The sequence below is a fragment of the Methanohalophilus levihalophilus genome (assembly GCF_017874375.1).
In the GTDB taxonomy this organism is placed as follows: Archaea; Halobacteriota; Methanosarcinia; order Methanosarcinales; family Methanosarcinaceae; genus Methanohalophilus; species Methanohalophilus levihalophilus.
In genome coordinates this window covers 519044-576714 of record NZ_JAGGLK010000003.1, presented here as the reverse complement: position 1 = coordinate 576714, position 57671 = coordinate 519044, and the positions used below count along the sequence as shown (strand labels likewise).

General features: G+C 42.3%; 64 protein-coding genes and 3 tRNA genes (1 of these 67 cut by a window edge). 18 read left to right on the top strand and 49 right to left on the bottom strand.

The window, feature by feature from the left end; all coding sequences use genetic code 11:
• Nucleotides 1–36 precede the first annotated feature (36 nt).
• Both alaXM and J2755_RS10385 read left to right on the top strand, forming a co-directional pair.
• On the top strand, nucleotides 37–744 hold the full coding sequence (alaXM, locus tag J2755_RS10390) for an alanyl-tRNA editing protein AlaXM (protein ID WP_209683144.1): 708 nt from the start codon (nucleotides 37–39) through the stop codon (nucleotides 742–744).
• 30 nt (nucleotides 745–774) lie between these two features.
• Complete coding sequence (locus tag J2755_RS10385; RefSeq protein WP_209683141.1) at nucleotides 775–1788, top strand: AI-2E family transporter; 1014 nt, start codon at nucleotides 775–777, stop codon at nucleotides 1786–1788.
• 3 nt (nucleotides 1789–1791) lie between these two features.
• Here the strand turns inward: J2755_RS10385 and J2755_RS10380 are convergent, their stop codons facing one another.
• The 34 genes from J2755_RS10380 to J2755_RS10215 form a co-directional block, all read right to left on the bottom strand.
• Entirely contained in the window at nucleotides 1792–2448 is a 657-nt protein-coding gene (locus J2755_RS10380) for a PHP domain-containing protein (RefSeq protein ID WP_209683137.1), read from the bottom strand.
• 69 nt (nucleotides 2449–2517) lie between these two features.
• A complete protein-coding gene (hflX, locus tag J2755_RS10375; protein ID WP_245312902.1) occupies nucleotides 2518–3816 on the bottom strand; it encodes a GTPase HflX in 1299 nt (432 codons plus the stop codon).
• Complete coding sequence (locus J2755_RS10370) at nucleotides 3806–4204, bottom strand: DUF2209 domain-containing protein (protein WP_209683135.1); 399 nt, start codon at nucleotides 4202–4204, stop codon at nucleotides 3806–3808. The genes hflX and J2755_RS10370 overlap by 11 nt, the downstream gene beginning before the upstream one ends.
• A 102-nt stretch (nucleotides 4205–4306) precedes the next feature.
• Nucleotides 4307–4927: an SRPBCC domain-containing protein gene (locus J2755_RS10365; protein WP_209683132.1), complete on the bottom strand. Its 621-nt coding sequence runs from the start codon at nucleotides 4925–4927 to the stop codon at nucleotides 4307–4309.
• Nucleotides 4928–4989: 62 nt separating this feature from the next.
• Nucleotides 4990–5496, bottom strand: coding sequence for a thioredoxin family protein (locus J2755_RS10360; RefSeq protein WP_209683129.1), 507 nt, complete (start codon nucleotides 5494–5496; stop codon nucleotides 4990–4992).
• 224 nt (nucleotides 5497–5720) lie between these two features.
• Nucleotides 5721–7013, bottom strand: a complete 1293-nt coding sequence (locus J2755_RS10355; protein WP_209683125.1) for an APC family permease — start codon at nucleotides 7011–7013, stop codon at nucleotides 5721–5723.
• A gap of 27 nt (nucleotides 7014–7040) precedes the next feature.
• Complete coding sequence (locus tag J2755_RS10350) at nucleotides 7041–7961, bottom strand: right-handed parallel beta-helix repeat-containing protein (RefSeq protein WP_209683122.1); 921 nt, start codon at nucleotides 7959–7961, stop codon at nucleotides 7041–7043.
• 249 nt (nucleotides 7962–8210) lie between these two features.
• Nucleotides 8211–8507, bottom strand: a complete 297-nt coding sequence (locus J2755_RS10345; protein ID WP_209683118.1) for a hypothetical protein — start codon at nucleotides 8505–8507, stop codon at nucleotides 8211–8213.
• Between the two features lie 415 nt (nucleotides 8508–8922).
• Nucleotides 8923–8997: transfer RNA gene (locus tag J2755_RS10340), tRNA-Ile, on the bottom strand.
• Nucleotides 8998–9018: 21 nt separating this feature from the next.
• A tRNA-Asn gene (locus J2755_RS10335) sits at nucleotides 9019–9091 on the bottom strand.
• 122 nt (nucleotides 9092–9213) lie between these two features.
• The gene (gene amrS, locus J2755_RS10330; RefSeq protein WP_209683115.1) at nucleotides 9214–10224 is read right to left on the bottom strand and encodes an AmmeMemoRadiSam system radical SAM enzyme; all 1011 of its coding nucleotides are present in this window, start codon (nucleotides 10222–10224) and stop codon (nucleotides 9214–9216) included.
• A gap of 67 nt (nucleotides 10225–10291) precedes the next feature.
• Nucleotides 10292–11188, bottom strand: a complete 897-nt coding sequence (locus J2755_RS10325; RefSeq protein WP_209683111.1) for a DUF7289 family protein — start codon at nucleotides 11186–11188, stop codon at nucleotides 10292–10294.
• Between the two features lie 64 nt (nucleotides 11189–11252).
• Nucleotides 11253–13178: a type II secretion system F family protein gene (locus J2755_RS10320; protein ID WP_209683108.1), complete on the bottom strand. Its 1926-nt coding sequence runs from the start codon at nucleotides 13176–13178 to the stop codon at nucleotides 11253–11255.
• An 11-nt stretch (nucleotides 13179–13189) separates the two neighbouring features.
• Complete coding sequence (locus tag J2755_RS10315) at nucleotides 13190–14833, bottom strand: type II/IV secretion system ATPase subunit (protein WP_209683105.1); 1644 nt, start codon at nucleotides 14831–14833, stop codon at nucleotides 13190–13192.
• Between the two features lie 100 nt (nucleotides 14834–14933).
• Nucleotides 14934–15899 (bottom strand): polyprenyl synthetase family protein, encoded by a 966-nt coding sequence (locus J2755_RS10310; RefSeq protein WP_209683101.1) that lies wholly within the window; start codon nucleotides 15897–15899, stop codon nucleotides 14934–14936.
• Nucleotides 15900–15920: 21 nt separating this feature from the next.
• Nucleotides 15921–17264, bottom strand: a complete 1344-nt coding sequence (locus J2755_RS10305) for an RNase J family beta-CASP ribonuclease (RefSeq protein ID WP_209683096.1) — start codon at nucleotides 17262–17264, stop codon at nucleotides 15921–15923.
• Nucleotides 17265–17359: 95 nt separating this feature from the next.
• Entirely contained in the window at nucleotides 17360–18421 is a 1062-nt protein-coding gene (gene fni, locus J2755_RS10300) for a type 2 isopentenyl-diphosphate Delta-isomerase (RefSeq protein ID WP_209683093.1), read from the bottom strand.
• Between the two features lie 18 nt (nucleotides 18422–18439).
• The gene (locus J2755_RS10295; RefSeq protein WP_209683090.1) at nucleotides 18440–19219 is read right to left on the bottom strand and encodes an isopentenyl phosphate kinase; all 780 of its coding nucleotides are present in this window, start codon (nucleotides 19217–19219) and stop codon (nucleotides 18440–18442) included.
• Between the two features lies 1 nt (nucleotide 19220).
• Nucleotides 19221–20126: a mevalonate kinase gene (locus tag J2755_RS10290; RefSeq protein ID WP_209683088.1), complete on the bottom strand. Its 906-nt coding sequence runs from the start codon at nucleotides 20124–20126 to the stop codon at nucleotides 19221–19223.
• A gap of 31 nt (nucleotides 20127–20157) precedes the next feature.
• Nucleotides 20158–20955 (bottom strand): MEMO1 family protein, encoded by a 798-nt coding sequence (locus J2755_RS10285; RefSeq protein ID WP_209683086.1) that lies wholly within the window; start codon nucleotides 20953–20955, stop codon nucleotides 20158–20160.
• Nucleotides 20956–21036: 81 nt separating this feature from the next.
• Nucleotides 21037–21726 carry a 30S ribosomal protein S2 gene (rpsB, locus tag J2755_RS10280; protein WP_209683084.1) on the bottom strand — a complete coding sequence of 230 codons (690 nt, stop codon included), beginning with the start codon at nucleotides 21724–21726 and terminating at the stop codon, nucleotides 21037–21039.
• Between the two features lie 13 nt (nucleotides 21727–21739).
• A complete protein-coding gene (locus tag J2755_RS10275; RefSeq protein WP_209683082.1) occupies nucleotides 21740–21922 on the bottom strand; it encodes a DNA-directed RNA polymerase subunit K in 183 nt (60 codons plus the stop codon).
• A gap of 176 nt (nucleotides 21923–22098) precedes the next feature.
• Nucleotides 22099–22173, bottom strand: a tRNA-Pro gene (locus tag J2755_RS10270).
• Between the two features lie 2 nt (nucleotides 22174–22175).
• Nucleotides 22176–22364 (bottom strand): DNA-directed RNA polymerase subunit N, encoded by a 189-nt coding sequence (locus tag J2755_RS10265; RefSeq protein WP_209683080.1) that lies wholly within the window; start codon nucleotides 22362–22364, stop codon nucleotides 22176–22178.
• A gap of 9 nt (nucleotides 22365–22373) precedes the next feature.
• Entirely contained in the window at nucleotides 22374–22778 is a 405-nt protein-coding gene (locus J2755_RS10260) for a 30S ribosomal protein S9 (protein WP_209683078.1), read from the bottom strand.
• A 13-nt stretch (nucleotides 22779–22791) separates the two neighbouring features.
• Complete coding sequence (gene rplM, locus J2755_RS10255; protein WP_209683074.1) at nucleotides 22792–23211, bottom strand: 50S ribosomal protein L13; 420 nt, start codon at nucleotides 23209–23211, stop codon at nucleotides 22792–22794.
• 13 nt (nucleotides 23212–23224) lie between these two features.
• Nucleotides 23225–23605 carry a 50S ribosomal protein L18e gene (locus tag J2755_RS10250; RefSeq protein WP_209683070.1) on the bottom strand — a complete coding sequence of 127 codons (381 nt, stop codon included), beginning with the start codon at nucleotides 23603–23605 and terminating at the stop codon, nucleotides 23225–23227.
• 118 nt (nucleotides 23606–23723) lie between these two features.
• On the bottom strand, nucleotides 23724–24185 hold the full coding sequence (locus J2755_RS10245) for a DUF2240 family protein (RefSeq protein WP_209683067.1): 462 nt from the start codon (nucleotides 24183–24185) through the stop codon (nucleotides 23724–23726).
• Entirely contained in the window at nucleotides 24185–24625 is a 441-nt protein-coding gene (locus J2755_RS10240) for a hypothetical protein (RefSeq protein ID WP_342591079.1), read from the bottom strand. Before J2755_RS10240 ends, J2755_RS10245 begins: the two co-directional genes overlap by 1 nt.
• A gap of 67 nt (nucleotides 24626–24692) precedes the next feature.
• A complete protein-coding gene (gene serA / locus J2755_RS10235; RefSeq protein ID WP_209683061.1) occupies nucleotides 24693–26264 on the bottom strand; it encodes a phosphoglycerate dehydrogenase in 1572 nt (523 codons plus the stop codon).
• Between the two features lie 175 nt (nucleotides 26265–26439).
• Entirely contained in the window at nucleotides 26440–26715 is a 276-nt protein-coding gene (locus tag J2755_RS10230; RefSeq protein WP_209683058.1) for a ferredoxin-thioredoxin reductase catalytic domain-containing protein, read from the bottom strand.
• 33 nt (nucleotides 26716–26748) lie between these two features.
• Nucleotides 26749–27975: an FprA family A-type flavoprotein gene (locus J2755_RS10225; protein ID WP_209683056.1), complete on the bottom strand. Its 1227-nt coding sequence runs from the start codon at nucleotides 27973–27975 to the stop codon at nucleotides 26749–26751.
• Between the two features lie 18 nt (nucleotides 27976–27993).
• Nucleotides 27994–28479 carry a ferritin family protein gene (locus J2755_RS10220; RefSeq protein WP_209683053.1) on the bottom strand — a complete coding sequence of 162 codons (486 nt, stop codon included), beginning with the start codon at nucleotides 28477–28479 and terminating at the stop codon, nucleotides 27994–27996.
• 45 nt (nucleotides 28480–28524) lie between these two features.
• Nucleotides 28525–29025, bottom strand: a complete 501-nt coding sequence (locus J2755_RS10215) for a nitroreductase family protein (protein WP_209683051.1) — start codon at nucleotides 29023–29025, stop codon at nucleotides 28525–28527.
• A 684-nt stretch (nucleotides 29026–29709) separates the two neighbouring features.
• Between J2755_RS10215 and J2755_RS10210 the strand changes: the two genes are divergently transcribed.
• From J2755_RS10210 to J2755_RS10155, 12 genes are all read left to right on the top strand, one after another.
• On the top strand, nucleotides 29710–31881 hold the full coding sequence (locus tag J2755_RS10210; protein ID WP_209683049.1) for a hypothetical protein: 2172 nt from the start codon (nucleotides 29710–29712) through the stop codon (nucleotides 31879–31881).
• Nucleotides 31882–31942: 61 nt separating this feature from the next.
• A complete protein-coding gene (locus J2755_RS10205; RefSeq protein WP_209683047.1) occupies nucleotides 31943–34024 on the top strand; it encodes a hypothetical protein in 2082 nt (693 codons plus the stop codon).
• Between the two features lie 81 nt (nucleotides 34025–34105).
• Nucleotides 34106–34792, top strand: coding sequence for a hypothetical protein (locus J2755_RS10200; RefSeq protein WP_209683044.1), 687 nt, complete (start codon nucleotides 34106–34108; stop codon nucleotides 34790–34792).
• Nucleotides 34793–34882: 90 nt separating this feature from the next.
• The gene (locus J2755_RS10195) at nucleotides 34883–35377 is read left to right on the top strand and encodes a hypothetical protein (protein WP_209683040.1); all 495 of its coding nucleotides are present in this window, start codon (nucleotides 34883–34885) and stop codon (nucleotides 35375–35377) included.
• A gap of 156 nt (nucleotides 35378–35533) precedes the next feature.
• Nucleotides 35534–35767: a winged helix-turn-helix domain-containing protein gene (locus tag J2755_RS10190; RefSeq protein ID WP_342591078.1), complete on the top strand. Its 234-nt coding sequence runs from the start codon at nucleotides 35534–35536 to the stop codon at nucleotides 35765–35767.
• Nucleotides 35768–36069: 302 nt separating this feature from the next.
• Complete coding sequence (locus J2755_RS10185) at nucleotides 36070–36864, top strand: hypothetical protein (RefSeq protein WP_209683033.1); 795 nt, start codon at nucleotides 36070–36072, stop codon at nucleotides 36862–36864.
• 183 nt (nucleotides 36865–37047) lie between these two features.
• Nucleotides 37048–37908 (top strand): PEF-CTERM sorting domain-containing protein, encoded by an 861-nt coding sequence (locus J2755_RS11390; protein ID WP_245312899.1) that lies wholly within the window; start codon nucleotides 37048–37050, stop codon nucleotides 37906–37908.
• Nucleotides 37909–38306: 398 nt separating this feature from the next.
• A complete protein-coding gene (locus J2755_RS10175; protein ID WP_209683029.1) occupies nucleotides 38307–39518 on the top strand; it encodes a VPXXXP-CTERM sorting domain-containing protein in 1212 nt (403 codons plus the stop codon).
• A gap of 74 nt (nucleotides 39519–39592) precedes the next feature.
• On the top strand, nucleotides 39593–40141 hold the full coding sequence (gene artB / locus J2755_RS10170; RefSeq protein ID WP_209683025.1) for an archaeosortase B: 549 nt from the start codon (nucleotides 39593–39595) through the stop codon (nucleotides 40139–40141).
• Nucleotides 40114–40524 carry a hypothetical protein gene (locus J2755_RS10165; protein WP_209683021.1) on the top strand — a complete coding sequence of 137 codons (411 nt, stop codon included), beginning with the start codon at nucleotides 40114–40116 and terminating at the stop codon, nucleotides 40522–40524. Before artB ends, J2755_RS10165 begins: the two co-directional genes overlap by 28 nt.
• 163 nt (nucleotides 40525–40687) lie before the next feature.
• The gene (locus J2755_RS10160) at nucleotides 40688–41791 is read left to right on the top strand and encodes an inositol-3-phosphate synthase (protein ID WP_209683018.1); all 1104 of its coding nucleotides are present in this window, start codon (nucleotides 40688–40690) and stop codon (nucleotides 41789–41791) included.
• Nucleotides 41769–42605, top strand: coding sequence for a DUF429 domain-containing protein (locus J2755_RS10155; RefSeq protein WP_209683015.1), 837 nt, complete (start codon nucleotides 41769–41771; stop codon nucleotides 42603–42605). Before J2755_RS10160 ends, J2755_RS10155 begins: the two co-directional genes overlap by 23 nt.
• A gap of 33 nt (nucleotides 42606–42638) precedes the next feature.
• Here the strand turns inward: J2755_RS10155 and afpA are convergent, their stop codons facing one another.
• The 8 genes from afpA to J2755_RS10115 all read right to left on the bottom strand — a co-directional run bounded on the left by afpA (nucleotide 42639) and on the right by J2755_RS10115 (nucleotide 47037).
• On the bottom strand, nucleotides 42639–43178 hold the full coding sequence (gene afpA / locus J2755_RS10150) for an archaeoflavoprotein AfpA (RefSeq protein ID WP_209683012.1): 540 nt from the start codon (nucleotides 43176–43178) through the stop codon (nucleotides 42639–42641).
• A 23-nt stretch (nucleotides 43179–43201) separates the two neighbouring features.
• Nucleotides 43202–43897 carry a ferredoxin--NADP reductase gene (locus tag J2755_RS10145; RefSeq protein ID WP_209683007.1) on the bottom strand — a complete coding sequence of 232 codons (696 nt, stop codon included), beginning with the start codon at nucleotides 43895–43897 and terminating at the stop codon, nucleotides 43202–43204.
• Nucleotides 43898–43917: 20 nt separating this feature from the next.
• Nucleotides 43918–44529 carry a flavodoxin family protein gene (locus tag J2755_RS10140; protein ID WP_209683005.1) on the bottom strand — a complete coding sequence of 204 codons (612 nt, stop codon included), beginning with the start codon at nucleotides 44527–44529 and terminating at the stop codon, nucleotides 43918–43920.
• A 13-nt stretch (nucleotides 44530–44542) separates the two neighbouring features.
• Nucleotides 44543–44734 carry a 4Fe-4S dicluster domain-containing protein gene (locus J2755_RS10135; RefSeq protein ID WP_209683003.1) on the bottom strand — a complete coding sequence of 64 codons (192 nt, stop codon included), beginning with the start codon at nucleotides 44732–44734 and terminating at the stop codon, nucleotides 44543–44545.
• Between the two features lies 1 nt (nucleotide 44735).
• Nucleotides 44736–46127: a multiheme c-type cytochrome gene (locus J2755_RS10130; RefSeq protein ID WP_209683001.1), complete on the bottom strand. Its 1392-nt coding sequence runs from the start codon at nucleotides 46125–46127 to the stop codon at nucleotides 44736–44738.
• A 68-nt stretch (nucleotides 46128–46195) separates the two neighbouring features.
• Nucleotides 46196–46546 carry a carboxymuconolactone decarboxylase family protein gene (locus J2755_RS10125; protein WP_209682999.1) on the bottom strand — a complete coding sequence of 117 codons (351 nt, stop codon included), beginning with the start codon at nucleotides 46544–46546 and terminating at the stop codon, nucleotides 46196–46198.
• A 24-nt stretch (nucleotides 46547–46570) separates the two neighbouring features.
• A complete protein-coding gene (locus tag J2755_RS10120; RefSeq protein WP_209682996.1) occupies nucleotides 46571–46789 on the bottom strand; it encodes a DUF2180 family protein in 219 nt (72 codons plus the stop codon).
• Nucleotides 46790–46800: 11 nt separating this feature from the next.
• Complete coding sequence (locus J2755_RS10115; protein WP_209682993.1) at nucleotides 46801–47037, bottom strand: DUF2180 family protein; 237 nt, start codon at nucleotides 47035–47037, stop codon at nucleotides 46801–46803.
• Nucleotides 47038–47426: 389 nt separating this feature from the next.
• Between J2755_RS10115 and mer the strand changes: the two genes are divergently transcribed.
• Genes mer through J2755_RS10100 form a run of 3 tightly spaced genes read left to right on the top strand, consistent with a single transcriptional unit; the run spans nucleotide 47427 to nucleotide 49961 of the window.
• Nucleotides 47427–48413, top strand: coding sequence for a 5,10-methylenetetrahydromethanopterin reductase (mer, locus tag J2755_RS10110; protein WP_209682989.1), 987 nt, complete (start codon nucleotides 47427–47429; stop codon nucleotides 48411–48413).
• Nucleotides 48413–49441 (top strand): F420H2 dehydrogenase subunit FpoF, encoded by a 1029-nt coding sequence (gene fpoF / locus J2755_RS10105; protein ID WP_209682985.1) that lies wholly within the window; start codon nucleotides 48413–48415, stop codon nucleotides 49439–49441. Before mer ends, fpoF begins: the two co-directional genes overlap by 1 nt.
• Nucleotides 49442–49445: 4 nt before the next feature.
• Nucleotides 49446–49961, top strand: coding sequence for a nicotinamide-nucleotide adenylyltransferase (locus tag J2755_RS10100; RefSeq protein WP_209682982.1), 516 nt, complete (start codon nucleotides 49446–49448; stop codon nucleotides 49959–49961).
• Nucleotides 49962–50143: 182 nt separating this feature from the next.
• On the opposite strand, the gene J2755_RS10095 is transcribed toward J2755_RS10100, so the two are convergent.
• The 6 genes from J2755_RS10095 to trpD are packed head-to-tail and all read right to left on the bottom strand — an operon-like array spanning nucleotide 50144 to nucleotide 54560.
• The gene (locus J2755_RS10095) at nucleotides 50144–50683 is read right to left on the bottom strand and encodes an adenylate kinase family protein (RefSeq protein WP_209682979.1); all 540 of its coding nucleotides are present in this window, start codon (nucleotides 50681–50683) and stop codon (nucleotides 50144–50146) included.
• A gap of 26 nt (nucleotides 50684–50709) precedes the next feature.
• Nucleotides 50710–51306, bottom strand: a complete 597-nt coding sequence (locus tag J2755_RS10090) for an anthranilate synthase component II (RefSeq protein ID WP_245312897.1) — start codon at nucleotides 51304–51306, stop codon at nucleotides 50710–50712.
• Nucleotides 51296–52873 carry an anthranilate synthase component I gene (gene trpE / locus J2755_RS10085; protein WP_209682976.1) on the bottom strand — a complete coding sequence of 526 codons (1578 nt, stop codon included), beginning with the start codon at nucleotides 52871–52873 and terminating at the stop codon, nucleotides 51296–51298. Before trpE ends, J2755_RS10090 begins: the two co-directional genes overlap by 11 nt.
• The gene (locus tag J2755_RS10080; RefSeq protein ID WP_209682972.1) at nucleotides 52867–53352 is read right to left on the bottom strand and encodes a phosphoribosylanthranilate isomerase; all 486 of its coding nucleotides are present in this window, start codon (nucleotides 53350–53352) and stop codon (nucleotides 52867–52869) included. The genes trpE and J2755_RS10080 overlap by 7 nt, the downstream gene beginning before the upstream one ends.
• Nucleotides 53353–53364: 12 nt before the next feature.
• Nucleotides 53365–53544 carry a hypothetical protein gene (locus J2755_RS10075; RefSeq protein ID WP_209682969.1) on the bottom strand — a complete coding sequence of 60 codons (180 nt, stop codon included), beginning with the start codon at nucleotides 53542–53544 and terminating at the stop codon, nucleotides 53365–53367.
• A 5-nt stretch (nucleotides 53545–53549) separates the two neighbouring features.
• Nucleotides 53550–54560, bottom strand: a complete 1011-nt coding sequence (gene trpD, locus J2755_RS10070; RefSeq protein ID WP_209682966.1) for an anthranilate phosphoribosyltransferase — start codon at nucleotides 54558–54560, stop codon at nucleotides 53550–53552.
• A 311-nt stretch (nucleotides 54561–54871) separates the two neighbouring features.
• Here trpD and J2755_RS10065 point away from each other — a divergent pair, with 311 nt between their 5' ends.
• Nucleotides 54872–57127 carry an ATP-binding protein gene (locus tag J2755_RS10065; protein WP_209682963.1) on the top strand — a complete coding sequence of 752 codons (2256 nt, stop codon included), beginning with the start codon at nucleotides 54872–54874 and terminating at the stop codon, nucleotides 57125–57127.
• On the opposite strand, the gene J2755_RS10060 is transcribed toward J2755_RS10065, so the two are convergent.
• Nucleotides 57128–57671, bottom strand: the 3' portion of a protein-coding gene (locus tag J2755_RS10060) for a UbiA family prenyltransferase (RefSeq protein ID WP_209682959.1). The gene runs 254 nt beyond the window's last position; the window shows 544 of its 798 coding nt (coding positions 255–798); the start codon falls outside the window, past its right edge — the gene reads right to left on this strand; it ends in the stop codon at nucleotides 57128–57130.

Below are 57671 nucleotides of genomic sequence, written 5' to 3'. Positions count from 1 at the left end.
AACATTTTATGTATTAAAGAGTTTAAAACCCACCTAATGGATGCTATTTATCTCGAAGACTGCTACCTGAAAGAGTTTGAAGCCACTGTAGAAAGTGTCACAGATGGCAAGTTTGTAGTTCTTGACAAGACTGCATTTTACCCGCAGTCCGGTGGCCAGCCTCATGACACCGGAAAACTGATCCACGACGGGAAAGAGTGCAAAGTGGTCTTTACAGGTAAATTTGGTGGGAAAATCAGTCATGAATTGGAAGACTGTGACCTGAAAGCAGGTGACACTGTGAAAGGAATCGTTGACTGGGACAGGCGATACCTATTCATGAAATACCATACTGCATGCCATATTCTCAGTGCCATCATTCATAGTGAGACCGGCGCAAAGATTTCAGGAAACCAGCTCGGAGAAGAAAAAACGAGAGTTGATTTCAACCTTGAGAACTTTGACAGGGAACTAATCGGTTCCTATCAGGAAAAAGTCAATGAGGTTATTGACAGGAAAATCGATGTGAATATCGATATACTTCCCAGGGAAGAAGCCTTTGAGATACCTTCTGTGGTAAAACTGAAAGACGCATTTCCCCCTGACATTCAGGAAATCAGGGTCATAAATGTAGGAGATGTTGACAATCAGGCATGTGGCGGAACACACGTCAAAAATACCGGAGAAATCCCCCACATAGAAATCTTCAAGGCTGAAAACAAAGGTAAGAATAACAGAAGAATTTATTTCAGGTTTGTCGAATAATTAGACTAACAGGAACAAGAACTGATTTCCATGGATAACAAAATAGCAGCCAAAATTGCGATTGCATTGCTTTTTACAGGCATACTTGCCTACGCAATTACTTCTGCACTCTATCCTTTTATAGAATTTTTCCTGGCAGCTATCATCCTCTACACAATTATAGATCCTGTTTACAAAGCAATCCTGAAAAGAACCCGGCTCAATTCCGGCATTGTGGCTATTGGTGTGATAGCACTGGTTATACTACTGATGATAATTCCTATCTACTACCTCTTTGTGCTTATCGCCGCACAGATCAGCCAGGTACTGGCAAATGTGATATCACAAATAGATTTAATGGATGTGGATTATGAGCAAATAAACGAACTCGTTGCAATGCTCAACCTCGAAGAAAAAGCTGCGGACATAATATCAGCTGCAGGCACCTTTTTGAGTGGACTCATTATTGATGCAGTCCAGAATATAGGAACCGAAATAATAGGGCTTACGATTCTTGTATTTCTTTTGTATTACCTTTTGACCACCGATGACACAAAACTCAGAAAAATCGTATTTGACGTCACACCTTTTAGCGGCAGGAACACATATGTCCTGCTAGACGAGATGAAAAACATAATCCATTCAACGGTTATCGCAACCCTCATGATCGCAGCCATACAGGGCACTCTTCTTGCAATTACTTTTTATCTGGTCGGGATACAGGGAGCACTTCTCTGGGGTTTCATCACAGCCATCCTGTCAATAATTCCAGTAATCGGAGCACCCATAATATGGATCCCGGCAATTATTTTCAAGATTATCCAGGCAGACTACTATGCTGCTGTGGCAATTCTGATAGCTGGAATTATAATCAGTAATGTTGACAATTTCCTGCGACCGTTCATCCAGAAAAAGGTCGGGGCAATCCATCCATTTGTATCCCTGTTGGGAATATTTATCGGGATTTTCCTGTTCGGTCTTGTAGGAATTGTTGTAGGTCCAATGCTACTGGCATCATTCATATTGATGCTTAAAATGTTTAATGAGGAGTTTTTGCAGAATTAATTTTTATGCCTGTACTTTCTTTTTCAGGCCCTTGAACATTTGTTTAACAACAAATTGAGGAGGAGTGCGCCCACCGCCTGCTTTCACATTTCCGTTTTTGATTGCCGAAAGCACTGCTTCAACGGTTTTCTCAGGAGCATCAATTTCAGTGTAGGAGCGTCCTATCATACGTGGCTCGTGGGCATCACTTCCACCCACATGCGGGATACCTAACCTGTCGGCAATCATTTTTGCCCGACGGTTGGCATACGATGTGAGACAGCGTGAATTGTAAACTTCGACTGCATCAATATCCAGGCCTTCCACATAGCCGATACCATGAGAAGTCCGCTTAAACGGATGTGGGATTATTACAGTTCCCCCCAATTCGCGGGCACGTTTTATTGTCTCAGGTACACTCATCCCCGGAGGAATCGCTTTATCCACTCCAAGAACGAGAACATGGCCTTCAGCAGAGCTGACTTCAATCCCCGGAATTACAAGAATATCACAATCAAGTTCCCTGGCACGTTTGGCACAGGCCTGCCCCCCCTCCACCGAATCATGATCACAGACAGCAAACCCATCAAGTCCGTTAATCTTCGCCCATTGTAACAGAGAATCCGGATCCGAATCACTGTCTTTTGAAAAACAGGAATGAACATGCAAATCGAATAGCATCAGAAAGAGATTCAGTTTTTGTAGGTAATAAGTTTTTGTGCAAAAAAGGAAAACTTCGAAGTGGTTGGATTAAGCTGCTGAAATGTTCCGGGCAAGAGCTTTTGCTCTATTCATAACCGAATCCCTTGCTTCTGCATCAACCACAATTGCTTCCCCGTATTCAGTGGAATGTACAATCCCCTGCTCCATCAACCATGAAAGAATTGACATTCCCTCGTCTGAATTTGGCAATGAAATAGTGAATCGTTCCCATTTAGGAAGATTTGAATGAATGACTTCTTTGAGTGCATCTAGACCTATGCTTTCTTTTGCAGAAACAATGACTGGATTCGGACTTAAGTATTCAAGTGCCTCGATTTTTGCTTCCAGTTCCCCGGGAAATACAAGATCAGATTTATTGAAAACGGTTATAAGAACTGCATTTTCAAGCTGCTTCCAGAAAATATCATGGGAAACAGCAAGCTTTTTCCTGATAACATCAGCCGGATCACTGGCATCGACAACTAGCAAGATGATATCCGAAAAAAATACATCTTCAAGTGTAGACCGGAAAGCATCCACAAGGAAGTGAGGAAGATCCTCAATAAAACCTACTGTATCGGTAAGCAATGCCCTCCGTCCACTAATGTTAATAGAGCGAGTGGTTGGTGAAAGAGTTGTAAAAAGCATATCCATGCTTTCCACATCCTCGGAAACTAAAGTGTTGAAAAGGGTACTTTTCCCGGCATTGGTATAACCTGCGAGAGATATCAGTGAGAAACCCTGCTCATGTCGGCTCTCCCGGCGTGTAGCACCACTTCGAATAGTAATTTTGAGTTCTTTCCTGATCCTACTGATTCTTTTCTTGAGATCCTGCTCGTAGGAATCCTCATATCCACCCATTCCCATAAAACCGGGACGCTCTTCCTGTTTCAGCAAGGATACAAGTTTACGTGCCCTTGGAAGTTCATATTCAAGTTTTGCAAGTTCAACCTGTAATTTGGATCGACTGGTGGTTGCTCTTGTAGCAAAGATTTCAAGAATTAGCTGGAATTTGTCAATAACCTCGCATTGGCATAGTTCAGACAGGTTGTAAACCTGCGTAATCGTGAGAGGATTCAGGAAAATCATTTTCAATGGATGATATTCAGCCACAAGTGCGGCAAGTTCTTCGGCTTTGCCCTTTCCGATATGAAAACGGCGGTCTGGATGATGCTGCTGGACAAGAGAATCAACAACATTATATCCTGCAGCAAAAGCGAGTTCTTTCAGCTCTGCGAGTTTTCGGATGTTATCCCTTTCCTTACTTCCGGGAATCGTACGCTGAACAAGAATTACATCATTCATGGAAAAACCGCATTTTGCTTTCGAGAGACTGTTATATCTCATGCACTTCCTGCTTTAGCAAGAGATTGCGACTGCTTAATGATACGTGATGTGCAAATTCAATTCCCAGTTTTTCAGCCATGGATTCAGGATATTTGAAATCAACACGGAACATTTGCTTTACCAGATCTTCGGGCTGGTTGAACATATCCCCCCTTTCTGCTACAACAGTCCCATTAATCCCAGTACCTTCTACGGTCTCTTCTACCATATGCACAACATCAGTAACCTCTGGTGGTTTTACACTGGAAAATGGAATTATATGGATGCCTTCTATCCCCCTGATATTCCCTTCTGAATAGGATAATGCCACCGCTGCACTTACCATGAAGTACCTGTTGTCTTCATAGTGACGTCCTGATATATCTACAGCAATAATTGTATCTAGCAAATTGTTATCTCCAAAATCGTATTCGGAATGGTCTGCAAGATTGATAAATTATTTGCCCTCAAATCCACAAAACCAGAAAATCTATCGCCTAAGGCTTTGCAGTCATTGACCTGCAAATTCACTTAGCAATTTGAGTTTTTCCTTCCAGAATTGACGCATTTCTTCCCGCATGCTTTCTTTTTTCAATCCTTCCTGATGGAATGTAATCGCTGTGCTGTTAGCCTTCGGAATTACCCGAAGCTGGAGAGTTGATTCCTTATCCCAATCTGGAAGTTTCCATGTCATTCGAATATGGGAATCTGGTTTGAATATCCGAATCTCACCGGTGATTCCATCTTTTGTCTCATAAACCGCTTTTTCTTCCAATTTGACAGCATCACCAAGCCAGATTTTCATACCTTCAGCGGAAGTTATCAATTCCCATGCGTCTTCAAGAGGAATAGAAAATGATTTCTGGACACCAATCTGGAAGCCAGTTTCCATTTCCCCGGTTTTTCTTCGCCCAATGTACTTTTCATAAGTATTGGTAATCGTTTGTCCCCACCATGCATTTCCTAATCCGCCATCATCCTGAAGCAAAGCCACTATTTCTTTGTGCGGCAAATCAGAAGCATGTGTGCTATCCAAATAGTCCATCCACTTAACCCAATCATGCTCTGTGGCTTTGATGATAGCCTCATTGGAGATTCCTGAAAGCGCTTCAAGATCTGTATTTGTTTTCATGATCAGGGGTTTGGACTATTAATTGAAATTATTTTCAATTCTCAAATATGATGTGTTTTAATTCAGTTCACTCTTGCCACATCATCCAATTGGATAAGGAATTCATCAGCACTAACATAGCCCACTATCCTCATATCTTCAATTTCACTTCCATCCGGACGCAGGAAAATCCCGGTTGGCGTCCCTCGGACATTCAGGCTGCTGGCAACTGACGGATTTCTGGCAGTATTAACAGACAACCGTTCAAAGTTGCTGTTAAGCATTTGAACTACACGCTCGTCATGAAATGCTTCTGCCTCAAACTTCTTGCACCAGCTACAATAGTCAGAATCCACATACACATAAACAGGCTTCCCACTGTTACCGGCTTCAATAAGAGCAGCATCAAGAGATGTATGAAAATCGAGATCCCCGAGTTTTACAGTATCTCCATCTGGCAGATTACCATCATCTGAGGACAGGAGCCCGGCCTGAAGCAATCCTGATGACTGACCTATTAATATCAATAGCAGAATCGCTATCGGAATTCCAAAAATCAGGATAAAAGCACGCTTATTTTGATCATTCATAGTGTAAACCCCACATAAACAATGTATCGACCTTATTTGAGATCTTCATTCTGGATATGCTTACTTTGCATTAGGTGTAAACATACATTTAGTTTGTGGTTAATAAAAACAGTCGTATCAAGATGGCTAATTGCATGTAGTCCATCTAGAAGTAAAAAAAGCATTTGGAAAGGATGATTCCCCTTTATCCATGTTTCTCCACCAAGAGATCTGAAGATAAAAACTTAGTTATGAATCTTCGTTATGCTTCTGCCTGTAACCCTTCTATAAACAAATTCTACACCAAACGCTGAACAAAGCATAAAAGCCAAGATGAAAAGATCTTTAGGTGAATTGTTCACTGTGTACCAGATCAATGCAAAAAGAGCAATGAAGCAAACAATCGTACCTAATATTGATATCCACCTGTGACTTCCAGTTTTCCGATGCAAGCGAGCGTTAGAAGCGTTTACAGCTCCAAAGAGTATTAGAAATCCAGCACTTCCCATTATTGAAATACTGGAAAGATCAAATATATTTGCGACAAGAAGTGTGAAAGCCGAGGTAATCAGCAGACCCTCAATTGGTCGATTCCATATTTTTTCTTCTAATATTTCAGGCAATTCTCCGTCCTTGGCTATTATGTAACTCACCCGTGAAGCACCATATAATGTTGCATTAATTGCTGAAGCTGTTGATAAGAGAGCTGCAACCGCAACGAGATTGAAACCAAAATTTCCTAAAAAAGGTTTTGCAGCTACAGCAAGAGCATAGTCCTTAGACTGTACTATGGTATCTATTGATACATTCCCAACAGTAACAAGAGCAATTAGTACATAAAGTAAAATTACAAAGATGACTGCTGAATAATAAGCTCTTGGAAGTGTTTTTGCCGGATTTTTCACATCATTTGCCGTGTTTGCTATCAGTTCAAACCCCTCATAAGCCAGAAAAATAATCATTCCTGCAGCTATCAATTGCAACGGATTAGAAACAACTGCGGGTTGGAACTGCTGGGTTTTAACGCTCCAGATGCCTACGCCTATGAATGTCAATAAAATAGCAACCTTAAAACCTACAATCCATTCTTCGGATTTACCAACTACATTTGCACCAATGATGTTTACCACAGTTAATAAGACTATAATGATGCTGGTGAATACATGCCTTAAAATTATCTGATAGGGTTCTGGGAAAAACGTGGATCCATAGCTTCCAAAAGCATAAGCATAAAGGGAAAGCATCACAACATAGCTTAACCATAGAAGAACATTGAGTCCTCCTGTAACCAAACCTGAACCAAACGCCTGATTCAGGAATTCGACTGTTCCTCCTTCTGAAGGATAGCGGACAGACAATTTTGCGTAGGAATATGATGTTAGCAATGCGACTACACCGGCAAACATAAACGCTATCGGCGTCTCCCCTTGCCCAAGTTCAACGGCAAGACCAAGAACTGCAAAGATACCCCCGCCAACCATTCCACCAATGCCTATAGAAACTGCTGACCAATACCCTATAGATTTGTTTTTACCCATCAAATAATCCACACAATAAATTTTGCCTCATATTTTTCGTCTGACCCTGAGAAAAACAAATACAATTCCAAGTATTAACAATGTTGATTTTGGATTTATGAACGGCATCCCTTGTGTTTCCTTATCGACAATGTTATTTCCGTAAATGTGATTACCAGCATAGCCTTCTATATTGATTCCTTTGATGTTATCCAATACGGAATTGTCACTTAGGGTATTATTTGAAGACTCTTCCAGTAATAATCCAAACTGGTTGTTTGAATTAATTTTATTATTGCTAATTGTGTTACCATTAGAAGAAATCAGGGAAATACCATTCTGCTTATTCAAATTAATAGTATTATTTTTCAGCAAATTGTTATTTGAAGCTTCAAAGTCTACACCATCCCGTCCATTCAGGACAATGGAATTGTTAGCCAGCAAATTATCATGTGAACGCTCAAGATAAATACCAACCCAATGACTTGAATTAATACTATTGTCAATAAGGATATTTCCCGAGGAAGATAATAGTCCGACACCGTTTTGGTTATCTGATAGAACATTATGGCTAATATTGCAATTTTCAACACTATCAAGATAGATCCCTGTTTTTTCAGGGCCTTTGGAATCCTTTATGATAAATCCACTGATTGTCACTCCGTCTGCTTTTATATGTAAGATATGTTCGTCCATTCTGGCAGCTTGAATGATAACATCTGATGGATAGTCGGAATTTGCTATGATTGTCAGTTCCTTATCGATATAGATATTCTCAACGTAAGTCCCTGGGTACACTAAAAGTGTATCTCCCTTGCTGGCATTGATTACAGCTTCTTGTATTGTTGAGTAAATTTTGTCTCCACTTTCAGCTACTTTGAGCGTGGATGCAAAAACTGTAGAAGTAGTGGCCAATAAGATAAAAAAGAGAACTAAAACACAGATTACTCCCCTTGCTTTAGAACCCACCAACATAACTCCCCCACTTGAAACAAGGACATAGCAAAAACATCTTGTTTGTACTCAATATTGTAATCTACTCGTATTCAATATAGGTTTTACCAATAGACCAAATGAAAGGGAAAAATATTGAATTATGACTGGGGTGCTGGAATTATAAGAAATCAAAATAGTAATAGAAAGGGGTCAGCATTATTGGCTGAACCCTGTTTTTACTCGTACAATACGTTTTTTTGTTCCATTTATTTCATCGTGTCTTTACTGAATACACGATCTGTCTCCTTTTCTGTATTGCTTCTGGAATCCGTTTCCATCCCCATACCCCTTTCCAAGTCTTAGGGAGTTATCATTGACACCATCGCCATCTTCGTCGATGAAGTTGTTATATGAACGGTCACCGTTTGCATCTACAAAATTGTCGCATAGGCCGTCGCCATCTGCGTCTATGAATGAATTCATTGCCCCCCTTTCCTGCCCTGCAGCCATAGCAGAGACTGCCAGAAGACTTACCAACATGAATGCTACAGCAATCAAACTAAATGTTTTTATTTTCATGATTTAACCTCTTTATATTCTTATGATAGGGTCCAAGCATTTTGTTTTTCTGATGGGATACAGCCTGAACCCTCAATTTCCATAATCTTAAGGGGGAATATAAACATACTTTATTTCATGAAGCTTTTTATGTATATTAGCAGAAAAAAGAAATCCTTTAATGCTTTATTTTAATTGAAATTACTTTATTAGCCTTTAAATTGCTTTTTAAAAAGATTAATATAAATATTTTAAAGAATAGAAGGTCTAAATAGCTTAAATTTTGCATTTATACGCATACATTTTAAGAATATTTTTTACTATTTTCTATAATAGTAGCGTTTTTGAGAGGTTACATAACCCCGATGTATGCATGAAGCGTAATTTGAACAAAATACAAAATAATCCAAACCCAAGACTAGAAAAAATTATCTTATGGGCCTAACCGGATTTGAACCGGTGATCGCCCGGTTATGAGCCGGGCGCTCTAACCAGACTAAGCTATAGGCCCACTGGTTATCAAAAGGAAGAACGCCGCCAACAGGGCTCGAACCTGTGACATTCTGGTTAACAGCCAGACACTCTACCAACTGAGTTATGGCGGCATTGGATGCGAATCATGTCGCGGACTTTCTTAATGTACTAATCAAACTTAAACTTTTTGATTGGAAAGCGGTCCCAGACCGCCATTTGGAAGAGTTGAACCCGGAAAAGAAGCGGTCCCGAATCAATCAAATATAGGTATGGATTCCCCGCAGTACTCACACTTATTCTCATGGGTGATATGATTCTCCTCAACGTCAAAACCACCCCTTTTAATGAGCATCTTTCCACATTTTGGGCAGAAGGTATCTTCGTACATATGCCCGAAAACATTGCCTATATACACAAACTTCAATCCCGCATCAGATGCAATTTCATGGGCCATTTCTATCGTCTCCACAGGCGTTGAAGGAAGATCCTGCAACTGGTAATATGGATGAAAACGAGTGAAATGCACAGGGGTATCATCTCCGAGATTTTCATAAATCCATGCACTTACCTCTTCAAGCTCCTTGCGGGAATCGTTAAGCGTTGGGATGACCAGGTAAACCACTTCCACATGCATGCCTAATTCACGTGCCAGCTTTGCCGAGTCAAGAACAGGCTTCAGTTTAGCTCCGGCAATTTTATGGTAAAATTCTTCGGTAAATGCTTTGATATCAACCCTGAAAGCATCAAGATAAGGTGCAATTTGACGAAGTGCTTCGGGAGTTATGTAACCGTTGGTTACATAAACCGTAGCCAACCCGGCTTCTTTTGCAAGTTTGGCAGAGTCGTATGTATACTCATACCAGATTGTAGGCTCATTGTAAGTCCATGCAATACTCCGGCACCCTGTTGCAAGAGCCCTGTCTACTGCCTGTTCAGGAGTAATTTCTACAGACATTGCCTCATCAATGTTTACCTGGGAAATAGTCCAGTTCTGGCAATGTTTGCATCTGAAATTACAGCCAATTGTCCCAAGGGAATAAGCAAGAGTTCCCGGATAAAAATGGAAAAGAGGCTTCTTTTCAATAGGATCTACTGCTTCACTTGAAACGGTGCTGTATATTAGACTGTATAATACACCTTCACGGTTCTGTCGCACTCTGCAAATACCCGTCTTCCCCTCTGCAATCTTACACCTGTGGTTACAAAGATTACATTGGACTTTCAGATCATCAAGTTTCTCGTAAAACATCGCTTCCTTAAGCATTTCCCTAACCCCCATAATAACAAGTCATGGAGACTTAAAAATATACCTGAAATCCGGAAAAATATATTTAGAAAATACCGCTTGACACACCGACTTTGCTTTCCTTAAGATAAAGTTCCAGCGAACCTGATGGGGAAATGGCGATACTGGCAAAGTCAGTGCCTTCAGTAATAGTAAAATCCGTAGAATAAACCAGACCTGCGGAAAGCGCAGAACTGTTGAAATACTCTGCCCATGAAGAAGGGTAACTAGAGTTTATTGAAATCGTCACATTCGTGAGAGGTTCATTGTTGTTGAATTTCCATACGGAACTGCGGGAATCAAACCTCACATCCTGAGTACCACTACTGCTTACCGATCTTGTATCCCCGACAAGACTAATTGAATTCACATTAACACTGTAATCATTCCCGAATACATTGTTTATGTAAACAGGGGGAGACTGTTTCATAATTGATCGGTTTTTCTGGGAAACAATTAATGCACCGTTTTCATAAACCAGAACCTGATCAACGTAGTAGTTATTATTTGAAGTATAGATAACAGAACCCCGATCTGTCAGATTGAAAGTATAAGTGTTGTTAGTAGCCGTATTGCTTGCCACGATTTTCATACTGGTAATATCATCATTAATTGATAGTGAACCGCTGGATTTGCTCGCGCCAACTACAGGAATATACCCACCACCCATGGTTATCGGTACACTGAGAGACACCGTGGAATTTGGATCAATCGATGTGGAAAGAGCAATTAAATCTCCGTTTGTCTTCAAACGGGACATGTCTTCATAAACATCATCCATGTGGGCACGCTCAGCATCCGCTTTCCATTCAGGAACATAACTTACATTAAAAACCGCCAATATGGAGACAAGTAATCCCAACAGCAAGACAGCAGAAAGGACTGTCGAAATACCTGAGTCCGATTTTTGAAAGCGACGCGATTGCATGATACCGATTTCCACTAATATATTCTCCGAAACTTCTTTCACTTCATTTAATCTGATTTTCTTATACGGCTTAGTTTACTTATAAAAACTGGGTGAACACAAAATATGCTGAGAGCACCATGATGACTGAATGCTTAACACCTGCAGAGATGGAACCAGAACCCATTTTTCCTGCAACAAGCCCTGAACAAAAACCCTGGATGAGCGTTGCATGGAAGAAGAGCAACGTGAAAGCATCCATATTAAATCCAAAATTAATAGGCATTCCGGAACCAGCATCCTCTGCACCTGTCGGTAAAGCCGGGAGGAAAAATGCCGCCAGTACATACACGATAAACAGGAAAACGAAAAACGAGATATAAACTATGAAAACATAGACAAGCATCTCGGATGCCCGCTCTTTCTTAAGCTGGTTCTCAAGATCCGCTTCTGAAGACGCAATATTCAGCACACTGATAACATCACTTGTGGATTCACTTGCCTTTATAATGAGAGTAATTATCCTGCTATTAAGATCGGTGCGAATCCTGTACTCAAACTTCCTGAGCACTTCAACGAGATTTGAACCCCAGGAAATGTGCTCAACCATCCTTTTAACTTCGGAATGCAATACCCCGATTTTTGATCTTGATACCAGGGAAATAGCATCTACAAGCAAAATTCCTGCTTCGTTTATGCTGGCCAGACGTTTAAGGAAATCTGGCAATTCATTTTCAACTTTCCGTAACCAGTAAGCATGAGTTTCATAAAAAACTATGAAAGGTGTTGCAATTATCAAAAATGAAAAAATAACGTAATCGTCAATCATTGAAGCAACTTCGATATTAAGGCTCTGCAACTGAAGGGAACTGAAATTCAATTGTAACAGTATATCCCTGAATCCCCATAGTGAATAAAGGAGATAGAGACTTGCAATGGGAACTGTTACATAAAATGAGTAGCGAGGATTATTGCGCAACAAATCAAATGGATTAAGAAGCTTACTTTTAATATTGGAAATGCGATACTGACGGCTTATTTCTTTTAAAATTTCCATATCACTGGCATTTGCAGGAATGACTTTTACATCATCAAACTCATCGAGAACCTCGGATAAAATGTACATTTTCGGGGAAATCAATTCGTCTGAAATAGTGGAGAGAAAAACGACGAACAGAATTGTGCCTATGGGGATCATTACATAGACGAGTGTGTAAAGGACGGATAGGGAATCTGATCCCAGGAACCCCAGGACGACCAGAATTGTCATGAGAAACACAGGACCTACCACAAAAACCGTGATATATATTTCCGCCAGTATTCCCAGGGTTTCCAAAAATGCTTTTTGCTCCCTCGCAGCTATTAGCCTGTATTGCTCGGACTTACTCCTTAAATATGCAGTCAGATCCCCACCACTGGCAACTACTGAAATTAAACCATCAACTAAATTCTTAAATTTTTCAGAAGGAGAAATGATACTCGCATTTTTCAATGCACCTATCAGATCCATGCCAAAATATTCGACGTCACGGATAATGTACCCGAATTCCTCGGCTGAAACCCCGTAAACATGCTGTTGCTTACTCAGAGAACGCATCATCTCCATGAGATTCATACCGCCTCCACGGCTCAGGGCATAAAGATAGGAAACCGAATGATTAAGTGAAATATCCAGATAAGCGGTTCTTGTAGCTGATATAATAGAAGGATACCGCATTATCAGGAAATGAGTGGCTAATATCCCCCCAAAAAGGAAGAATAAGGATATAAGAATCGCAACCCAAAGTTGCAGATTGGCAGGAACATTAGAATTTCCATATAGAATCAATTTTGCAACAGTGGAACTAAAAAGACAGAGAAGTAAACCGATTATAAGTGACATGAAATAAGCCAGAGAAGCATATTGTTCAACAGGAACGGGGATTCTGGCACTCCTTAAGAGAATCTCCAGTGAGTCATAACTATGCCTGTGATCGCGGATATAAGTTCCAAACAATTTATAGGATATATTTGTCAGGAAATCCATCAAAGCACCTTTTACACACTACTTTCAAGGAGTTCTTCAAGTGTTTCGTTTTCAATGGAATCCATTACAATATCAGGAGAGGTTGAATACGTCTTTACAAGAACAGACATCTTTACATAGTCACGAATGTTCTTCTCTATCATGTATTCAAGTATTCTTGAACGTTCCTCAAATTCTTTCTGAAGCCTCTCTTCCGTCCAACCACGTTTTTGTACTATTTTCTTCAATAAATGTGAATGGCCATTCCTATGGAAAACATCATTTGCAGGATCCCACTGGTACAATTCATTTATCTTTAAGTCGCCGGATTTTGGATCTATTCCTGTAAATTCAACAATGGAACTGGCCCGTCTTACTTTTGTCTCTCCCACAAAGGCCTGCTTCTGGATACAGAGAATGTCAAGTGACTGCAGCATTACATGAGGAACATTGATAGGTTCGCTTTCCAGCCTGTTTACAACTGTCTGTACATCTCCTGCATGTATCGTGGAATAGGTCGTGTGTCCCGTGGAAAGCGCCTGGAAAAGGGTTAATGCTTCCTTACCCCTTACCTCACCGACTATAATAGTTTCAGGCCTCTGCCTGAGTGCAGATCTTAAAAGATCATACATTGTGACCTCACCTGCAGTTGTTCTTGCAATTGATGCCCTTGTGACGCCTGCAATCCAGTTGTCATGGTAAAGCATAATTTCCCTTGTGTCCTCAATAGACACTATTTTGGAAAGAGGTGGAATGAAAAGGGAGGTTGCATTGAGTATTGTGGTTTTCCCTGATGCAGTGCCTCCTGCAAATATTGCACTGAAACCATTTTCAATTGCCATCCAGAAATAAACCATCATCTCAAGATTACAGGTTCCAAACTGGATTAGATCTATCGGAGTGATAGGGTCTCCACGGAACTTTCTGATGTTAAAAGAACTTCCACGGGTAGTTATCTCACGCCCCAGTGTTGCCTGAAGCCTGGAACCATCAGGAAGGGTGGCATCAACAAGAGGTTCACTGATCGAAATGTGCTTCCCTGAGCGCTGACAGAGAGTTATGACAAAAGAATTCAGCTTTTCTTCATTGAACGAAATATTGGTCTCGATGTTCAGGTACTTCATATGATACAGGTAAATAGGTATGTCAACCCCGTCACAGGAAATATCCTCAATAAAAGGATCCATCAACAAGGCATTGATTCTTCCGAAACCAAGAAAATTTCGCCTCAGGAAATACAATATTTTGTACTTGGACAGAATATCAAGAGGTATGTGATAGCGCTTGAAAAGGGTAAGTGCCTTTGTTATCAAAATAATTTCACGATCAAAATCAACTTTCATATCGTTTATCGTCAGAACATCTTTGAGATCGTTGTAGGTACGCTCAAGGATTTCCTTTTCATAGGCAGAAAGAACCGGTTCGACTACATGATAATACTTCAAACCGTTTTTTTCTAAAATACTGATATAAACATAGGGTTCATCAACCCAATACCACTCTACCTGAGTAAATCCTTCAGGAACGTCAAACTCAACTAAAGGGCCATCTGCAGCGGGATCATAAACAGGGATAGTTTCAAAAGAATCTTTCCAGAATGCCAGTTTTCCAAAAGTACCGGATTCCTGATAACTTCTCGTATTATATTCGCGGATCTTCGCGTCTAAACCATTCATGAAATTTCCCTTCAACAGCTATTGATTCAATTCTCAATATAAGTGAGAAAGGATACATATAAAAAGGTTTGGAAGTTACTGCGGAAAAAGAGTAAAAGGCTCAGTATTTCCTACTGAGCATGTAATCGGCAATTTCCAGAAGAATCTGCCGGGCTTCAGAATCATCAAGAATGTCAAGTTTAGCTTTACCCTCTTTCAGATAAGACTCCGCCAAATTCCTGGCATAAGGAAGAGAACCGGATTCTTCCAGTATTGAAACGGCGTTCTCGATTTGTTCTTTTGTAGCGCTTCCTTTCCCGAAGACATCGAGTTCTACACCATCATTAAGAGCGTGGATAGCAATCAATGTCTTTTTACCTTCCATCAGATCGCTTCCCCGAACCTTACCAAGGACATCTTCAGGGGTAATCAAATCGAGAACATCGTCATGTATCTGGAAGCTTACACCTGTAAGAATACCAAAATCATAAAATGCATCCGCAACTTCGTCAGAAGCTCCTCCCAGGAGTGCACCCATCTTGGCGGCTGCACCATAGAGCACGGATGTTTTCTTCTTGATCATTTCGAGGTATTCTTCCTCTGTTACATCATCACGATCTTCAAATTCGATGTCAAGCCATTGTCCTTCACAAATTTCAGTACATGTGCGGGATAGCAACTGGACACATTTGATGAGGCTTTCTTTGTCCATGTCCATTTCAGAAAGGATTTCAAAAGCCCTTGAGTAAAGGGTATCACCGGCAAGAATGGCTCCGGCATCGCCCCATTTCACGTGAAGTGCTGGCATTCCCCTGCGAATGTCGTCACTGTCCATGATGTCATCGTGAATGAGTGTGAAATTATGAACAAGTTCTACAGCAACAGCTGCTGGAATAACTGATTCGGAATTTCCACCGACTGCTTCTGCAGCAAACATAAGAACTGCTGGCCTGAGACGCTTGCCTCCTGCATCAGGAAGATAGCGTGTAGCTTTGTAGAGTTCTTCGGGGTGGGTTACGGGAAGATAAGTTTCAATTCCCTTATCCACAAGTTTGCTTCTTTTTTCGATTTGAGCGAATAAATCCATATTGGTCCCAACCATAGTCTATTACTCTTCAATATATAATTCTTCACCATTTCTCAGGAGGTGGGTATTGTGACCGAGTTCATAACCCGCATCTTCAGCCATCTCAAGATAGGCACTGTGCATGGTGAGGGTACCATGAGCAGGAATGACGTGTTCCGGTTTTATCAACCTGAGCAATTCCCAGTGATCTTCCCTGTAAGCATGTCCTGAAACGTGAACATTATCGTAAATACGGGCGCCTTTCATCTTGAGCTTGGTTTCAAGAGCATACCTGTTAGCCTGTGTCATAGGTGTAGGAATTACATTGGCTGAGAAAATAATGCGATCCCCAGATTCAATCTGGTAAGCGGTATCCCCGTTTGCAACCCTTGAGAGAATGGCTCCGGGTTCTCCCTGATGTCCTGTAACAATCGGAAGGTATTTGTCCTTGCCTTTTTCCATGATTTTCTTAAAGGCACGGTCAATTTCCTTGCGTTGCCCATAGATTTCAACATTATCTGGAAGTGTTATGTATCCAAGTTCCTTAGCAGTAGTAAGATACCGGTCCATAGAACGGCCCATAAGCACTGGAATCCGGCCCATTTCTTCAGCAAAGTGTACAATGGAATTAATCCTTGAGATATGGGATGCAAATGTTGTAACAATCATTCCAACATCTGATTCCTCGGTACCCAACAGTACATCCTTTACCATATCATGAGCAATTCTTTCAGATGGTGTTTTTCCGGCACGTGTGGCATTGGTACTTTCAGTAATCATAGCCAATACGCCTTCCTCACCAAGTGCCCTTAGCCTGTCAAAGTCTGGTGGTTCTCCAAGAGTAGGAGTCCTGTCGAGCTTAAAGTCACATGCATAAAGAATAGCACCACGGGAAGTGTGCACAGCTACAAATACTGAATCAACAATACTGTGCTGAACTCTTATCAGTTCAATATAGAGATCGTCACTGATCTGGTAGGTTCCACCTGCCTCAATCGGGATAATCCTGTTTCTGACACCGAATTTCCTCTCGGAATCTATCTGGTGCTGAATTAGGGCTGTAGTATAGGGAGTACCGATAATTGGCGCAGCATACCTGTGTGCAAGTTTGGAAATCGCACCAATGTGATCAAGGTGACCGTGCGTACAAACTATTGCACACACATTCCCATTGATTTCCTTCATGATAGTATCATCGGGAATTGCGCCCATCTCAATTAGCTCAAGAGAGTGCATCTTATCAATTTCTACATCCTCATGGATTTGTACCCTGTCAAGACGCAGTCCCATATCAAGAATAATAACCCTGTCATCAACTCTGATGGCAGTCATGTTGCGACCCATTTCATTGTAGCCGCCAACCGCAATTATACCTATTTCTGTCATTTAATTCCTCAGTTAAAATTTTCCTTTTTCAAAAATCCAAAGCCCTGCGGTACCTTTTACCGCTGTTTCTAAATTCATGAATGTGATATTGTGTTTCATATATCGAAACCACGTTGTTTTATGTATTCCAGTGTTTTTCCTGTGACTGCCACCGGACAATTCGTTTTTAGTGATTCAACGTCGCCACAGCCGCAAAGGAACATGGCAACCTTAAGCTCTTCAAACATTTTTTCGAGACGCTCTTTTACGGCCTCTGCATCATTAAGGGCCGGGCCAACAAACGGGAGAGCTGCACTTGCAACATCCGCACCAATTGCCATGGATCTGGCAATGTCAAGCCCTGTTCGTACGCCACCTGTTGCAATCAGTGGAAGGCCTACACGACATTCAACAAGACTGGATACTGTGGGTATTCCAAAATCCCAGAACAATTCGCCAAGATCCTCGAAGAGGGTGTCGTTGCGCTGTCTTGCCCGATAAACTTCCACGCCTGCCCAGCTTGTGCCGCCAACGCCTCCTACATCAATTGCTGACACACCTGCTTCTTTGAGAAGATTGGCATCTTCCCTCGAAATTCCGGCACCTGTTTCTTTCACAATAACAGGAACATTGAGTGAACAAATCTCCTCTATCGCTTCAAGACATCCGGTTGCATCCCTATCACCTTCCGGCTGAATTGCTTCCTGCAGGAAGTTCAGATGTACCGCCAGAGCATCTGCATCCAGCATATCAACAAGTGATTCCGCTATTTCAATCCCATATTCCTTAATCTGGGCAGCACCGACGTTTCCGTAAACGAAGGCATCAGGCGCTTCTTCCCTGACAACTGTAAAGGACTCTTTCTGGGATGAGTCCTCAATGGCAGCACGCTGGCTACCTACACCAATTCCTATTCCCAGCTCACCTGCAGCTTTTGCAAGGGCTGCATTCACAGGTGTTGTGGCAGGATGTCCACCGGTAATTGATGCAATCAAAAACGGAGCTTGCAATTCCTTGCCAAGGAATTTGGTTGAAAGATCAATGTTATCCATATCAATTTCCGGGAGAGCACGATGAACGAGTACAATATCATCAAAACCCGGTTTACTGTTTCTTGCTTCCACAGGTTTTTCCGCACAAAGTTTCATGTGTTCAATCTTTCTCTGAGAAGTGCTCATGCTAACCCCAACTGAATTTCATTCTGAACTGTCTGATATGGCAGTACCTATTTCCTTACCACTTAAAAAGTTAAGGACGTTTCCATCAATTTTTGCATTGAAAATATACGCTGTCATGGAACGGCCATGGCACATATCAAGGAGCTCACGTACCTTGCCGAACATCCCACCAGTAACATCGGTGCTGGCAGATCCTCCAAGACAGGCTTTGATGTCATCAAAATTATCGTTTGTTATAAGTGGAATTGGTTTTCCGTTTTCATCAAGCACACCATCTTCTGCACTTCCAAGACCAATTCTGTCAGCCTCAAGAGCAAGTGCAAGATATGGAAGAACCTGATCTCCTGAAACTATGGAAACACCTTTAGTGGTGTCCATCACAACATCCCCGTGGAGTACAGGGACAATGCCTTTCTCAAGCATAATATGAATCGGATCAAGGAAAGAAGACGATATGCGACCGTCAGTTGTGGTAAAACAGTCCATAGAGTGCACGCCTGCTGCCATTACTCCTGACTCATTTAGGGCATCTACAACAACGGAATTCAGAATTTCAACTGAACGGTGGGTCAAAACAAGTCCTTCCGCATTGAAATTATCCACAAGGGAGTAGCGGTGGGCAAGAGGATGGCCAAAAGAACCTGCACCATGAACTACTATCATTTTTCCTTTATAGGAACTTACTTCCTTTGCAAGCCTGTTAATTTCATCTTTCAGGGCAACGCCTTCATCTGCATTCTTGTCGGTAATTACACTGCCACCGAATTTCAAAATAGTTAATTGTGAATTTCCGGTCATTTTATTCAATCCTTACTCCCTGACCTGTAAATTTAGTAATAAGAGAAACACCACCAGCTTCAGAAATCGCCTGGCTGACATCTTCAACTTTATCTTCGGGTGCAATCGCAACCATGCAACCTCCTCCTCCGGCACCTGTAATTTTTGCACCGAAAGCGCCTGCGTTACGTGCTGCATAAATCAAACTGGAAAGTTCCGGACAGTTTACTCCAATGGAATCCAGAAGACCCTGATTTACGTTCATCAGTTTTCCAACTTCTTTATAGTCCTTTACAGCAAGAAGAGTTTCCCCCCTGATAGCAGTGTTTCCGATAGTGGAAAAAATTGGTGATATTAATTCCGGATAAGCATCCTTGAGAGCGGATACATTGGATACAAGTTCCTTTGTCGAGGAAAATACATTGGTATTTCCTATAACAACTCCACAATCCAGCAAATCCAAATGTTTGCGATCGGGAATCATTACAGTACCTCCCATTGTGCAAACATATGTATCAGTAGGACTCGCTGCGCCCTGAACCTGTATTTCAATTTCATGTCCGATTGAAGCTATCTCTTCAAGAGATAAGTCCAGTCCAAGCAAGTTATCAAGCCCTTTGAGTGTTGCAACCGTAACGGCAGCTGAAGAGCCAAGACCAGAACCAATTGGAATATCCGATTCTACGTGGACTTTGATTCCTTCAAAAGGAGACATCGCCCGTACTTTTTCAAGGACTTCCGAAACATAGGGATGAACGGAATAGTCAATTCCTGTAGTTCCAAGAGGCGATTCAATTAAAACTGAATCATTTTCCTCGACGGTAATGTGTGTCCTTATGTCCACAGCACAGCAAATGGCATTTTCACCATAAACAACCGCATGCTCGCCAAAAAGATACACTTTGCCAGGTGCTGAACAGGTAACCATTTATTAATACATCCCGCCTTTTACAATTATCTCAATCAACAACTATTGATGCATAGCCAACTACTGCAGAATAATCACCGGATACATCCCCGCTTGTTGCATACTTCAGAAGCTTTGCAGAGGTTGCACCCATTTCCTTTGATGCCGCAAGCATAGCTGCTATTGGACCATATCCACATGCAGATGCATTGAGTTCTACAATACGCTTGTAAAATTCCTCAATGTTCATTTCTAGAATAGCTTCAATAAGAGTTTCATCTTTTCCCTGAGCCTCTTCCTGTGGTTCGTAGTGAGTAAAATCACTGGAAGCAATGAATACAACATCCCGCCCCAGTTCTTTGGCAGCTTTTGCAACTTCCCGGCCCACTTCCACAGCAGTATCCATATCCTGCATTCCAAGGCAGATTGGAAGGATCTTGAAATCATCCCCAAACCTGTATTGCAGGAAAGGAATCTGGACTTCGATTGAATGCTCATATCTATGAGCTACTTCATCCATATCAACAATGCTTCCGGCAAGCTTCTTGCAAAGCTCAAAATCAGTTGCAATATCCCCTATAGGAGTTGACCAGTCGTCACAGGAAAGAGCTACTGGAGAACCATATCCGGTATGATTTGGTCCGAAAATCACAAACGTTTCAGCCTTAGGAAGGCGAGCATAGGAATTAGCTGCTACTTCACCTGAATAAACATATCCTGCATGAGGAACGATTACTCCTTTTACAGGAGTCTCACTTAGTTCCAGCCCCCTGAAACAACGCCCCAGCTCTTTCTTCAAGGAACGTGGAGCCAATGGATAAAACTGTCCGGCTACTGTTGGTTGTCTCATACTATCTATCCCCTATAAGAGATAGACTCCAATATATAAGTAGTATGCAAAGGACTCATGGGAAAAAGGTAAAAAAGGACTTCAGAGGCCTGCCTCGAAGTCGCTCATTTCGTAGTTGAAAGGAATGTTCCTGTCAGCTGCAACTTCCCTTGCGAGAAGCCAGTAAATAAGGGACAGGGCTTTTCTTCCTTTGTTGTTTGTTGGGATGACTACATCCACATTTGAAGTCAGGTTGTTGGTATCACAAAGGCCCACTACAGGAATTCCGATATCAACAGCTTCCTTAATAACCTGTGCATCTCCGGCAGGATCTGTTACGAGTACCACATCTGGCTCGAAGAATCCTTCAACTGCCGGATTGGTAAGTTTACCAGGGATAAAACGTCCTACCATAGATTTTGCGCCAATTGCTTTGGAGAACATTTTTGCAGGGAACTGGCCATACTGCCTTGCAGATACAACGAGTATCTGGGACGGATCATATTTTGCAAGGAATTGTGCTACTTCCTTAATTCTTCTGTCAGTGGACTGGATGTCAAGTACATACAGACCATCTGTGCGTACCCGGTAGACGAATTTCATCATGTCCTGGGTTTTCTGCTGTGTACCGATGTGAACACCTGCTGCAAGGTATTCATCGATAGGAACCAGTGATGTGGAGTCTGCTGAGGTGGACTTGTCTTCCTCTTCTTCAGCCACTGCCTCCTGTACAGGCTGTTCTACTTCTTCTTCAACTATTTGTTCAATATCTTGATCCTGTGTTTCTTCCATTTAGTTCACCTCATTATTGGGAGTCTGCACGTTTAACGGTAATAGGGATCACACCTTCCTCATATTCAAGTGTGGCAATTTTTAAAGGATCATCACTGTCTACATCGAGAAGTATCGGTGCCTCCATTGATATCTGAAGGGACCTTGATCCAATAATCCTCGCACGTTCATATCTTGTATAATTCTGTTTGCTCAAATGATCACCCTTAGAGGAATAAGTCTGCGGAAAATATGCATACATTTAAGTAAGTATGTCTAAAAAAGTCCGGAATTTGTTATTTTCTTTGAAATAAATATGGGTTTATTCGGAATCCCTCCGAATATGGTCTTTAAACGAAACATCGCCTATACCAGATTTGGCCGTAAAGGGTATGGGACCGCTGAGATTCGAACTCAGGTACCGGCGTCCCGAACGCCGAAGGATGGTCCAGGCTACCCTACGGTCCCTTTTACTGGTATGGCGAGACAACTTCAACGAGCTCAACATGAGTGAGTATCATACGCCTGCAGCAATACCGGCTGATACCAAGATCATCAAGTACTGATGCTGGGTCTTCGCCGCCATCTACGCGACGTTTGAACTCTTCCCAGCTGTTTGCAATGACTTTGCCACATGTGAAACAGCGAACAGGAATCATGTAAAAGCCTCACCTATAAGATTTCTGATACCTTGCACGTGCACCCGGACCGCCTGCTTTCTTGGTTTCCTTCTGTCTGGAATCGTTTACCAAGAGACTACGATCATAAGCCATGAATGCATCACGCAGGGATGTATCGTTTGTCCATTCGATAATGCCTCTGGCAATTGCAGTGCGAACTGCATTTGCCTGACCCATGATGCCACCGCCCTGCACCTTTACATCGATATCAATGTCGGATGCGGAGTCGCCTGCAAGCATGAGAGGCTCCATAATTTTAAGCTTTGCATAGAGAGGTTCGAAGATTTCGACAGGTTTCTTGTTGACGCGAACTTTGCCGGCACCCTTACGAACTGTTGCACGGGCAATTGCAGTCTTTTTCTTACCCGATGTATTACAAACTTTGGTGGACATGTATTAATCTCCTTTAGAATTTAGACCCTAACTTGTGGCTTAAAGTGCCAACAGTCATGTATTTGCCTGTACTGAGACGTTCAATGCTTGCTTCTTCGAGTGTTGTGAGTTCTTTTCCTTGTAACTCATCAGGTACACCAACATATACCTTAAGACGTCCAAAAGCGTCCCTTCCCCTTGATTTCTTATAAGGGAGCATTCCTCTTACAGTTCTCTTAACAATACGGTCGGGCCTCTTTGGGAAATAAGGACCCCATTCTTTAGAACCAATGGTTCTCTTGTCCTTGTAGTCACCAAATGTTGTTAATTTAGAACCGGAAATTATAGCATTTTCAGCATTTACTATAAAAATAGTCTCTCCGGCAAGCAGTCTTTTTGCAACTGTGCTGGCAAGCCTGCCCATGATAAGTCCATCAGCGTTAATAACAGTCATTAAGATCACCTTTTTATCTCAGAATCCTGATACCGGAACCCTTTGGGTTCTCAGCCATCAACTCTTCGATGGTCATGATTTTACCACCGGCACCTGCGATCTTATCCTTTGCTGAAGCACTAAAACCGAGTGCTCCTACTACTACAGAATGACCGATTTCCCCGGCGCCTAATACCTTACCCGGAACAAGTACAACTTCATCAGCATCAGAATGACGGTTCAGTTTGCTGATGTTTACTTGCGCATAGTTTTGCCTTGGGGATTCAAATCTCCTGGCAATATCTTTCCAGATTGGAGCGTCTTCCTGAAATGCCTGTTCCCTTAGTGCAGAGATTAATGCCGGCATCCTTGGATCGGTCTTCTTAGCTACTATTTTTTGAATTCTTTTGCTCATTATGCTCCTCCGCAAGAGTAGATCTTACTCACGCAAAATCTGCGTTCGAACATAGGTAATACTGAATACAGAGTGGGTTGTAATTACATTACTACTACATAAAGATTATGTGCAGTGCTCAACCAGTGGAAAGTTTCTGCTGGACCTGCTCATAAAAAACATCCATATTGCAACCCAATTCCTTCCCCACAAGAAAAGCAGCAACCTCCAGATCTATCATCTCTGAAAGTTGTTCCTGAAACAGGTTTACTTTTGCGACGATTTCCCGGAGTTCCAGATTACTGCAAGCCGCAATATACTGGAGCATTTTGTCAATAAGGAGTGTTTTCTTAAGCAAATCGCCGGAGGGATGGAAATCCCTGGGAATTGTTATTGTAGATGGATCAAAAGTTGGGGATATAAACCCATCCTTCTCACTAAGAAGTCCTGATCCAGTTGCTAATTCCCGTAATGCGGAAGCTTGCTGCGGAGAGATCCATTTTAGATCGAAAGAAAGAGAAAAATCAAAATCCCTGACAGAAATCGAAGCGGTACCACTACGTTTAAACGGCGCTGCTACAACGTAAACCAATTCATCCATCAGGATCCACGCCGAAGCTCATCAATAATAGTATCCGCAATCCTTCCACATTCGGTTCTGCCAGGACCATCGATGTGGTTAATACGGAATGTCAGGATGTCGCCCTCAAGAATGGCACGCACAAGGAAAATATCACCTTTAAAGGGTACCCGATTATATTTACCATCAAGATAGCTATATTTCAGTGATACCCGGAAATCAATGGTACCCTGAGGTTCTATAGTGTCTATAATGGAATCCACGTTTCGGTAATTCAAAGGAGAAAAGTCAAGTCCGTTTGTGACCACTTCTACTCCAATTTCACGACGGGCCTGAATACGATATCCTTTCCGGGATACGGATTCCGTTACAAACATCCCGAATTTACCGTCAATCCCTGCTATTACCTTTACAAGAAAAGGAAGATCCGCATAGTAGCGATTCCTCTGTTCAAACTCCACTTCCCTATGCGGAAACCGATGATATATCCTTTTCTTCATAGTATCCAAATCCGTATTTTTCAATGGATTATAGAGAAACAAGCTTTGCGTCAATAATGCCATCAATGTGCCTTATCTTCTCCAGAATGTCTTCTGAGATCTCAGAATCAACGTTCAATGCCATTATAGTCTTTTCGCCGATTGGTACACGACCTACCTGCATGCCGGAGATATTGATATCATTCTCACCAAGAACAATGCAGCATGGACCAATAACGTTGGGCCTGTTAATATGAGTGGATACGACCATGTAGCCTGTTGGAGCAAGGTCAACCCTTTGCCCGTCTATCATAATGATGCGAGGTTCGTCTGCTACAACTGCACCGGTGATTGATTTTGAAATTGAATTCTTGCTGAGTTTAATCTTAATGCTTGATGCATATTCCTCTGATTTCTCAGATTTGCTTTCAATAACTTCTACATCCCGGGCTTTTGCAATCGCAGGAGCGTTGACATAATTAACAGATGCACCCATTGCAGTTCCCAGAATGCCTTTCAGGGCTGCAAGTGTAAGATGCCTGGAGTCCTTTTCTGCAATTTCCCCATTATAGGAGATCTCAACTTTCTCATAGTTGCCATCCATTAACTGTGAAACTGCACTGCCGAGAGTTTCTATGAGATTTATGTAAGGCGCAAGAGTTGCTACAAGCTCAGGTTTCAGGGATGGAATATTTATGGTATTACGCGCCTGTCCGCCACCTAAAACGGAGATTACTTCCTCGGCAACGGAAACTGCAACATTTACCTGTGCCTCTTCGGTAGAAGCACCAAGATGAGGAGTGACTACTACATTATCAAGGTTTACAAACTGGCATTCCGTAGGCGGTTCACTTGTGAAAACGTCCACTGCAGCACCGGCAATCTTTCCGCTTTTCAGTGCATCAGCGAGAGCATCCTCATTAATAATGCCACCACGGGCGCAATTGATGACCCTTGCAGTGGGTTTCATCAGGGCAAACTGATCAGCATCAAGGATGTTCCTTGTATCCTTTGTGAGAGGAGTATGAACGGTAATGAAATCAGCGCGTTTTGCAATATCGTCGACCGTTGTAAGCTCAACACCCATATCTTTTGCACGGTCTTCAGTGACGAATGGATCATAACCAAGTATGTTCATTTCAAGGCCCTGTGCCCTCTTTGCAACTTCGGCACCGATACGACCAAGACCTATTACACCAAGGGTTTTGCCGTTGACTTCAACACCCATGAATTTCTTACGTTCCCATTTTCCGGCTTTCATGGAAGCATCTGCACGGGGGATATTACGGGCCATTGAAAGCATCATGGCAACAGTGTGTTCTGCTGCTGAAAGCATGTTGCCTTCCGGAGCATTGACAACAATAATACCTTTTTCAGTGGCGGCTTCTATATCAACATTGTCAACGCCTACCCCGGCACGTCCGATAATCTTCAGGTTATCAGCGGCATGAATTACACGTGCCGTTACCTGTGTACCACTACGGATTACAAGGGCATTGAATTCGCCTATTTTTTCAACCAGTTCGTCTTCGGAAAGACCGGTTGAAACATCAACATCAAAATGCTCTTTAAGTTTTGAAATACCTTCTTCAGATAATGAATCGCTAACCAGCACCTTCATGATAAAAATCTCCATGATATGACAGTGATATCAGTCACCTGGAACTGAATAGTTCCCAATGACCACAGAAACAAGATAGGATCGATACTATAAATATATCTAACTGTTGCAGACTGCAGTCACCTGACAGCTACAATTTTTCAAAAAATGAGTCTTAAGAAGTTCTTAAGACTATTTATTTCATGTAAAGACCGCACTTACAGGAACCTTTGGTTTCAACGTCCCTTGCCCTTGCTGCACATGGACAAATGATCTTCTTGTCCTTTTCAACGTCACCGGTCCTTTTCTGACAGAAGCAATACCATTCACCAAATTCACGCTTGTTCTTTGCTATATTCTTAACAGCAGTGGAAATAATATCATATTCAGTGTTTAGCCTGTATCCGGTAGTCTCTGCATTCTTTTTGGAACGCTCATAAAATTCAGTTTCGAGATCGTCATAGAATTGCATATTTTATTCTCCTTTAAACAAAATGTGTTACTCTCAATTTAATGTATCGTTGGATTCGCTTTTTGCGATTTCTGCAAGCCTTATGCCAAGTTCCTGGCAAGCCTGCAAATCATCATGGGTTGGTTTAAACTTAATCTGGAGTGCATCCTCCACAAGTTCAACCTTAAATTTTTCAAGATTTTCGGTCATCTGTTTGGTGGCACCGCCACCCCAGCCGTAAGATCCAAAAACAACAGCCTTTTTACCCTTGGGGTTTAGGCCCTTAAGATAGGTCAAAAAACCACCTAATGTGAAAAACATACTGTTGTGCATTGTTGGAGACCCAAGCGCAAAAACCGGTGCATCCATTATTTCCTTAACCAGCATACTCCAGTCGTTCTTACGAAGATGGAACAGATGTGCTTCTACCCCGGTATGTCTTACTCCTTCAGCAATAGCACGGGCCATTAGCTCGGTGCTTCCCCACATGCTATCATATATCACAAGCACCTTTGGTGCGGTTTTCCCTGATGCCCAGTTAACATAGGCATTAATTATCTTATCAGGACAACTGCGCCAGATTATACCGTGTGACGGAGCAATCATATCTATAGGAATATCGAGCTTATGCAACTGTTCCACATATTTCAGAATACGGGAACCAAAAGGCATGAGAATATTGGCATAATAGATCTCTGCCTCATCCATTGCATCCGAACCTACTTCATCATCAAACCTGTGTGATGTGGCCAGATGTTGTCCAAATCCATCATTCGAGAAAAGGATATGATCCTCCTTGAGATAGGTTTGCATGCTGTCAGGCCAGTGAAGCATAACGGTTTCAATGAACATAAGATTCCGTTTTCCAATGCAGATTTCCGAACCGGTTTTCACAGTTTCGAATTTCCAATTCGCACAGCCGTCAATTTCATAATATCCAAGGAGACCAGTTTTTCCCTTTTCCGTGGAAATAATGGTAGCATCCGGACACAGCCCCATAATTGCCGGAAGGGAGCTTGAATGATCCCTTTCCACATGGTTGGAAACAACATAATCGATCTCTGAAGGATCAATAATACGGCTGATATTTTCAATCAATTCACCGGAAAACTGATCCTTTACAGTATCGATAAGGGTTACCTTTTCATCCACAATCAGGTAAGCATTGTAGGTTCCACCACGAGGAGTCTCATATCCATGAAAATCGCGAAGGTTCCAGTCAATAACACCTACCCAATAGACCCCTTCTGCTAACTCAAGGGGATCATCCGGAGTTTTCAAAAACTTGCCTCCAATAAGTTATGTCTGCATTCTGAAGCCAGTTGAAATATCAAGAAGACCGTCAATGATCTCATAGTGACCACGTTCGACTTCAGCGAGTTTCTTAAAGAACTTTTTCTGTACCTCATCATCGCTTCTTTTTGCGAGTTCAGCATAGAAATCTTCACTCTTCCTCTCAAAACGCAGGGCTGCGAGAAGAATACCAACCTCATCCATTTTACCGGTTGAAAATTCTTCAGAAAGAGCCTGAGTGAAGCTCGGTGTTTCGGAAACTGTAATTTCCATATTGTTTTCCTTCAGGAAATTGTGCAGGTACTCAGCATGTTTGATTTCCTCATCTGCAAGGTATTCAAACATTTCCTTAATTGCCACTTCTGTGGTAGTTCCCGCCTTCTCAGTGTAAAATTCACAACCCTGATCCTCAAGGGAAATAGCCATTTCAACAGCTGCCTCAATCGTTTTCAAAGCATCAAGTTCTTTGTTAATATCTTCGAGCATACTCATTGTGTTCAACTCCCAAATAGCAAGTACAATAAGCAGCTAAGTTAATTAAAATTTACCAATGTGAAGTTTCTCAGTAACAGGTTTACGCAGGGGCTTCTCAGGAGATTCCGCCGGGTATCCAAAAGGAATTACTGAAGCAATTTCAAACCCCTCCGGCAATTCGAGCAATTCCCTGATTTTCTTTCCGTGAAAAGTCAGGGGAACTGCACCCAAACCAAAAGAGGTAGCTGCAAGGAGCATATTCTCCACACATGCATAGGCAGAACTCAAAGCTTCGTTACCCATTTCATTGTTGTAGCATACAACGATTACAAACGCTGCTGTTTCAAGAGCGGTTTTCTGAGGAGGGATTTTTCGCCTCATTGAAATGAGTTCATCTTTCACAGGCCCTTCTTTTACCAATATGAACTCCCAGGGTTCACTATTAAATGCATTTGGTGCTTGTATCCCGGCAGAAAGAATCCTGTCAATGATATTGAGGGGAACAGCAGCATCAGTAAATTTCCGGATACTGATACGCTTCTCAATAGCTTCAATTACATCCATATTAATACACCACCAAAACTGATTTGTTCTGGTAATTTTCTGTTTTCCAAGTAATAAATACCTTTTTCAAAAGAAGCCGGATCAGAAGTTAATACCCCCCGATTAGGCGCAGTTAAGCGCACCTTAACATTGCTTCTAAACACATTTTGTTGACAAAGTTTTTCTAAAAATTAAGACAATGCAGAAAAACACAATCTAAAGAAATATTATTCAATTTCAAAATATAAAAATCCTGAACACTTAATTCCCAAAAAGACTGCCTTGATTTTACACGGGAACATAATAACTCTTTTGCGAAACTGCATTAATTTAATAAAATATGACTGTGCCAATAAAAATGGCATGAGCCAGTACATATCAAAAATAGAAAGTTCAACATGTGAGTAATTAACATACTAACTAAAAGTCCTGATCACCACTACTTACTGCGAGTTCTTAGAAGTTTATATCCTATCCATTGGATAGGATAGTATTGGAAGTGGTAAGGGTATGGTGGTGGTACCCGGACGGTTTGACTATCGTAAAGTGGTATGGTACGAGAGTTAATACTGTCTGTGATGTATCTCTCCTCATGGGAGATCTATAAATGGCCTTCCACCAGGACATACAAACTGTCCGGGTAAACTGCATCCCTTTTGGCCGCTCTGAAAAGAAAAGAAAATCTCAATTTGGAGGTAAAAAGGAATGCAATTTAAGACAATCCTTGTTGTAGCTATGTTATGCCTTGCAATGGCTGGCGTATCCGCTGCAGCAGAAGATGTGAAAGCTTGCTGGGAGCCATGTGGCACACCAGTTGAGCAGTGTGACAAAGACACAACCTTCGTGTTGTTTGATATGCCAAACGCCACGATTGTAGAATCAATTGACGGATATTTCTACATTGATGTTGAACCTGATTTCAACTCCAACAATGAAAGAATCCTTACAGTAAATGATATCCGCCTTACAATTTTCCACGACAAATATCTTCCTAACACCCAGATCATGCCAAGTGATCAGGACAACAAAGAAGGTAATAACCTGATTGTAGAAGAATACAACAGTGCAATTTCATATGCTGATCTCAACCAGAACGGTAAATATGATCTTACAGATGGTGTTGTCTACGATCTTGATGGAAACGACGTAATTTCAGCAGGCGACATTCTCCAGACCGACCTTCCTGCAACAGACATTAACACTGTTGTAGACAACAACGGTGTCGCAGAATTAGAACTCTTCATGACACAGGGAGAACTCGGCCAGGCATGGACCTGGGTAACTCTCAGCCACCCTGCAGTAGGCACAGAACTTACAACTATTAGCAGTGGTTCAGCCAGTGAACTTATCCACTACGTCGATGCTGACAACAGTGACACATACAACAAAGACGACAAGGTTTACCTCATCCAGCCTCATGATTCCGAGTCCTGGTGGATGGATATGAAAGTCACAATCGGTGACACCAGGGTATTCATTCCAGCAGATGACCCATGTATCCCAGAATGTGGTACAAAAGTCATCCAGGGTGACCACGACGCAACCTATCTTCTTATGAAGAACCTGAATGCTCAGCTTGCATACTACACTCACGGAGTAATTGACGGTATTCCAACTGAAGTCTATGTAGATATGGATAGCGACAACCGCGTATCCCTTGGTGACATCAGGCTGACAGAAGTTTCTACACACTACCCACCAAACAGTAAGGTAGTACCTTCCAACAGATTCGACCTCGGACATGAACTTACAACTGCAGACCAGACAATCGTCAGGTATGCTGAAACCGATGGTCTTGTAGGATACACTCTTGGAGATGCAGTTTACATCGACCTCACAGACGATAATGTTGTAACCCCAGGAGACATCAGGCTTGTTGAAGTCTCAGTTTACGAACAGGGATTCGAAGACCCATTCGTATACGCTGCATGGTCAGTTGTTGCTTCCAACGATGTCGATGTTGGTGACGATCTCTTCGGACTTCTTGACACCGATGGAGTCAGGGACGGAGGAGACTACACAGCACTTAACGAACTTCTTGGATACATCGACTCTGACTGCAGTGGAGACTGGACCTGTCCAGACAAACTCTACCTACAGCAGATTGTCGACAAGAAGAACTATGACCACGCTGTAACTGTTGGTGACCTCAGACTCTATGTACCTGTAAATGACCCAGTCAGCCCATGGTACGGACTCGAGGAATGGCCATACTGTGGTACAAAGGTAACATCCTGTGACATTGATGTCGAGTATGCACTTACCTACATGTTCACTGACTACGCATGGATCAAATTCGTTGACAAAGACAACGATGGAGTATTCAGTGACGATGATAACGCATACATTGACATGGACGGCAGTGATGATGTATCAACCGGTGATGTCAGGCTGACCGATGTTGCAATCGACGGTGAATGGTTCTACTTCAACAACACCAAGGTAGGAGACCAGCATGAAGGAGACAAAGGAGATGAAATGCTTCCAGCTGATGGAGCACTCATGAGCTCTGACAGAGATCTTCTCGGCGTTGTACCATCCAGTGGATTCGAAGTGTACCTCTTCGACAACGACTGCAGCAGAGACTGGACCTGTGTTGATGTGCTCTACCTGAAGCTTATCGACAGCCATGAGAGAGACAACTACTTCGTCACCCATGGAGACATCAGGCTCTTTGTTCCACCAGAACTTATTGGTGAAGCAAACGGAGAAGATCCACAGGAACCAGAATGCCCATATGACACCAATGACAACCAACAGATCGACATTGAAGATGTCAATACAATAATAGACAACTACCGCACAGCCGGCGGCATGACAATCAGTGATGTGAACGCTGTAATCGACATGTACCGCACAGGATCATATTGCGAGTAAACTTGTAAATTGAGTGTAGAGAGATGAAAATCTCTCCCATTCAATTTATGGGGGGTTCAATATGAAAATACCAAAATGTATCCAATTGTTTGGAGTCATAGGTTTAGTATGCCTAGTGACACTCGCAATGGTCTCAGCGGCAGCAGCAGATCCAAATGTCTGCAGGGATCTCCCCGCAAGTGCAAACCCAGGTGACACAATTACTGTGAAACTGGACATTACACTGGACGGTGCTGACAAGACTGTAATCGAGGATAATGTACCTGCAGGGTGGGTAGTAAGCAACCCATCAGATGGTGGATTTGTCGTCGATGATAACACAGTCGGCTGGACAAACTCTGGAGCAGCACCTGGTGACAACCAGTTCACATACGATGTCACAATTCCAGGCGATGCAGCACCAGGAACATACGACTTCGACGGTGTATTCGATCTGAACGTAGCAGCACCTGGATTACAGGCAATTGACTGCGAAACTCAGATGGATGTCGAGGCAGCACAAAATGGTGGAGAACCAAATGTATGCAGAGACCTTCCGGCAACTGCAAACCCAGGTGACACAATTACTGTGAAACTGGACATTACACTGGACGGTGCTGACAAGACTGTAATCGAGGATAATGTACCTGCAGGGTGGGTAGTAAGCAACCCATCTGATGGTGGATTTGTCGTCGATGATAACACAGTCGGCTGGACAAACTCTGGAGCAGCACCTGGTGACAACCAGTTCACATACGATGTCACAATTCCAGGCGCAGCAGCACCAGGAACATATGACTTCGACGGTGTATTCGATCTGAACGTAGCAGCACCTGGATTACAGGCAATTGACTGCGAAACTCAGATGGATGTCGAGGCAGCACAAAATGGTGGAGAACCAAATGTATGCAGAGACCTTCCGGCAACTGCAAACCCAGGTGACACAATTACTGTGAAACTGGACATTACACTGGACGGTGCTGACAAGACTGTAATCGAGGATAATGTACCTGCAGGGTGGGTAGTAAGCAACCCATCTGATGGTGGATTTGTCGTCGATGATAACACAGTCGGCTGGACAAACTCTGGAGCAGCACCTGGTGACAACCAGTTCACATACGATGTCACAATCCCAGGCGATGCAGCACCAGGAACATATGACTTCGACGGTGTATTCGATCTGAATGTAGCAGCACCTGGCCTACAGCCAATTGACTGCGAAACTCAGATGGATGTCGAGGCAGCACAAAATGGTGGAGAACCAAATGTATGCAGAGACCTTCCGGCAACTGCAAACCCAGGTGACACAATTACTGTGAAACTGGACATTACACTGGACGGTGCTGACAAGACTGTACTCGAGGATAATGTACCTGCAGGGTGGGTAGTAAGCAACCCATCTGATGGTGGATTTGTCGTCGATGATAACACAGTCGGCTGGACAAACTCTGGAGCAGCACCTGGTGACAACCAGTTCACATACGATGTCACAATCCCAGGCGATGCAGCACTCGGAACATACGACTTCGACGGTGTATTCGATCTGAATGTAGCAGCACCTGGCCTACAGCCAATTGACTGCGAAACCCAGATGGAAGTTGTCGAGGAGCCAGTTGAGCCTCCAGAAGAACCAGAAGGTATTGTGATCGAGGAAGGATGGAACTTCATATCAGTACCATATTACCTGAACAACAGCACTGTTGAATTTGTCCTTGCGGACATCAACTACAGTACAATCATGTACTACAATGCTTCATACGACAATTGTTCAGGCATGTGGGAGATACCAACCACCTTGGATCCACTGTGCGGCTACTGGATTGAAAGCGACGAGACTGAAGATCAGGTAATAACACTCGATGTTCTTGAACCAATGGTACCAACAGTACCACCTACCAAGACACTGTGTGCAGGATGGAATGCAATCGGTTACAGCGATGCAATGACTACCCTGCCAGCTGAGTTGGCACTAAGTTCAATCGACGAGTCTTACACTACGATCAAAGGTCCGTATGATCCTGCTAACATGACCTATGAACAGATAGGCCACAATGGTGAAACAGGCGTCATTGCTGGAAACCACGTCGGAACAGATATCTTTGAAGTTAGCCCATTCGATGGTTTCTGGGTATACCTGACCCAGGAAGACACACTTGTGGGATAACCGGAGGAGCTGGAAACAAAGAATAAAACATTCAGGTGAGTTTTTTACTCACCTTTTTTTATTTTAATAAAGGGTGATTACATGATCAAGAAAGGGAGCTTTTCAAAATACACAATAATCTTACAGGCATTCATTTTATTGTTTGCAATAGCAACGATCCCTGTAGGCGCGGCTTCAGAATCCGCCCCATCATTCCCAATCATTGCGGAAGGAGATATTACAATCGGTGGAGAGGCAGCACCTGTGGGAACTGAGATCACAGTTAAACTTGGGGATAAAACAGTTGGAATGACAACTGTAGAATCTGAAGGAATATTCGGAGATGCACCTAACAACCGGCTGCTAATAACTTCCGAACCCGATGACTATCAAAACCTCAAATTCTACGTTAATGGAGTAGAAACAGATCTTATAGACTTAACCAATGCAGCACCAGGAGACACCATTTCAACCAGCCTGAGCGCCGATGCATCAGCGGCTTCAAGCGGTGGAACAACCACAACAAGCACCACTGAAGCCACAACCAGCAGTTCATCTTCTTCATCATTTGGAAGTATGGGAACTGGCAGCTCAGATGCAACGCCTAGTGAAGTAGAATCATTTGAAAGCACAGCTTTTGCAGGAGATGAAGCTGGAGCTGGAGATACTACAATTGGTAGTAGCCCATCCGCCGACGCAGAATCATCTGCAGTTGTAAGTGGACTCTTTGGACTAATACTGGTTTCACTGATTGGAATAGTGGTACTTGTGAAACACAGGAAGAACTGAAAAAAGTGATACAACAACAAAGCTTCTGAGATCAGGAAGATGTTGCAGGAAAATCTACCTGTACATCTTCCAAACCCGTAGAGGATAATTATGAATCATACTCAGGTCCATCATAAACTGAAAATAGTCCTACAGGCGTTCTTGCTCTTATTTGCCGTATTGGCAATACCAACTGCAATGGCTGCAGAAGAAGCAACCCCGATAATGCCTTTGATACTCAAGGGCAGTGCAACTGTAAACGGAGAACCCGCAGAAATCGGTTCAGAAGTTGTCGCAATGATTGACGACAGGATCGTAGGCTCAACCACAATAAGCACAGAAGGTTTGTATGGCGATCTTCCCACTAACAGGCTCCTGATAACTTCCGGGCAGGATGACTATGAGAAAATAAAAATCTATATCGATGGAGTCGAAGCTGACACTGAAGAAAATGAATTCCAAAACGCAAGACCTGGGAACACAATTGATCTTGATATTTCAACTAATACTAATCAGCAAACTCTGGATAACACATATTTAATGATCTTGGCAGGAGGTCTTTTGATAATAGGCGCTATTGCGGCGATGAGATACAGACCAAAATAAGATCATGGCGATCTTATCACATCCGGGAGAACTATGTTTCGTAACCCTGTACCGGGCTTATTTATTTAATCTGCATTCAATTATGAATTAAGAAAATAGTGCAGAGGCTTGGTATCCAGATGTGCTCTAATAAAGTGAAAGATGTTTCGGGGAGTGGTGGCCATTAAGAGAAGAAACAGAATAGACATTTCAGCTGATATTTTAGAAACAGCGAAGAATGGGGCAAATAAAACCCAAATTGTCTATAATACAAATTTAAATTTCAGTATTGCAAAGAAATACTTAGAAATGTTAGAAGAAAAAGAGTTGATAAGGCAGGAAGGGAATCTGTACATTACAACTGAAAAAGGAAAAACCTTCCATGATCTTGCAATGCTTCTAAAACTGTGATATATTTCATCGGGGATTGGGTAATTCAATTCCTGTTGATCATCACATAAATAACTATTATTCTAACCACTAAACCGGACTCTTTTATTTGCCTGCCACCCAATTATTAATTGGAAAATTAAATTAAAAAACGACAGCTTCTAATCATTTTAGGCTTCAGGGGCCACAGTCAGAAATGAAAAAGGTAGACAATGAAACAAAATATATAAATGTATAAAAATTAAAATCGACATATTTATATACGGGTGAAACCTATTACTAATTGTCCCATACATAATTATTATGATGATGAGGTGATTGCGTTGAAAGCAACAAATCCCAGAACATGCGTAGAAAAAAAACAAACAGCATCACTAAAAGAAATAGCGCATGCTTTCACCCCATATGCAATCAACAAATATCTTATTGAACGCAAGTGCAAACTTAACAAACAGGAAACAATTCCAAAAAACAATTCTCTTGCAGTTTACCCACCTTCACTGAATATCAACAGAGTAGTTGAGGACGAAATCGACAAATGTATTGCATTTCTGCCCTATTGCGCGAAACCAAGGAATGATACTACATGCCCCGTTTCAGACACCATCGACGGCCGAAAAAACCAAAAGTGCCTGAAGCTGGATGGCGCCCAATGTAAAGTCCCTTGCTCCCTTGGAAAAATGGTCGATGTTCTTAAGCAAAAAGGATTCACTAAAGACAGGATTTTTATAATCGACAGTGACTCAAACCTTTTCCCCTGGCTAAAACAAAAAAGAAGTGAAGGCTACGAATACTTCATGCCGGGAATAGGTTGCCATTACGGAGTAAAGTATGCACTTGACTATGTAGTGAAAAATTTAGGCTTCAAGGGATGTGTTGTTTTTATTGAAGATTATGACCCAAAGGATCCAAAGAATGGCGTTTGTAAGACGCCTTCTGACTACCTTAACATGGAATATGGAGATAAAGGGAAAAGAACAAAAATCCCGAATGAAGCTATCTACCTGATGGAGAAAATTCTTGATGGATCTATTTCACAGGAATGCGTAAATTACCCGGAAAGGACACCTAACCATACACCATCCCATAAAAAAAGTGTCCTGAAGACTCAGAACTAACTACCTAACTGACTTGTTTTCACTTATGTTTGCTTTTCCCAATACCCAACGGGTTTTCCTGACAGAAAATAGATATTAAGTCAGAAACTAAGTTTACTAGGCAATTATATTCAATCTGCTCCATAAATACTATTATCCTAAACTTAAGCCTATCCTATAAGGTGGTACAAAGGAGTGGATACGATGAGAAAAATTAACCTATGGACAACTCTTCTTGTAGTGGTGGCATTAATGGCATCAATCCCGGCAGCATCTGCAATAAATGTAGATGGGATAAACAGCCCTTCAGAGTGGGATGATAACTGGGCATTCGGCCAGACAAATAATGCAACCGCCGCCGGAGAGTATGATATAAACAACCTGGGAGACAGGCTGGAAATCGCTCAAGGAGCATTTGACGACTTTGAAGGAACCTGGTTCGCAGAAGATCCAAAAAATGATTCAAGTTCTACACATGATGAGTCAATGGCAAGCGAAGGAGAATCAAGTGGTCAGGACATAATGAGAATTTATGGCCACTACGACGCAGCAAATGACACACTGTTTGGGATGACAACAGTATATGGAATCCCAGGAGATCTTGACGGCGACGGAAACACAGATACAACATTTGATAACAGAGATGAAGATGGGACAGCAGGTCCTGCAGGCCTTGGACTGGGAGAATATGAATTGTGGAGAATCAGAATAAGCCAGTCAGGAAGCCCTACAGTTGAAATCGATGTTCAGAATAACAACTGGACAATCATTTCCGGACCTCTTACATACGGAGACGTGGAAGCAGCATTTAGCCCAACTGTTGACGGAGTCTACGAGATATCAATACAGGATATGAGCGAAATATGGGATATCAGGCCCTGCTCACCAGACATAAAGATAGAAGTACAGGCTGGTGGTGTTGGAGATAGCCCCGGAGAAGACACTGCGACTGCATTCGTCAGGATCCCATGCGACAATGAAATCCCCGAATTCCCAACAGTTGCAATTCCAATAGCTGCAATTCTTGGACTTGCATTTTTCTTCCAGAGAAGAAAAAATGAGTGAGGGTTAATCCCTTACTCCTGATTTTTTTTGTAATCTTAATTCACGGATTTTTTCAATAGCTTCCGAAAAATAGCTCAGGCTCCGTTTTCCAAATATCTTTTTAGGAAATAATTTCAGAATTTATGTTTATTAAGTATTTATATTCGAACTTTCAAGGAAAGCAACTGAAATTAGGAGTTTGGAGAACATCCAGATATGTCGTAAATCTCTTCTAAAATAAGATAAATCAGCGCTTTCTGAGCATCCACAACATCAAAGAAAAATCACATTTTCATTATGCTCATGCCCTACGATACGTCAGTAACTATGTTTACTGCATCGTTATAAGCAATCTTCTCCATAAATTAAATTATCCTACTTAGAACTACTAAGAAAGGTGGTATATAGGAGTGGATACGATGAAAGAGATGAAGCTATGGCTAACTATTTTGATGGTATTGGCTTTAGTGGCATCAGTACCCGCCGCATCAGCTATCACCGTTGATGGTATCAAAGACCCGGAATGGAATGATAACTGGGCATTTGGACAAACCAACAACGCCACAGCAGCTGGCGAGTATGATGTTTTCAATACCGGGAACCGACTAGAAGTAAGACAGGGTGCATTTGATGATGATACTACCATCTGGAATGCAGAAGACCCTAAAAATGACTCCGGAACTTCACATGACGAAACAATGGCAACTGAAGGAGATTCAAGTGGCCAGGACATCATGAGAATCTATGGTCACTATGATTTTGCAAATGACACCCTCTTTGGGATGACAACAGTATACGGAATTCCGGGAGATCTGGATGGCGACGGCAGCACAAACACAATCTTTGACAACAGGGATACCGATGGTAATGCCGGCCCGGCAGGGCTTGGGTTGGGCCAATGGGAACTATGGACAATCAGAATAACCCAAACCGGAAGTCCCGCAGTTGAAATTGATGTTCAGGATAACGACTGGGCAATCATTATTGGACCTCTTGCATACAGTGATGTAGAAGCAGCATTCAGCCCAACAGCGGATGGTGTCTATGAAATTGCAATAAGCGACGCCAGCGAAATCTGGGACATCGGACCCTGTCAGGAAGACATAATGATAGAAGTCCGTGCCGGTGGTACTGCCGACACCCCTGGAGAAGACACAGCTACCGCATTTGTGCACTTCACCTGTCCGGACATTATGATCAAGAAATATGTCTCCGCAGATAATTCAACATGGTTTGATGCCAACACTAAGCTGACTGCACCAGTCCTCGAAAACAACAGTGCAGTTTACTGGAGATACGTAGTCACAAACACCGGTGATGAACCCCTGACAAGTGTCAGTGTCACAGATGACATAATTGGTTTCATTGGGAATATCGGTGATCTTGACGTAAATGAGGAAGCTACCCTTTATGCATCAGGAACCGTCCCCAGACTGTGTACAGACTACACCAATATAGGAACCACAAACGGAGTGGGAGCTGTCTCAGGAATACCGGTAACAGACAATGACCCGGCCAACTACCTCTGTGAACCACCCGAAGATGTTCCTGCAATGACTCCAATTGGTCTTATCGGACTTATCGGAGCTCTTGGATTGGTTGGAATTGTTGCGATGAAACGTCGCGAATAATTCTTACCCATCCCCCCCTTCTTTTTTTTAGATATTTTTAAGTACTCTCGCACAAGTATAAAAACGGGGAAACTATGGGGAAAAAGCAGAGGAAAAAACGGGAAAATACCAAAAGTCTCAAGCTAAAACTCTACGAGCTAAAAGATAACAGAATTGCAAGATTCGTTGCCCTATATCTGATTTACATCAGCATTTTTACCGGGCTTTACTTATTGCTAAAAGAAGATCTGGAATTTCTGAGGAACCTGACAGCCGGCACCTTTTCATATATGATGAGTAGCTTAGGCGTAGCAAATACGGTTACCGAAAACCTTCTCCTTTTTGAAGAAGGAGCTCCTGCACTGAAAGTTATTGATGAATGTACGGGGATATACGAGGTTCTCGTATACTCAAGCTGTGTGATGGCTTATACAACGACATACCAGAAAAAGCTCATGGGCATTGCATTTGGAATTCCTGTAATACTTGGAATTAATATGGTACGCCTTATTTGTCTTGGCTTTGTTGGAATTTGGTATCCTGACATGTTTGATTATGTCCATTATTACCTCTGGCAGGTAACATTGATTCTCATAATAGTATTGGTTGTTCTGATATGGATAGAGAAAATAGTGAAAAGCTAAAGATGACAGTGTTTGTGGGTAAATTTCTTCTATACCTGACAATACTGTTTTTATTGGGAATCCCCGCTATTAGGGCCTATATATTATCGCCCGACCATGCATTGAATGCATTTGATTTCTTTACTTTTTACCTTCCTTTGAATCTCGTGCCTTTTATAGCACTTATCCTGGCCACTCCAATAGAAAACAGAAAGAGATTGAGATTGATAGCAATCGGATCTGCTGTAATATTCCTGTTTACAGTCACAATAATAGCTCTCCAGTTCAACTTTGCATCCGTTACAAGCGAACTGTTTTATGTTTATGCTATAGGAAGAGCTGCTTTCCCTTTTGTTTTGTGGTTTGCCTTTATGCATAAAGACTTGAATTTTTTCAATCTTTAAACCCCGAAAAAGACCAGATTTCAGAGACAAAAAAGTAGCCGATTATCATTATCAGAAACCTTTTTATTAGCTGCCTACATTATAGCCGTGTTCAAATGATTAATTATATATGATAAGTACTGCAACTTATTGCAATCATTCATGTTTAAAAAGAGGAAGTGCTATGGATAAAATAAAAATCGCAATTGCAGGGATGGGCAACTGCGCAAGCTCCCTCATCCAGGGTCTGGAGTATTACAAGGATAAAACTGAAAACGATTCTATCGGTCTTATGCACTGGGCCATAGGGGGATTCAAACCTTCAGATATCGAGGTTGTTGCTGCTTTTGACATTGACAAAAGGAAAGTGGGAAAAGATATATCTGAAGCCATTTTTTCTGAACCAAATTGCACTACCGTCTTCTGCCCGGATGTTCCCGAGAAAGGCGTAAAGGTTACCATGGGAAATGTCCTTGATGGTGTCTCCGACCACATGGTAGACTATGAAGATAAATACAAATTCATAGCCAGCGATGAGACAAATTCTACAAAAGAAGATATTGTAAAGATTCTCAATGAATCCGGTGCTGAAATGCTTTTGAATTTCATGCCGGTTGGTTCCGAAGAAGCTGCACGTTTCTATGCAGAATGCGCTCTTGAAGCAAATGTTGGCTTTATTAACAACATGCCTGTTTTTATTGCAAGCACTCCAGAATGGGCAGAGAAGTTTGCAGCAAAGGGACTTCCAATTATTGGTGATGACATCAAAGCCCAGCTTGGGGCCACGATCACTCACAGGACACTGGCAGATTTATTCCGCAAGCGTGGCGTCAAACTCGAGAGGACATACCAGCTTAACACCGGTGGTAATACAGACTTCCTTAACATGCTCAACCGCAGCAGGCTTTCCTCGAAGAAAACATCCAAAACTGAAGCTGTCCAGTCAGTTATTGGTGAAAGACTCGCTGACGAAAACATACATGTCGGCCCAAGTGATTATGTCCCATGGCAAAAAGACAACAAACTATGTTTCCTGAGAATGGAAGGAAAGCTGTTTGGTGACGTGCCTATGAACATCGAACTCCGCCTTTCTGTGGAAGACTCCCCAAACTCTGCAGGAGTTGTTATTGACGCAATTCGCTGCTGCAAGCTGGCTCTCCAGAGAAACACCGGCGGAATTCTCTATTCCCCATCTGCATACTTCATGAAACATCCACCCCAGCAATATGTGGACGATGATGCCTTCAGGATGACTAACGAGTTCATTGAAGGCAACAGGGAGCGGTAAGCTGCCACAAGGGAACAAACGTTCCTCTTTTTTCGGAGTGGATTTTAGCGGCGCTAAGGATGCAGGCCGCAAAATCTGGATAAGCCATGGGATAGAATCCCGTGGTTTATTGAATTTAGAGTATTGCGTTCCACTCGAAGAGCTGGCAGGGACCAGAGAGCGTGAAGAATGCCATCGATTCCTTTGCGAGTTTATAGCCTCTAATAATGATGCTGTTTTTGGACTTGATTTCCCCTTTGGATTACCTCAGGAGATAACTGGTAACCAAAAATGGGAAGAAATAATCCTGCAGTTTCCCAAAAACTATCCGGATGCTAAAACTTTTCGTGAGAAATGTCGGAAACAAACCAATAACATGGAATTCAAGAGAAGAAGTGAAAAAGAAAAAGGAGCCCCTTTTTCCCCTTACAATCTTCGCCTTTACAGGCAAACGTATTATGGAATCAGAAATGTAATATATCCCCTTGTAAAACAGAAGCTTGCTTGCGTACCTCCAATGCAAAATCCAGACCCTAATAAGCCGTGGATTGCAGAGATTTGTCCGGCCTGCACTCTTAAAGAAATGGGTTTATACCAACCATACAAAGGGAAGGAAGAAGCACAAGAGTCCCAGAGGATACTAATCGTGAAAAGGCTTTCAGAAATAAAGATGAGGCTTGATGAAAGCATAAAAGAGAAAGCTATCAATGATTCAGAGGGTGATGCCCTTGATAGCATCCTTGCAACATTGTCTGCATACAGGTTCCCTGCTGAACTGGGAAAAATAGAGCAGGTTGATGAAATATCCCGGACGGAAGGGATGATATTCTATTGAATCTATAAAAATCAAGAGGATAAGAAATAGGGCTTATTCCAGCCCTACAAGTTTATAGATGTCTTCAGGTTTTTTGAGCACAGTTATATTTTCCATTTCTGCCAGCTTTTCAGAATTCCTTACATCCACTTCACGCATTTTGAGTTTCATTTCTTTGCCTTCCGGAGAATAGGTTGTGACCTCACCCCTTACCTGATCAACCGGAAGTATGTAAATCGGAGTCTGTCCTTTTGCAGTCTGTGCAACAACGTTGGTCACAAGTGTATCTGCAATTCCGTAAACAATCTTGGCAACACTGTTAGCAGTTGCCGGAGCAATTATAAGTGCATCATAGTGACCAACTTGCAATGGGCCTGCAATAAATGGAGAATTTGGTCCGGCGTCAGTCTTGAAGTTCGGGAAATCGTGCTGGATGCTGTCCCACATCCTGTACCACTTCATGACGGTTTCTCCTTCTTTTGAAAGGAAAACCATGAATTCAATATCTGTTCTTTTGCTGATATCAGCCATTATCTCATAAGTTTCCTTAATCTGGTCACCTGATCCTGTAATTCCCCATGCAATTCGTTTCATACAATCCCTCTTTTAATTCCTAATTAGTATCCTGTAATTAATTCAATTTTCATCATTGATTTTGGTATATCCATTTCAACCAGAAGTTCCTTTACGGCTTTCACCATCCCCGGAGGTCCGCAAAGATAGAATACCCTTTCCTTATAATCTGGTATTTCTTTTAATATCATATTTTCGCAAATATGCTCCCTGCAACCCTTCCAACTATCATCTGCCCTGGTAAGGGTGTGAACCACACGAAGATGAGGATTTTCAGACTCCATTTGCTCAAGCTCTTTACGGAAAGCAATATCCTCCTCAGTCTTGTTACTTGCTATGAGGACGATATCAAAAGGTGCTTTTTGATCAGTACAATTTTTACAGATGCTTATCATAGGAGTTATTCCAATTCCACCACTTATCAGTGCAATTTTGTCATATTCTCCTTCAAAAGTAAGCTTTCCGTAAGGCCCATCAATTGTGAAAGAATCGCCTGCATTCAAAGAATCAAGAGCATTAGAAAATTCGTGTCCTGTAAGCTTCTTTGTAAACTCAAGATCTTCATCTAAAGGGCTGCTGGAGATTGTTAAGGGTTTTTTCAAAACAGTACCATCTACAGAAACTGAAACCATGATGTATTGGCCTGCAAGATAGTCAAAACCTTCTGGCTTATTAAAACGGAAACTCTTCACATCATGAGTTCGAGGTATAACATCATTAAGGATTACTTCAAATTCCATTAAATTCCCCATTTTCAGCCTCATTTGAACTTCTGGGCCATAGTAACCATTCGGTTCACAGTTTTCCTCAAACTACGCAAGCCTTCCGAGTCCTCGGAAGTTCCTTCGGCACCTTTATCCTGAGACCAGAGCGTACCACCCAGATTAGAACCAAATGAACCACCTGATACCGGAATCATTTCACTGATAACGTAGAAATCAAGGATGGTCTTGATTGCAGGCTCCTGCCCACCTACACGGTCACCGCCAACTGCCAATGCAGATCCAACTTTGTTCTGGAATGATTTTGGGTCTTTTGCCACAACAGCACGACATCTGTCCATAATAGTCTTGGTTTGAGCACTCAGATTTCCCTGATAAACAGGTGTCCCGATAATCCAGGCATCTGCCCAGAGCATCATATCATAAAGTGAAACAATATCATCCTTGTGAATACAACCCTTCTTTGTCCTGATGCAATGATCACAGTGGATACAGAACTTAAGGTCCATTCCCCTGGCAGAGAAATATTGGGTTTCTGCACCAAACTTCTCTTCAGCGTGCTGGAGAGCATATTTTACGGCATAATCTGTGGATTTTTTTCGGGGGCTTCCCGATATTCCCAGAATTTTTATTGGTTCATTATCTGACATACAATACCCCTTTTTACTCCATACTGATTGCATCTTCGGGACAGACGTTTACGCATTGTTCACATTCTGTGCAGTCTTCAGGGCGTGCAATTACGGCAATTGTTTTCCCTTCACTTTTTGTCTCAAGATCAATTACTTCCGTCGGACAAATTTCAGCACATGCACCAACACCAGTACACCTGTCCTCATCTACAATCGGCGGCATGTCATTCCTCCTTTTTCCCATACCTGAGATATAATATGGCACCCATCAATGAAAGGATCATCCCTGCAACACCGAATCCGGGAGTTGATTCTGAGGGCACATCGCCGTTAATTGCTCCACGATAGGAATTCATTTCCACAACTGGGACTTCATGCACATTGTCTCCAAAGATATCATCTATCATTGATTGCGGAGCAGACCGGTACAATAGTTTTACGTCTACAGAAATAGGATCAGCAACATTCTCCGGCACTTCAAAAGAAAACTCTTCGATTGCCGTATCTTCAGGAGATATCCTGTTGTCTGAAATTACCGATGCAGCTTCCCATAGCTTAAATGTGGGTTCACCATCTGAATCTGCAAACTTTGTCTGGTAAACAACTGCATTTTGTATGTTACCTTCTGAGTCCAGAGATCCACTGTCCAGCAACACAGTGCCTGAAGCATCCGAAACCAGAACTTCAAGCCATATCTGCCGGGCTTCTATAAGACCTGTAGGAATATTGTGACCAGCACCTGAATTTGTGATGCTGACCTCCATATTCACAGTTTCACCGGCTTCAGCTGTTTCTGGAATAGCAACTTCAACTGTAGCAGCTTTCTGGAGTCGTTCTGTATTAAGCTCAATAGTATCTTCCTCATCAAGGATTCCTGTTACGAAGACATTAGCACCTGAGAAATAGTGGGTGGAAATATGATCACGTTTGGGTGCACCTGAACCGGCTCTTCCGGGATTGGCTTCAAAATCGGTGATTCCAGGAGTCATATGACAATCCTGACATGTTACATCGCGTTCGGAGTAGGGACCCTCTTCCCAGGCCATGTAAGTATCATCCAGAACCAGCCCATTGGCTGGATGATAAACCTGATGACACATTCCACAGTATTCTGCTTGCTGGTAAAGCTCCAGATATTCACTTCCATGGAACGCAGATTCCGAATCATCAAATGGACCGTACTTTGTTGTTCCCGGAGAAGAAATGAAAGCACCATTTCCAGTCCCATCATTATCGGATACAGTGTGACAGAAATCGCAGCTAACTGCTTCAAGAGCAACATCGCTAGCTTGTGAGCCATCAATTGGCGGAACTTCTGCCGACAACACACCTACAGGAATATGGCAGCGAGTGCAGAAGAGATCAAGTGCACCATCACTGTCTTCACTGGCAAGCTTCAATTCTTCCTGATAAAAAGGATCTGTGAAAGCATTTGCATGCATACTTCCATCCCATTCACTTCTAATTATAGCATGGCACTGTCCACACTTTGAGTATTCAGTAAACTCATCTGATGTAAATTCACCATGCGAAGAAGGCAAAGCAGTAGCTGGTAATACAAGTACTAAGAAAATGATTGTGATACTTAGCAAAACAACAGGGTTTTTGGATAGCATAGAGAACCCCCCGAAAATGAATAAAGTGGGAAATTCGTATTCGTGAACTTCCCGATTCTGGAATCGATTCAGTCTTTCAGGAGCTTTAATGCATCCCTGCAGGCAGCCACTGCCGGAGCCCCGGATGTTATTGAAATAACTTCCATGGTTTCCATGATCTCTTCTTTTGTAGCACCGTGGTTAAGAGCGCTTCTCATCTGGGAAACCGTACATGCTTCACATTGCTTTGATGCAACCACAGCAAGGGCCATTAGTACCTTGTATTTGGCTTCAATAGCTCCATCAGTGAGAATTTTCTCATTGCAGCGGTTGTACTTTCTCACAAAATGCGGATCTATATCTTTCAGGGTTTCAAGTATTTTTGGAGTGAAACCCATCTTGTCCCCTATACTTTTTACAACCTCTTCGTGTTCGCTCATTTTCTTCAAACCTCCCCATCATATTCAGTCGAACGAATCTTCAACTGTGTTGTCAAAGCAATAGTTGCACATGAAGTGTGGAAGGCTTTTGTGCAGGCGCTTTACTTCAGGAGGCTTTCCCACTGTCAACGGGAGTGGAACCTCTTTTGAGTGATCGCTACAGAGACCTTTACCACAGACAATACATACTGCGGAAGCTTCAACTTCTTTTCCATCTTCAGCACAATCATAACATTTCATCATTGTAAATCACCTCAGAAGTTTTCCTTCAGGGCTTCGTGGCATGGCTTGCAGACTACCTTAAGCAGGGGCTGCATATCCTTTAGTTCACATGCATCTCCCATACATTTGACCCTTACCTGATATTCTCCTTCCAATACCGGAACCTGTTCCCTTACAAGGTGGTCTTTACAAACACCTCTTCCACAAATTATGCAAATACCTACTGTATCGGTGGTTTTGCCTTCTTTTTCACATTCATAACATTTCATTACTAATCACCAAACTGTGAATTTAAAAGTAATAAATACAGAATTTAGTTCCAATGAGATCTTTTCCCTAATCGCAGAAATTGGTACACCAACACCCGCTTCAGCGATCTGAATTTCGGTACTACACTAACTATATGTGAATTATTGAACCACTTTCAGATATTGATTTACCTCACTCCTGAGATTTGTTACATAATAAAGATTGGGAGAGCATTATTTATTGATATCGGTGTATTGATTTTTCCATTTCCTTTTCTACGGGATTAATGGAATAAAATTCATGTAAAAGAGGTTCTAAAACGGACACGACAGCAGAAAACCAATAAGGTTTTAATATATGTGTGTCTTCCTTCACTAACGTTAATCACTAATAAGCAGGAGTAACTCATATGACATTTGGAATTGAATTTGTACCAAGCGATCCAGTCCTTAAAATCGCTCACTATGCAAAGCTTGCAGAACAGCAGGGATTTGACAATGTGTGGATTACAGACCACTACAACAACCGTGATGTTTACACAACCCTTGCTTTCCTTGCAATGAACACCAACACCATCAAACTCGGTACCGGTGTCACAAACCCTTACACCCGTAATGCAGCTATCACAGCATCAAGCATCGGCGCTGTAAACGAGATTTCCGGTGGCCGTGCAATCTTAGGAATTGGCCCTGGAGACAAAGCTACTTTTGATGCAATGGGAATTTCCTGGGACAAACCACTTTCCACAACCAAGGAAACAATTGAAGCACTCAAAGGCTTCTTTGAAGGTAAGAAAGTCGAAATGGATGGCGACATGATCAAATTCGGCGGTGCTAAGATGGCATTCAAGACCGGTGACGTCCCAATCTACATGGGTGCACAGGGTCCAAAAATGCTTGAGCTCGCAGGCGAAGTTGCAGATGGCGTACTCATCAACGCATCCCACCCCAAGGACTTTGAAGTAGCTGTTGAAAAGATTGCAGCAGGTGCAAAGAAAGCTGGCAGGGATCCGAAAGACATTGATGTCGCAGCATATGCTTGCTTCTCCATTGACAAAGACGCGGCAAAAGCTAAGAGCGCAGCAAAAATCGTTGTTGCATTCATCGTTGCAGGCTCACCAGACATGGTTCTTGAACGCCATGGCATTGATGTTGCAGCAAAAGCAGACATTGGAGCTGCAATTGCAAAAGGCGATTTCGGAGCACTTATGGGCGACCTTGTTACCGATGACATGATCAATGCATTCTCAATCTGCGGAACTCCTGAAGATTGTAAAGCAAGGATCGATGAGCTGATGGCCATCGGCGTCACTCAGGTAGTTGCAGGATCACCAATCGGACCTAACAAAGAAAAAGCAATTAAACTCATTGGAAAGGAAATCATCGGAGGAAACTGATGGTTCATCCAAAAATTGCAGAAGTCATTGAATTCGACGTCTGCACCGCCTGTGGGGCATGTGTTTCATCATGCCCTGCCGGGGCCATCACCATGGGCAAAAAGGCGGAAATCCGTGACCCGGATAATCTGGAACTTTTCGAATATGGTGCAGCTCCAAATGTCTGCGAAGGATGTCTTACATGCGGTCGTCTCTGCCCCGTCATTGACGGGTATGTTGAAGACGAGTTTGCAAATGTGAGGAGTTTCTTCGGAGCAAAAAGTGACGTAGAAGGACAGGATGGTGGAGTTACTGCTGCAATCGTCCGTTCGTTGTTCAACAAAGGCGAAATTGACTGTGTGGCATCCATTAGCCGAAATGAGAAATGGGAAACTGAAGTTGAAGTATTCACCAAAGGTGATGATTTCCTGAGAGCAAAAGGAACCAAATACACATATGATTCCGTACTTTCAATGCTCAGTGGTCCATTTAAAGAATACGACAGGATAGCAGTTGTAGGAGTACCCTGCCAGGCACATGGCGCACGCCTGATTTCAGAAAACGTCAATGATAAAATTGTCCTAAACCTTGGCCTGCTTTGCATGGAAAGTTTCTACCATGACACATTCACCGAGAAAATTATTCCGGAAATTATGGGCCTTAAGGCAGAAGATGTAGTGAAGTTCGACTTCGGAAAGGGTAAATTCTGGGCATACACCAAAGACGGTGAAGAGCACAATGTGAAAATCGCAGAAGTGGCTCCACATGCAAGGAACCCCTGTCACCACTGCTGTGACTACACAGCTGTTTCCGCAGACATATCCCTTGGATCTGTTGGTACTCCCGACGGCTGGAACAGTGTGTTGATACGTACTGAAGTTGGAGAAAAATACTTCAATATGGTTAAGGACGAGCTTGAGATCATGGAGGATCCAAAACCTGGAATGGATCTCATTGCAAAACTTGCCGGCATGAAACACGGCAATAACTCCGAACACTATCTTGAAGTCTGTGAAAAATTCTCCTTTGACGAATGCGGCATCAGATGAGACTATGCAACTAAAAAGGGCTTTCTATATCGGGCGATTCCAACCGTTTCACAACGGCCACTATTCCGTCATCAATAATATAGAAAAAGAATTTGATGAGCTTATTATCGGAATAGGAAGCGCCCAAAGAAGCCATGAAGTTGCCGATCCTTTTACCGCTGGCGAACGCATAATGATGATTCGGCACTCCCTCGAGGATACGGATATACTTCATTATGCAGTTCCAATCGATGATATCCAGCAGAACTCTGTCTGGGTATCATATGTTACTTCCAGAACACCACCTTTTGATGTGGTTTATTCTAACAATCCCCTTATACTCCAGCTATTCGAAGAAGCTGGAATAGAAACACGAACTCCACCAATGTTCCACCGCCAGAAATATTCAGGAACAGAAATTCGCAAGCTGATGCTTGAGGGAGAAGACTGGAGAAAACTTGTTCCCGGCCCTGTTGTTGATGTTATTGACGAAATTGACGGTGTTGAACGCCTGCGAAATATTTCACGCAGCGATGCATAAAAGAGACTTTTCAGCTTTTTTAGATATCTGGAATCCACCGAAGCCGGATTGTATCCGCTATATCCGACTTCGAAATGCGGGTTAAACCTCTTGTAAGCCCCAATCCCTTGATAGAGAATTACTGGATATAAAGAGTACTTTTTGAATTATGCATGTGATCCATAAGGATAACATAGGATTTTTCAGAGGATCTCCTCAATCCAGTTGAAGGATCCCGGAGAAAACCTTGAATCAGGAGAAGAACCTGAAGAAATTGCAGTTACAATCCCGTGAATATCCTTTGCTACATCAGTTGAATGTCTCCCCGTAGTTTCTACCTCAAAGACATCTTCGCACATCTCAACCGCTTCAACCAGAATGACATCAAGACATTCGGCTTCCACGTTCTCTTCGACTTTACGATCTCTATAGCCACGGGAAAGCAGACGTGTTCTTAGATCAGAAGGTGCTGTTCTTAAGACAATGCATTGCTGTGCGAAATGATGCGACAGATGGCTATCTACTATTATAATATCCTTGTCTGAAGACTGCCCTTCCAGATAGTTGGCTATCATATCCATCTCCGCAAGTACGCAATCCCTGTCTTCATCCACTTCTTCAAAAAGACGTTCGCTCTTTATGACATCGTTTAGATGGATCACCCGGTAACCATAGCTATTTTCAAGAACATCAGTAACTGACGTCTTGCCGGTACCGGGAGTGCCTGTAAGAGCAATAAACATATTCTGGAAATAAATCAATCAGACCTTTAAGGGTTGTGCCCGGATTGGGCAATTGATATGAAATTTTCGATGATTTTCAGGCCTTCTTCCATGAGAACCGATTCCGGATGAAACTGGACACCAAATGTAAGGTAATCCTTGTGTTTCACAGCCATGATTGTACCATCAGGAGTTTCTGCAATGACTTCCAGAGGGGGAGCAAGCGCAGAAATTGCAAGGGAGTGATACCTTCCACCTGTAAAAGGGCTTGGGACACCGTCAAATAATGCAGACTCTTTATGGTAAACTTCGGATGTTTTTCCGTGGATGGGACCACATTGTGCTCTGGAAGTGTGGCCTCCAAATGTTTCATTGATTGCCTGATGTCCGAGACAAACGCCCAAAATCGGAACTTTCGGTGCAAATTCCCGGATAACTTCAAGACAATTGCCTATATCCCTGGAATTGTCAGGTCTCCCGGGACCTGGAGATACTACGATGGCATCCGGTGAAAGGCTTCTAATCTCTTCAACTGTGACTGTGTTTGGAACCACTTTTGTTTCCACCCCTAGTATCGAAAAGGCATCCACAAGGTTCCAGACGAATGAATCACGATTATCGATAAAAACTACATTAATTCCCATCAGTTACACCTACCGCCCTGAGCATGGCTGCCATTTTGTTTTCGGTTTCCCTGTACTCTGATGCAGGATCTGAATCAGCAACTATTCCTGCCCCTGCCTGTATACTAAGTTTATTTCCCTGTTTCACAATTGTCCTTATAGTAATTGCAAAATCCAGATCACCATTCCATGAGAAATAGCCCACTCCACCTCCATAAGCGCCTCTTGGTGCACTTTCAATATCACGAATTATTTCCATGGCACGGACCTTTGGAGCTCCGGAAAGGGTTCCTGCAGGCATCAAGGCAACAAATGCATCAAACTGGTCACATTCAGGCCTGAGATCGCCCACAACCGTGCTTTCAATATGCTGGACATGGGAATATCGGACAACTTTCATGAAATCCTCGACTTCTACAGTGCCACCCTTTGCAACTCTTCTTACATCATTTCGAGAAAGATCTACCAGCATGATATGTTCTGCTTTTTCTTTTTCATCGTTTAACATAGCAGAAGCACAGGAAAGATCTTCTTCCTCGTTCTGCCCCCTCTTACAGGTTCCTGCAATGGGATTTGTGGAAACCTGCCTCTTGTGAATACTCATGAGAGTTTCAGGGCTTGCACCTATTATTCCTACATCGTCAAGATCGAGGATATACATGTACGGACTGGGATTGATATCCCTGAGTTTCCTGTACAGCTGGAAGGAAGAGTCCTCTGAAGCGACTTCACATTTTCGGGATATTACAACCTGAAAAATATCCCCGTCAAACACATGCTCCTTTGATTTACGTACCGCATCTTCAAACAGTTCCTGATCCATACTGCAACCAACCAGTTTTGCATTCGAATCTTCACCTATAGGTTGCAACTGAATATCTGAAGCTTTGGTCAGAACATCCTGCATTTCCGATGCTCTTGCAAGAATGCCATCATATATTTCAGCAGGGTCATCTTCGGACCGCATGAATGGTGAAAAAACAAGATATATTTTGTCTTCCATGTGATCAAAAAGGAACGTTTCCTGACAAAACATCAGGCGTGCATCCGGCATTTTCGAATCAAAAGGCATTGACTGATCAAGCAGGCACTCATAGATCAAATCATAACCAAGATAGCCAATTGCACCTCCAAGGAAAGTCTGTTTACCAAATCCTTTCTCATTCAGGAGAGGAATGTTACGTGATGTTACAAATGAAGAGCGAATTGCATCAAGGGGATTAAAGCTATTTTTTATTGTTCCTGTGAAACTCTTTTCCTTTTCATTATAGGACTCGCACACATTCTTGAGACCTTCAACTGATTCTGTCACAAAAGCGTTCCTGTATGGATAATCAATTGATACACTCTTCCCAGAAACGGAAAGTACAAATTCGGGATTTGCACCAATGAAGGAAAAACGTGCGTGTCTGCTCTCTTTTTCCACAGATTCAAGGAGGTAGGTAAATGGGTTGTCATGTATCAGGCTGTAAAGTTGCAGAGGAGTACAATTCGCAGGAATCTCAGCCATAAGCTGGACCATGCATGGCCCGGACTGACCCCGAATAAGATCGATGAATTCATCCCTGCTGAAATCTAAATTCAACATAAACTACACCTTGCATTTTCAATAAATTCGCATACTAATGATTCGTCTTTATGCCCATCTTTTTCAACGCCTGAAGACACGTCAACACCATATGGAGATATCTGTTCCACGCAGGATGCAACATTTTCAGGAGTTAAACCACCTGCAACTATTACAGGCAAATCCAGTTCACCAACAATTTCCCGACTTATATTCCAGTCATGCACCTTGCCACTCCCACCGCCATTTGCTGAACCGGTATCAAGAACAATCCCGTCTACGAGATCTGCGTCAATCAGCAAATTCACTTTATTAATAATATCCACTGCGTGGTCCATAGTTGCCTGTTCCGGAAGCGGGAATACCTGATGCAGCTGCACATCTGAGTAACTGCGAATGCTGTGAAGTATTGTTGCTTCCACAGTCGAATGAACCTGAACACAATCCGGCATTGCAGTCTCTATCATACCAAGTGCATGTTCTGTTGAAGATGGCATCATTACAATCACAGACTATATTGACTCAGGAACCAGGCCGATTAGTTCAGAAGCACGTAGTATATCGAGATTCCTTGGGGTATTCACCGGAACTTCAGTAATAAATCCTACCGAATCTGCACCGCAGGCTACTGCAATCTCTACATCCTCGGCATACCTCATGCCACAAATCTTGACCCTGATTTCAGGGTGCATGAAGATTAGGCCTCCTTGTTTGTAAGATCAATAAGCTGTTCAAGCTTTTCCAGTGCTTTTCCACTGTCGATAGCTTCTTCAGCAATTGTTACCGCTTCACGCATTGAGATGTCATTCCTGCCAAGATAAATCGAAGCGGCAGCATTTGCAACAACAATATCCCTTTTTGGCCCTTTTTCACCATTCAGGATGCGCATTATATCGTCTGCATTTTCTTCAGGAGTACCACCGACAATGTCATTTGCTGTTGCTCTTGGAATACCAAGATCTTCAGGAGTGATTATGTATGATGATACGACATCATCTTTCAGTTCAACAACACATGTCTCAGAGAGAGTTGAAATTTCATCCATTCCATCTCCATTTACTACAAGGGCTCGCGATTTACCCAGCCGTCTCAATGCCTCTGCCACAGGTTTGCAATATTTCCTGTCATAGACACCGACAACCTGAGCAGGTGCTTCAGTTGGATTAACTATAGGACCCAGAAGATTGAAGACGGTTTTTACCCCAAGATCCTTACGCACACCACCCACCCTTTTCATTGCAGGATGAAACATGGGAGCAAACATGAAGCCAATATCTATGTTTTCTATTGTTGAGCAAACGTCTTCAGGTGTGCAATCAACTTTTACACCCAGTGCTTCAAGCACATCAGCACTACCCGAAAGTGAAGTAACTGAGCGGTTTCCGTGCTTTGCAACCGGAATACCGGCAGCTGCCGTTACAATTGCTGCAGCTGTGGAAATATTAATTGTGTTATGCCTATCTCCGCCACTGCCACAGGTGTCCACAAGATAACCGTTTACTTCAGGATGGATGACATTGGCATTGCCAAGCATTGCTCTTGCAAATCCTGTAAGTTCTTCCGCAGTTATACCTTTGACATTTAAAGCTGCAAGGAACGCTCCTATCTGAGCATCAGAAGCTTCTGTGAAAATACACTGCATCGCTTTGTAAGCCTCATCCTCCGAAAGAGACTCATTGTTTGTAATTTTCTGCAAATATTGCTTCATAATAACCACAACTTAATGTTCATTTTTGTACATTAATGTACAATTAAAAACAATGTATTTATAGGTTTCGCCGCAGAAGGCGTTGCACATAAAATCTCTTGTGACAAAGCCTCAACTTACTTACAAGAAAATTGATTGAGTCAAAATAATCATCTAAATCAATTGAAGATGTGTTGATGCAATAGCACATCGATTTTTGAAAGTGTAATAAAATAGTCTTTAGATTATTTTATGTTAAATTATATATACAATGTAAACATATTTTGTCTTACTTTGCATCCCGGCATTGTCCCGAAAAAAAGGGTGATTTCATGGAAATCCCAAAGTGGAAAAACGTTACGCTTGAAACCAAGATCCTTCTTTTGATTGTTTTGGGCATTTCCATCGTGATGATTTTTACGACGTCCGTAATCACTTCAACCGTTACTGCACAGGAAGAAAATCTTGCATACAGTCAATCAATTGAGACGGCCAAACGTTACGCAAACCACTTTAACGGGGATATGCAAAGCTATCATGCAATCGGCCGGACAATTGCCAATTCCATGGTCGAATATGAATCCGGTGACAGGGATGAGGTCAACGCCATTCTAAAGCGCCTGATGATTGAAAATCCCAATTTAACAGGCACTTACGTTGCCTTTGAACCCGATGCTTTCGATGGAAAGGACGAGTTATATGCCAATACATTCGGGCATGATTCTACAGGCCGTTTTATTCCATACTGGACGAAAATTGGCGGCCCCCTGCATCTTGAGCCCTTGCTTGATTATGACACACTCGACTATTACCAGATACCAAAAAATACCAAATCCGATGTAATCACTGAACCATACCTGTATCAGGAAGAGTTGATAGTCAGTTATGTAACTCCCATCATCCGGAATGATGAGTTTATCGGGATAGGTGGAACTGATGTCTCACTGAATTACATTGATGAGGATATTAACCAAATACAAATTTTTGATACAGGTTATGCTTTTGTGACAAGTAGCTCAGGGATTATCATGTCCCATCCAAGTGAAAAAGAATGGATAGGGAAAAAGTCCCTCAATGATTTTGGTGATCCTGCAATCGCCGCAATGGCAGAGGACATTCTCAACAATGTGGAAGGAAATATAGAAACCTTGGATCCAACTACAGGCAAGGAAGTCATTATGTTTTATGAACCTGTCAAAACAGGGAATCTTGCCTTTGTCCTAGTAGTTCCAAAAGATGAAATGCTGGCCGGAGTGCAGATACTCAGGTTACAACTTATGGCAATTTCAACGCTTGCAGTGGTCCTCATGAGCAGCATCGGATTCCTGATAGCAAGATCTATAAGTAAACCCATAACCCGGATAATATCAGATTTTGACTCTATTTCAGATGAATCTGCAGCTGGAAATCTCTCCAAGAGAGCCAGAACTGATGTTGCTGTAGATTTTGAGAAAATACCAAAGAGGCTAAACGAGATTCTGGACAAATTACAAAAAGCGGATACCTCCAGGGAGAGGTTGGAAAAAGTCATACAAACCAGTCCAGTGATTGTTTTTGAATGGGAAGACAAGCCCGGATGGCCGGTTAAATTTGTCTCTGAAAATGTAACAAATATTGGATATACCAAAGACGATTTCCTGTCCGGGAAAATCAATTTTGCTGACATAATGCTTCCTGAAGATGTTGCAAAGGCTATTGAAACCGGCGGCTGTCTTGATGAATACGAGATCAAAAAGAAAAACGGTGAAAAACTATGGGTCGCCGAACACATGACAACAATATTTGATGAAAATGGGAATGTGGATTACCTGCAGGGAGTCATTGTTGATATTAGTGGACAAAAGAAAGCTGAAATGGCCTTGCTGGAGGCAAAAATGATTGCGGAATCGGCAAGCCGTACTAAATCCGAATTCCTTGCCAATATGAGTCATGAACTCCGAACACCACTTAATTCGATTATTGGATTTTCAGATCTCATGCTGGATGGAACTTTTGGTAAATTGACAAACAAGCAATCCCGCTACACAGGAAACATATCAAGCAGTGGGAAGCATTTACTGAGTATTATTAATGACATTCTTGATCTCTCAAAGATAGAAGCCGGGAAAATGGAGCTTCATGCAGGGATATTTGTTCTGGATAATGTATTGGATGAATTAAAGAATACAATTGAGCCTATTGCTATGAAAAAAGGCATTGAAGTTTCTTTTACCTACCCTGAAAATGATGTCAGTATATATGGTGACAGATTAAAAATTAAGCAAATTCTGTACAATCTGCTAAGTAATGCAGTTAAGTTCACCCCGAATGATGGAAAAGTAGGCGTTGAAGTCCATCAGTCATCCAAAAATACGATCATCACAGTTTTTGACACGGGTATCGGAATTAGTAAAGAAGATGCCAAAGAGTTATTCCAGCCTTTCAAACAACTGGATTCGGCATCTTCAAGAAAATATCAGGGAACCGGTCTTGGACTTGCGCTTGTCAAAAAATTCGTGGAAATGCATGGTGGTAAAATATGGGTGGAAAGCGAACCTGAAAAAGGAAGCAGGTTCACTTTCACAATTCCTATTCAGGGAAATGAGTGATTATGCACCAATGGTTAAGGTAAATGCAAGCAGAACGCATCCAAGTATTATAAATTGCCCATCGGCCATGACATCACAGATAGCATTTGTCTGACCAATCCGGTCTGAAAAGAGCACATAAGTAAGAGCATAGAAGATTCCAACAACCAGAACTACTAATGCGGGGATGCTGAGACTTGAAACACCGAAGAATAGCATTCCAACACCAAAAATTATTGTTAATGCAATTAGCATCATGCGAGTCTTTTCTGCACCCATTAAGACAGGAATTGTATCTATACCCGAGAGGCTATCACCTTCAATATCCCTCATATCAAAAACAACAGTGTTGATAAACACTAAAAGGAAGAAATAGCACAGAGCAATTAATACACCGATACTGTATTGTACATCATAAATCAATGCCGGAAGAAGTCCGGGTGTGAAAGCCCATGCAAAGGCGATTACAAGATTTTTAACCGAAGGGATTTCCTTAAGTCTTCTGTATCTGAATCCTTTAGGAAGCCATGCGAAGCTGTAAAGCAAACCGCTTACAAGGGGAATA

Bases quoted from the DNA above. Each gene is read 5' to 3' on its own strand.
- J2755_RS10260 (WP_209683078.1), bottom strand. From the start codon at position 22,778: ATGTCCACCAAAGTTTGTAATACATCGGGTAAGAAAAAGACTGCAATT.
- J2755_RS10385 (WP_209683141.1), top strand. From the start codon at position 775: ATGGATAACAAAATAGCAGCCAAAATTGCGATTGCATTGCTTTTTACA.
- J2755_RS10135 (WP_209683003.1), bottom strand. From the start codon at position 44,734: ATGCCGCCGATTGTAGATGAGGACAGGTGTACTGGTGTTGGTGCATGT.
- J2755_RS10250 (WP_209683070.1), bottom strand. From the start codon at position 23,605: ATGAGCAAAAGAATTCAAAAAATAGTAGCTAAGAAGACCGATCCAAGG.
- J2755_RS10160 (WP_209683018.1), top strand. From the start codon at position 40,688: ATGGATAAAATAAAAATCGCAATTGCAGGGATGGGCAACTGCGCAAGC.
- mer (WP_209682989.1), top strand. From the start codon at position 47,427: ATGACATTTGGAATTGAATTTGTACCAAGCGATCCAGTCCTTAAAATC.
- fni (WP_209683093.1), bottom strand. From the start codon at position 18,421: ATGAGCACTTCTCAGAGAAAGATTGAACACATGAAACTTTGTGCGGAA.
- trpE (WP_209682976.1), bottom strand. From the start codon at position 52,873: ATGTTGAATTTAGATTTCAGCAGGGATGAATTCATCGATCTTATTCGG.
- J2755_RS10360 (WP_209683129.1), bottom strand. From the start codon at position 5,496: ATGAATGATCAAAATAAGCGTGCTTTTATCCTGATTTTTGGAATTCCG.
- J2755_RS10310 (WP_209683101.1), bottom strand. From the start codon at position 15,899: ATGGATTTATTCGCTCAAATCGAAAAAAGAAGCAAACTTGTGGATAAG.
- J2755_RS10245 (WP_209683067.1), bottom strand. From the start codon at position 24,185: ATGGATGAATTGGTTTACGTTGTAGCAGCGCCGTTTAAACGTAGTGGT.
- J2755_RS10125 (WP_209682999.1), bottom strand. From the start codon at position 46,546: ATGAGCGAACACGAAGAGGTTGTAAAAAGTATAGGGGACAAGATGGGT.
- J2755_RS10290 (WP_209683088.1), bottom strand. From the start codon at position 20,126: ATGGTTACCTGTTCAGCACCTGGCAAAGTGTATCTTTTTGGCGAGCAT.
- J2755_RS10130 (WP_209683001.1), bottom strand. From the start codon at position 46,127: ATGCTATCCAAAAACCCTGTTGTTTTGCTAAGTATCACAATCATTTTC.
- J2755_RS10075 (WP_209682969.1), bottom strand. From the start codon at position 53,544: ATGCACCCTGAAATCAGGGTCAAGATTTGTGGCATGAGGTATGCCGAG.
- J2755_RS10205 (WP_209683047.1), top strand. From the start codon at position 31,943: ATGAAAATACCAAAATGTATCCAATTGTTTGGAGTCATAGGTTTAGTA.
- J2755_RS10140 (WP_209683005.1), bottom strand. From the start codon at position 44,529: ATGTCAGATAATGAACCAATAAAAATTCTGGGAATATCGGGAAGCCCC.
- J2755_RS10065 (WP_209682963.1), top strand. From the start codon at position 54,872: ATGGAAATCCCAAAGTGGAAAAACGTTACGCTTGAAACCAAGATCCTT.
- fpoF (WP_209682985.1), top strand. From the start codon at position 48,413: ATGGTTCATCCAAAAATTGCAGAAGTCATTGAATTCGACGTCTGCACC.
- J2755_RS10265 (WP_209683080.1), bottom strand. From the start codon at position 22,364: ATGATTCCTGTTCGCTGTTTCACATGTGGCAAAGTCATTGCAAACAGC.
- J2755_RS10115 (WP_209682993.1), bottom strand. From the start codon at position 47,037: ATGAAATGTTATGAATGTGAAAAAGAAGGCAAAACCACCGATACAGTA.
- J2755_RS10355 (WP_209683125.1), bottom strand. From the start codon at position 7,013: ATGGGTAAAAACAAATCTATAGGGTATTGGTCAGCAGTTTCTATAGGC.
- serA (WP_209683061.1), bottom strand. From the start codon at position 26,264: ATGAAGGTGCTGGTTAGCGATTCATTATCTGAAGAAGGTATTTCAAAA.
- J2755_RS10345 (WP_209683118.1), bottom strand. From the start codon at position 8,507: ATGAAAATAAAAACATTTAGTTTGATTGCTGTAGCATTCATGTTGGTA.
- J2755_RS10165 (WP_209683021.1), top strand. From the start codon at position 40,114: ATGGATAGAGAAAATAGTGAAAAGCTAAAGATGACAGTGTTTGTGGGT.
- J2755_RS10145 (WP_209683007.1), bottom strand. From the start codon at position 43,897: ATGGAATTTGAAGTAATCCTTAATGATGTTATACCTCGAACTCATGAT.
- J2755_RS11390 (WP_245312899.1), top strand. From the start codon at position 37,048: ATGAGAAAAATTAACCTATGGACAACTCTTCTTGTAGTGGTGGCATTA.
- J2755_RS10100 (WP_209682982.1), top strand. From the start codon at position 49,446: ATGCAACTAAAAAGGGCTTTCTATATCGGGCGATTCCAACCGTTTCAC.
- J2755_RS10365 (WP_209683132.1), bottom strand. From the start codon at position 4,927: ATGAAAACAAATACAGATCTTGAAGCGCTTTCAGGAATCTCCAATGAG.
- J2755_RS10095 (WP_209682979.1), bottom strand. From the start codon at position 50,683: ATGTTTATTGCTCTTACAGGCACTCCCGGTACCGGCAAGACGTCAGTT.
- J2755_RS10210 (WP_209683049.1), top strand. From the start codon at position 29,710: ATGCAATTTAAGACAATCCTTGTTGTAGCTATGTTATGCCTTGCAATG.
- J2755_RS10195 (WP_209683040.1), top strand. From the start codon at position 34,883: ATGAATCATACTCAGGTCCATCATAAACTGAAAATAGTCCTACAGGCG.
- J2755_RS10295 (WP_209683090.1), bottom strand. From the start codon at position 19,219: ATGACCGGAAATTCACAATTAACTATTTTGAAATTCGGTGGCAGTGTA.
- rplM (WP_209683074.1), bottom strand. From the start codon at position 23,211: ATGACTGTTATTAACGCTGATGGACTTATCATGGGCAGGCTTGCCAGC.
- J2755_RS10120 (WP_209682996.1), bottom strand. From the start codon at position 46,789: ATGATGAAATGTTATGATTGTGCTGAAGATGGAAAAGAAGTTGAAGCT.
- J2755_RS10315 (WP_209683105.1), bottom strand. From the start codon at position 14,833: ATGAATGGTTTAGACGCGAAGATCCGCGAATATAATACGAGAAGTTAT.
- J2755_RS10320 (WP_209683108.1), bottom strand. From the start codon at position 13,178: ATGGATTTCCTGACAAATATATCCTATAAATTGTTTGGAACTTATATC.
- trpD (WP_209682966.1), bottom strand. From the start codon at position 54,560: ATGAAGCAATATTTGCAGAAAATTACAAACAATGAGTCTCTTTCGGAG.
- J2755_RS10215 (WP_209683051.1), bottom strand. From the start codon at position 29,025: ATGGATGTAATTGAAGCTATTGAGAAGCGTATCAGTATCCGGAAATTT.
- afpA (WP_209683012.1), bottom strand. From the start codon at position 43,178: ATGAAACGAATTGCATGGGGAATTACAGGATCAGGTGACCAGATTAAG.
- rpsB (WP_209683084.1), bottom strand. From the start codon at position 21,726: ATGGAAGAAACACAGGATCAAGATATTGAACAAATAGTTGAAGAAGAA.
- J2755_RS10220 (WP_209683053.1), bottom strand. From the start codon at position 28,479: ATGAGTATGCTCGAAGATATTAACAAAGAACTTGATGCTTTGAAAACG.
- J2755_RS10230 (WP_209683058.1), bottom strand. From the start codon at position 26,715: ATGCAATTCTATGACGATCTCGAAACTGAATTTTATGAGCGTTCCAAA.
- J2755_RS10380 (WP_209683137.1), bottom strand. From the start codon at position 2,448: ATGCTATTCGATTTGCATGTTCATTCCTGTTTTTCAAAAGACAGTGAT.
- J2755_RS10080 (WP_209682972.1), bottom strand. From the start codon at position 53,352: ATGATGCCATCTTCAACAGAACATGCACTTGGTATGATAGAGACTGCA.
- J2755_RS10175 (WP_209683029.1), top strand. From the start codon at position 38,307: ATGAAAGAGATGAAGCTATGGCTAACTATTTTGATGGTATTGGCTTTA.
- amrS (WP_209683115.1), bottom strand. From the start codon at position 10,224: ATGCTTAAGGAAGCGATGTTTTACGAGAAACTTGATGATCTGAAAGTC.
- hflX (WP_245312902.1), bottom strand. From the start codon at position 3,816: ATGAGATATAACAGTCTCTCGAAAGCAAAATGCGGTTTTTCCATGAAT.
- J2755_RS10200 (WP_209683044.1), top strand. From the start codon at position 34,106: ATGATCAAGAAAGGGAGCTTTTCAAAATACACAATAATCTTACAGGCA.
- J2755_RS10285 (WP_209683086.1), bottom strand. From the start codon at position 20,955: ATGAGACAACCAACAGTAGCCGGACAGTTTTATCCATTGGCTCCACGT.
- artB (WP_209683025.1), top strand. From the start codon at position 39,593: ATGGGGAAAAAGCAGAGGAAAAAACGGGAAAATACCAAAAGTCTCAAG.
- alaXM (WP_209683144.1), top strand. From the start codon at position 37: ATGGATGCTATTTATCTCGAAGACTGCTACCTGAAAGAGTTTGAAGCC.
- J2755_RS10090 (WP_245312897.1), bottom strand. From the start codon at position 51,306: ATGGGAATTAATGTAGTTTTTATCGATAATCGTGATTCATTCGTCTGG.
- J2755_RS10305 (WP_209683096.1), bottom strand. From the start codon at position 17,264: ATGACAGAAATAGGTATAATTGCGGTTGGCGGCTACAATGAAATGGGT.